The 56,705-nt window shown below is 63.2% G+C and carries 52 protein-coding genes, 1 tRNA gene, 1 other RNA gene and 1 pseudogene (1 of these 55 only partly in view); 19 read left to right on the top strand and 36 right to left on the bottom strand.

Going from position 1 to position 56,705, the window contains the following annotated elements; translation table 11 throughout:
* The 17 genes from metK to X742_RS1000000174810 form a co-directional block, all read right to left on the bottom strand.
* Positions 1-340: the beginning of a methionine adenosyltransferase gene (gene metK, locus X742_RS153450; RefSeq protein WP_023772680.1), read on the bottom strand. Its footprint begins 935 nt before the window's first position; 340 of the gene's 1,275 nt are visible here — the first part of the coding sequence; its start codon is at positions 338-340; the stop codon falls past the left edge of the window.
* 168 nt (positions 341-508) lie between these two features.
* Positions 509-928 (bottom strand): helix-turn-helix transcriptional regulator, encoded by a 420-nt coding sequence (locus X742_RS153455; RefSeq protein ID WP_023772679.1) that lies wholly within the window; start codon positions 926-928, stop codon positions 509-511.
* A gap of 139 nt (positions 929-1,067) precedes the next feature.
* On the bottom strand, positions 1,068-2,660 hold the full coding sequence (gene lnt / locus X742_RS153460; RefSeq protein ID WP_023772678.1) for an apolipoprotein N-acyltransferase: 1,593 nt from the start codon (positions 2,658-2,660) through the stop codon (positions 1,068-1,070).
* Between the two features lie 87 nt (positions 2,661-2,747).
* Complete coding sequence (locus tag X742_RS153465; protein WP_023772677.1) at positions 2,748-3,218, bottom strand: VOC family protein; 471 nt, start codon at positions 3,216-3,218, stop codon at positions 2,748-2,750.
* 14 nt (positions 3,219-3,232) lie between these two features.
* Entirely contained in the window at positions 3,233-4,327 is a 1,095-nt protein-coding gene (locus X742_RS153470) for a hemolysin family protein (protein ID WP_023772676.1), read from the bottom strand.
* Between the two features lie 28 nt (positions 4,328-4,355).
* Positions 4,356-4,862, bottom strand: a complete 507-nt coding sequence (ybeY, locus tag X742_RS153475) for an rRNA maturation RNase YbeY (RefSeq protein ID WP_023772675.1) — start codon at positions 4,860-4,862, stop codon at positions 4,356-4,358.
* Positions 4,863-4,956: 94 nt separating this feature from the next.
* On the bottom strand, positions 4,957-5,949 hold the full coding sequence (locus X742_RS153480) for a PhoH family protein (RefSeq protein ID WP_031241013.1): 993 nt from the start codon (positions 5,947-5,949) through the stop codon (positions 4,957-4,959).
* An 83-nt stretch (positions 5,950-6,032) separates the two neighbouring features.
* A complete protein-coding gene (miaB, locus tag X742_RS153485) occupies positions 6,033-7,454 on the bottom strand; it encodes a tRNA (N6-isopentenyl adenosine(37)-C2)-methylthiotransferase MiaB (RefSeq protein WP_023772673.1) in 1,422 nt (473 codons plus the stop codon).
* A 74-nt stretch (positions 7,455-7,528) separates the two neighbouring features.
* Positions 7,529-8,329 carry a 1-acyl-sn-glycerol-3-phosphate acyltransferase gene (locus X742_RS153490; protein ID WP_023772672.1) on the bottom strand — a complete coding sequence of 267 codons (801 nt, stop codon included), beginning with the start codon at positions 8,327-8,329 and terminating at the stop codon, positions 7,529-7,531.
* A gap of 122 nt (positions 8,330-8,451) precedes the next feature.
* Positions 8,452-8,946 carry a ribosomal protein S18-alanine N-acetyltransferase gene (gene rimI, locus X742_RS153495; RefSeq protein ID WP_023772671.1) on the bottom strand — a complete coding sequence of 165 codons (495 nt, stop codon included), beginning with the start codon at positions 8,944-8,946 and terminating at the stop codon, positions 8,452-8,454.
* An 82-nt stretch (positions 8,947-9,028) separates the two neighbouring features.
* Positions 9,029-9,706 (bottom strand): tRNA (adenosine(37)-N6)-threonylcarbamoyltransferase complex dimerization subunit type 1 TsaB, encoded by a 678-nt coding sequence (gene tsaB / locus X742_RS153500; protein WP_023772670.1) that lies wholly within the window; start codon positions 9,704-9,706, stop codon positions 9,029-9,031.
* A 107-nt stretch (positions 9,707-9,813) separates the two neighbouring features.
* Entirely contained in the window at positions 9,814-10,920 is a 1,107-nt protein-coding gene (locus tag X742_RS153505; protein WP_023772669.1) for a DUF1513 domain-containing protein, read from the bottom strand.
* Positions 10,921-10,922: 2 nt separating this feature from the next.
* Positions 10,923-12,002 carry an imelysin family protein gene (locus tag X742_RS153510; protein WP_023772668.1) on the bottom strand — a complete coding sequence of 360 codons (1,080 nt, stop codon included), beginning with the start codon at positions 12,000-12,002 and terminating at the stop codon, positions 10,923-10,925.
* Positions 12,002-13,603 (bottom strand): di-heme oxidoredictase family protein, encoded by a 1,602-nt coding sequence (locus tag X742_RS153515; protein ID WP_023772667.1) that lies wholly within the window; start codon positions 13,601-13,603, stop codon positions 12,002-12,004. Before X742_RS153515 ends, X742_RS153510 begins: the two co-directional genes overlap by 1 nt.
* A 12-nt stretch (positions 13,604-13,615) precedes the next feature.
* Entirely contained in the window at positions 13,616-14,101 is a 486-nt protein-coding gene (gene bfr / locus X742_RS153520; protein ID WP_023772666.1) for a bacterioferritin, read from the bottom strand.
* Complete coding sequence (locus tag X742_RS153525) at positions 14,067-14,378, bottom strand: (2Fe-2S)-binding protein (protein ID WP_023763271.1); 312 nt, start codon at positions 14,376-14,378, stop codon at positions 14,067-14,069. The genes bfr and X742_RS153525 overlap by 35 nt, the downstream gene beginning before the upstream one ends.
* Positions 14,379-14,426: 48 nt before the next feature.
* Positions 14,427-15,941, bottom strand: coding sequence for an imelysin family protein (locus X742_RS1000000174810; protein WP_023772665.1), 1,515 nt, complete (start codon positions 15,939-15,941; stop codon positions 14,427-14,429).
* 461 nt (positions 15,942-16,402) lie between these two features.
* On the opposite strand from X742_RS1000000174810, the gene X742_RS153535 reads away from it, so the two are divergent.
* A complete protein-coding gene (locus tag X742_RS153535; protein WP_023772664.1) occupies positions 16,403-17,656 on the top strand; it encodes an FAD-dependent oxidoreductase in 1,254 nt (417 codons plus the stop codon).
* A 102-nt stretch (positions 17,657-17,758) separates the two neighbouring features.
* Here the strand turns inward: X742_RS153535 and X742_RS153540 are convergent, their stop codons facing one another.
* Positions 17,759-19,036, bottom strand: coding sequence for a 4-aminobutyrate--2-oxoglutarate transaminase (locus X742_RS153540; RefSeq protein ID WP_023772663.1), 1,278 nt, complete (start codon positions 19,034-19,036; stop codon positions 17,759-17,761).
* 584 nt (positions 19,037-19,620) lie between these two features.
* On the opposite strand from X742_RS153540, the gene X742_RS01000000170180 reads away from it, so the two are divergent.
* The 3 genes and pseudogenes from X742_RS01000000170180 (at position 19,621) to X742_RS01000000170175 (ending at position 23,754) form a co-directional block, all read left to right on the top strand.
* Positions 19,621-20,364, top strand: coding sequence for an efflux RND transporter periplasmic adaptor subunit (locus X742_RS01000000170180; RefSeq protein ID WP_245275550.1), 744 nt, complete (start codon positions 19,621-19,623; stop codon positions 20,362-20,364).
* A complete protein-coding gene (locus X742_RS153545; protein ID WP_023772662.1) occupies positions 20,361-21,431 on the top strand; it encodes an efflux RND transporter periplasmic adaptor subunit in 1,071 nt (356 codons plus the stop codon). Before X742_RS01000000170180 ends, X742_RS153545 begins: the two co-directional genes overlap by 4 nt.
* Positions 21,428-23,754 (top strand): annotated as a pseudogene (locus X742_RS01000000170175) (efflux RND transporter permease subunit). Before X742_RS153545 ends, X742_RS01000000170175 begins: the two are co-directional and overlap by 4 nt.
* A 40-nt stretch (positions 23,755-23,794) precedes the next feature.
* Here X742_RS01000000170175 and X742_RS153550 read toward each other — a convergent pair.
* The 12 genes from X742_RS153550 to ffs all read right to left on the bottom strand — a co-directional run bounded on the left by X742_RS153550 (position 23,795) and on the right by ffs (position 35,401).
* Entirely contained in the window at positions 23,795-24,556 is a 762-nt protein-coding gene (locus tag X742_RS153550) for an ABC transporter ATP-binding protein (RefSeq protein ID WP_023772661.1), read from the bottom strand.
* The gene (locus X742_RS153555; protein WP_023772660.1) at positions 24,553-25,416 is read right to left on the bottom strand and encodes an ABC transporter ATP-binding protein; all 864 of its coding nucleotides are present in this window, start codon (positions 25,414-25,416) and stop codon (positions 24,553-24,555) included. The genes X742_RS153550 and X742_RS153555 overlap by 4 nt, the downstream gene beginning before the upstream one ends.
* On the bottom strand, positions 25,413-26,333 hold the full coding sequence (nikC, locus tag X742_RS153560) for a nickel transporter permease (RefSeq protein ID WP_023772659.1): 921 nt from the start codon (positions 26,331-26,333) through the stop codon (positions 25,413-25,415). Before nikC ends, X742_RS153555 begins: the two co-directional genes overlap by 4 nt.
* Complete coding sequence (locus X742_RS153565) at positions 26,330-27,391, bottom strand: ABC transporter permease (RefSeq protein WP_023772658.1); 1,062 nt, start codon at positions 27,389-27,391, stop codon at positions 26,330-26,332. The genes nikC and X742_RS153565 overlap by 4 nt, the downstream gene beginning before the upstream one ends.
* Positions 27,392-27,410: 19 nt before the next feature.
* Positions 27,411-29,054 carry an ABC transporter substrate-binding protein gene (locus tag X742_RS153570; RefSeq protein WP_023772657.1) on the bottom strand — a complete coding sequence of 548 codons (1,644 nt, stop codon included), beginning with the start codon at positions 29,052-29,054 and terminating at the stop codon, positions 27,411-27,413.
* A 260-nt stretch (positions 29,055-29,314) separates the two neighbouring features.
* A complete protein-coding gene (locus X742_RS153575) occupies positions 29,315-30,574 on the bottom strand; it encodes a lytic murein transglycosylase (protein ID WP_023772656.1) in 1,260 nt (419 codons plus the stop codon).
* Positions 30,575-30,587: 13 nt separating this feature from the next.
* A complete protein-coding gene (gene recR, locus X742_RS153580; protein WP_015314042.1) occupies positions 30,588-31,193 on the bottom strand; it encodes a recombination mediator RecR in 606 nt (201 codons plus the stop codon).
* A gap of 77 nt (positions 31,194-31,270) precedes the next feature.
* A complete protein-coding gene (locus X742_RS153585) occupies positions 31,271-32,278 on the bottom strand; it encodes a cell wall hydrolase (protein WP_023772655.1) in 1,008 nt (335 codons plus the stop codon).
* Positions 32,279-32,527: 249 nt separating this feature from the next.
* On the bottom strand, positions 32,528-32,935 hold the full coding sequence (locus X742_RS153590) for a hypothetical protein (RefSeq protein ID WP_023772654.1): 408 nt from the start codon (positions 32,933-32,935) through the stop codon (positions 32,528-32,530).
* 83 nt (positions 32,936-33,018) lie between these two features.
* Positions 33,019-33,342 carry a YbaB/EbfC family nucleoid-associated protein gene (locus tag X742_RS153595; protein ID WP_015314045.1) on the bottom strand — a complete coding sequence of 108 codons (324 nt, stop codon included), beginning with the start codon at positions 33,340-33,342 and terminating at the stop codon, positions 33,019-33,021.
* A 31-nt stretch (positions 33,343-33,373) separates the two neighbouring features.
* Positions 33,374-35,200, bottom strand: coding sequence for a DNA polymerase III subunit gamma/tau (locus tag X742_RS153600; RefSeq protein ID WP_023772653.1), 1,827 nt, complete (start codon positions 35,198-35,200; stop codon positions 33,374-33,376).
* A 104-nt stretch (positions 35,201-35,304) separates the two neighbouring features.
* Positions 35,305-35,401, bottom strand: an RNA gene (ffs, locus tag X742_RS1000000172505) — signal recognition particle sRNA small type.
* A 144-nt stretch (positions 35,402-35,545) separates the two neighbouring features.
* Here ffs and X742_RS153605 point away from each other — a divergent pair.
* Genes X742_RS153605 through X742_RS153615 form a run of 3 tightly spaced genes read left to right on the top strand, consistent with a single transcriptional unit; the run spans position 35,546 to position 37,291 of the window.
* The gene (locus X742_RS153605) at positions 35,546-35,965 is read left to right on the top strand and encodes an HIT family protein (protein ID WP_023772652.1); all 420 of its coding nucleotides are present in this window, start codon (positions 35,546-35,548) and stop codon (positions 35,963-35,965) included.
* 51 nt (positions 35,966-36,016) lie between these two features.
* Complete coding sequence (nudC, locus tag X742_RS153610) at positions 36,017-36,961, top strand: NAD(+) diphosphatase (protein WP_023772651.1); 945 nt, start codon at positions 36,017-36,019, stop codon at positions 36,959-36,961.
* Positions 36,962-36,991: 30 nt separating this feature from the next.
* Positions 36,992-37,291, top strand: a complete 300-nt coding sequence (locus X742_RS153615) for a Dabb family protein (protein WP_023772650.1) — start codon at positions 36,992-36,994, stop codon at positions 37,289-37,291.
* A gap of 1 nt (position 37,292) precedes the next feature.
* Here the strand turns inward: X742_RS153615 and X742_RS153620 are convergent, their stop codons facing one another.
* Positions 37,293-38,156: a prephenate dehydratase gene (locus X742_RS153620; protein WP_023772649.1), complete on the bottom strand. Its 864-nt coding sequence runs from the start codon at positions 38,154-38,156 to the stop codon at positions 37,293-37,295.
* A gap of 9 nt (positions 38,157-38,165) precedes the next feature.
* A complete protein-coding gene (locus X742_RS153625) occupies positions 38,166-38,894 on the bottom strand; it encodes a 3-deoxy-manno-octulosonate cytidylyltransferase (RefSeq protein ID WP_023772648.1) in 729 nt (242 codons plus the stop codon).
* A 193-nt stretch (positions 38,895-39,087) separates the two neighbouring features.
* On the opposite strand from X742_RS153625, the gene X742_RS153630 reads away from it, so the two are divergent.
* The 7 genes from X742_RS153630 to X742_RS153660 all read left to right on the top strand — a co-directional run bounded on the left by X742_RS153630 (position 39,088) and on the right by X742_RS153660 (position 48,563).
* Positions 39,088-39,783: a cytochrome c family protein gene (locus X742_RS153630; protein WP_023772647.1), complete on the top strand. Its 696-nt coding sequence runs from the start codon at positions 39,088-39,090 to the stop codon at positions 39,781-39,783.
* Between the two features lie 164 nt (positions 39,784-39,947).
* Positions 39,948-41,825, top strand: coding sequence for an extracellular solute-binding protein (locus X742_RS153635; protein ID WP_023772646.1), 1,878 nt, complete (start codon positions 39,948-39,950; stop codon positions 41,823-41,825).
* Entirely contained in the window at positions 41,825-43,693 is a 1,869-nt protein-coding gene (locus X742_RS153640; protein ID WP_023772645.1) for an extracellular solute-binding protein, read from the top strand. Before X742_RS153635 ends, X742_RS153640 begins: the two co-directional genes overlap by 1 nt.
* Before the next feature lie 30 nt (positions 43,694-43,723).
* Positions 43,724-44,818, top strand: a complete 1,095-nt coding sequence (locus X742_RS153645) for a microcin C ABC transporter permease YejB (protein ID WP_015314055.1) — start codon at positions 43,724-43,726, stop codon at positions 44,816-44,818.
* Positions 44,818-45,963, top strand: a complete 1,146-nt coding sequence (locus X742_RS153650; RefSeq protein ID WP_023772644.1) for an ABC transporter permease — start codon at positions 44,818-44,820, stop codon at positions 45,961-45,963. Before X742_RS153645 ends, X742_RS153650 begins: the two co-directional genes overlap by 1 nt.
* Positions 45,960-47,591, top strand: a complete 1,632-nt coding sequence (locus X742_RS153655) for an ABC transporter ATP-binding protein (protein WP_023772643.1) — start codon at positions 45,960-45,962, stop codon at positions 47,589-47,591. The genes X742_RS153650 and X742_RS153655 overlap by 4 nt, the downstream gene beginning before the upstream one ends.
* Before the next feature lie 30 nt (positions 47,592-47,621).
* Complete coding sequence (locus tag X742_RS153660; protein ID WP_023772642.1) at positions 47,622-48,563, top strand: glyoxylate/hydroxypyruvate reductase A; 942 nt, start codon at positions 47,622-47,624, stop codon at positions 48,561-48,563.
* Between the two features lie 13 nt (positions 48,564-48,576).
* Here the strand turns inward: X742_RS153660 and X742_RS153665 are convergent, their stop codons facing one another.
* From X742_RS153665 to X742_RS153675, 3 genes are all read right to left on the bottom strand, one after another.
* Positions 48,577-49,104, bottom strand: a complete 528-nt coding sequence (locus X742_RS153665) for an ATPase AAA (protein ID WP_023772641.1) — start codon at positions 49,102-49,104, stop codon at positions 48,577-48,579.
* 14 nt (positions 49,105-49,118) lie between these two features.
* Positions 49,119-49,478, bottom strand: coding sequence for a hypothetical protein (locus X742_RS153670; protein WP_023772640.1), 360 nt, complete (start codon positions 49,476-49,478; stop codon positions 49,119-49,121).
* 108 nt (positions 49,479-49,586) lie between these two features.
* A complete protein-coding gene (locus X742_RS153675; RefSeq protein ID WP_023772639.1) occupies positions 49,587-50,501 on the bottom strand; it encodes a class I SAM-dependent methyltransferase in 915 nt (304 codons plus the stop codon).
* A gap of 150 nt (positions 50,502-50,651) precedes the next feature.
* On the opposite strand from X742_RS153675, the gene X742_RS153680 reads away from it, so the two are divergent.
* From X742_RS153680 to X742_RS153690, 3 genes are read left to right on the top strand one after another with little or no spacing between them, the layout of a single operon-like run.
* Positions 50,652-51,662: a ligase-associated DNA damage response exonuclease gene (locus X742_RS153680; protein WP_023772638.1), complete on the top strand. Its 1,011-nt coding sequence runs from the start codon at positions 50,652-50,654 to the stop codon at positions 51,660-51,662.
* Positions 51,663-51,666: 4 nt separating this feature from the next.
* The gene (locus X742_RS153685; protein WP_023772637.1) at positions 51,667-53,268 is read left to right on the top strand and encodes a cisplatin damage response ATP-dependent DNA ligase; all 1,602 of its coding nucleotides are present in this window, start codon (positions 51,667-51,669) and stop codon (positions 53,266-53,268) included.
* A gap of 44 nt (positions 53,269-53,312) precedes the next feature.
* The gene (locus X742_RS153690) at positions 53,313-54,131 is read left to right on the top strand and encodes an isocitrate lyase/phosphoenolpyruvate mutase family protein (RefSeq protein WP_023772636.1); all 819 of its coding nucleotides are present in this window, start codon (positions 53,313-53,315) and stop codon (positions 54,129-54,131) included.
* A 54-nt stretch (positions 54,132-54,185) separates the two neighbouring features.
* Here X742_RS153690 and X742_RS153695 read toward each other — a convergent pair whose 3' ends face one another.
* Positions 54,186-55,334: a hypothetical protein gene (locus X742_RS153695; protein ID WP_023772635.1), complete on the bottom strand. Its 1,149-nt coding sequence runs from the start codon at positions 55,332-55,334 to the stop codon at positions 54,186-54,188.
* Positions 55,335-55,622: 288 nt separating this feature from the next.
* Between X742_RS153695 and X742_RS153700 the strand changes: the two genes are divergently transcribed.
* Positions 55,623-55,698 (top strand) — tRNA-Thr (locus X742_RS153700).
* A 660-nt stretch (positions 55,699-56,358) separates the two neighbouring features.
* On the top strand, positions 56,359-56,547 hold the full coding sequence (locus X742_RS153705) for a DUF2158 domain-containing protein (protein WP_023772633.1): 189 nt from the start codon (positions 56,359-56,361) through the stop codon (positions 56,545-56,547).
* Positions 56,548-56,705: the final 158 nt, after the last annotated feature.

Here is a 56,705-nt window from a genome sequence, read left to right as displayed (position 1 = left end):
AGCCGGCCTGCTCGTAGCCGATCTCCCGGATCGCCTTACGGGCGACGGATTTGAACTTCGCCGGGTTGACGACAGGGTGGCCCGCGGCATCCTTGAGGATGTTGCCGCCCTTGTCCTTCTTCAACAGCGTCTCGGGAACGCGCACTTCACCGGCGATGACGACCCGGTTGGTGGTCGCGAGCGTCTCGCAGGCGACACGGACCTTCCACGGGTCCATGCCGGTCTTCTTGGCTTCACGATAGACCAGATCGACGATTTCGTCGGAGATCCGGTCACAGACTTTGTCGGGATGGCCCTCGGCTACGGATTCCGAGGTAAAGAAGTAGTTCTGCCGCGTCACGGGTGTCCCCTCTTGAAAAACGATCGGCAGGCTGCCGATTTTGGCGCGCCACGTGTTAGCGGGGCAAAGCGCTGCTCGTCAAGCGTTGCCGCGGCTCTGGCCTGAATGTCGGAGGCGATATCTTGTGCCACCGGCGGCGCACGCCGCCGGTGCAAACCGCATTGCGGGTCAGTCGAGATCGTCCTGGGCGAGCGATTTTACCAGGTCAATGATCCTGCGGCGCACCTTGACGTCGGCGATCTTGACAAAGGCCCGGTTGAGCTGAAGTCCTTCGGGACTGCCGCAGAACTCGACAGCGAAAGCCATCGAACTATCCTCGGCAAAGCCGCGGTTGGCTGTCAATTCCTGGCCTGGCGCATCCTCGAAAAAGAAGGCGACGGGGACGCCGAGTATGGAGGCAATCGCTTGCAGGCGGCTGGCACCGACGCGATTGGTGCCCTTTTCATATTTCTGGATTTGTTGGAACGTGATGCCGAGATTCTCGCCCAGCTTTTCCTGGCTCATTCCGAGCATATTGCGGCGAAGCCGGACCCGGCTTCCCACGTGAATGTCGATGGGATTGGGTTTCTTCTTGTTTTCTTCTGTCATTTTTTCCCTCGCCGAATTTTTTCGGCTTCGTGATTTTTTCCCGCCCAAAGAAAGCCGGAGGCGACTGCCCCAACAGAACGATCCACCAGCTTCGAGAAATTTTCAGGCGGTACAGTATGAGTTTCTAATGTGCCAACTGTCAATTCACCCGTAGCTTTTGCCTTACGTTCAACAGCCCCCCGACAAGCGCAAACAGCAACATGACCAGCATTCCGTTAATGCGCCGCTGGCTGGACGAAATGACCGTCTGTGCGGAAACAGGCACCTTCACATCGATGGCTCCGCGCGCGTCGATCGCAAGGGCGTCGACGACGCGGCCACGGGAGTCGACCACGGCCGAGATGCCGTTGTTGGCAGCACGCAACAATGGCAATCCATTCTCCACCGCGCGAATCTGGGCCTGCCTGAAATGCTGATACGGTCCCGGCGTGTCGCCGAACCATGCATCGTTGGTAACGTTCACAATAAGCTGCGATGACGTAGCGTCAACTGCCACCAGATCGGGAAAGATCACCTCATAACAGATAAATGGCAGGGCACGAATGCCGCCCGGCAGCGTGATGGCATGACGCTCGTTGCCGGCCGTGAACGTCAGCGGCCCGGCGACGAGCTGTTCGATGCCGAAACGAGCGAGCAGGTCGGCGAAAGGCAGATACTCGCCGAACGGGACCAGATGAACCTTGTCCACGGCGTCGGCGATCTCGCCCTTGTCGTTGATCGCCACCACGGAGTTGTAGTAGCGGCTGTCGGCGCTGGCCGCCGAGCCGCCCTCCTCACGCACGACGCCGGCGATCAGCATCTGGCCGTCGCCCAGCATGTCGCCCAGCGCCGTCAAGGCGTCGGGGCGCTCCGTGAAAAGGAACGGTACGGAGGTTTCCGGCCAGAGAATCAATTGCGGTTTTTCGTGACCTGGGTCCGGTGCCTTTGCGGAGAGGCCGAGCAAGGTGGCGAAGATGCGGTCGCGCACCGAGGCGTCCCATTTTTCCGACAGGTCCACGGTCGGCTGGACGATACGGACATCGAGACTGCGCGTCGCCGGCTTTTCGGGGGCGGTGAGCCTGACATAGCCAAAGCCGACATGGGCGGCGGCGAGCACGACAAACAGCGTGGCGCCCAGCCGAAGATGCCGGCGCGCCGCCAGCAGCGCCGGCAGTGCGAAAAGGAAAACCGCGAGCGCATTCATGCCGATCATGCCGGTCACCGAGACGCTCTGCATCAAAAGCGGTACCGGCATCGCCGCGTAGCCGATGGCGTTCCAGGGGAAACCGGTGAACAGGAAACCGCGCAGCCACTCCGCCAGCGCAAAACCGAAGGCTAGGGCAGCGATACGGCCGATATCGCTGCTCCACAGGAGCCGCGCGACCACCGTTGCGAAGCCATAGAAAAATGCGAGCGCGAAGGGAATTCCGACCACCGCGAACGGCAGTGCCCAGGCAAAGTCGTCGGCCTCGACCAGCAGCGCCGAGCCGATCCACCAGAGGCCGGCGAGGAAATAACCGAAGCCGAACCACCACCCGACGGCGAAAGCCGGCCGCAGGCGCCGCAACAGGCTGCCGGAGGCTTCGCCGGTCGCGCCATCGAGCAGCCAGACCAGCAGCGGAAACGAAATGAAACAGGCGGCAAAGAAATCGTAAGGCGCCTGCCCCAGAACCGTCAGCGCCCCAGCGAAAAACGCCACAAGCGAACGCCGCCAACCCCAAAGCAGAATTATCCGGCCGGCAAGGCGCTCCATGCGTATTTCCGTCGCGCGAATCAGGAGCTAAGATTTATCAGGCCGCGCCGCGCGCTCCAAACGCCGGCGTGATTACCCGGCCGCTCTCTACCGGTGCCAGCCTTCGATGCGCAGGCCACCCAACCGCTCGGCCTCTTCACGAGAAACAGAACCCATCGGTTGCGTGAACGTCCAGACATGGCCCTCGGGATCGCGCGCCCGATACTGGCGTTCGCCGTAGAACTGGTCCGCCGGCTCCTGGATTATTGCAGCACCGGCCGCGCGGGCATGCTGGCAATGCGCATCCAGGCCGTCTTTCAACCTGACATAGACCGATTGCGTGTTCTTGCCCTGGACCGACGCGGGGCTCGCGACATGATCGGCCCATTCAGAATCGACAATGAGGTAGCAATCGCCGAACCGCATTTCGGCGTGGACCAGCTTTCCCTCAGCATTGCTGACCACCATGCTGCGCTCGAAGCCAAAGGCTGCTTCAAGCCAATCCAGGGCAGAGCGTGGGTCCTTGTAAAACACGCCGGAGCCGAGGACCGAGTGCTTGAACGGATCCTCGATCGTCATGCGAGAGCAGGCTTTCAGGCCTGTTCGGTGCGCGCCGTGGCCCGCCGGCGGCGTTCGCCCTTTTGGCTCTGCACGATGCGCACGCGCTTGACGCGGCGCGGATCGGCGTCCAGCACATGGAATTCGAAGCCGGGAATGGCCTGCACCACCTCGCCGCGCGCCGGCACGCGGCCGAGCGTGTTGAAGATCATGCCACCAATGGTGTCGACATACTCGCCATGTTCACCCGCGGCGAATTCCTCGCCGATCATCTTGGCGACCTCGTCGATCTCGGCCTTGCCATCGACGATAAACACGCCGTCGCCGGTCTGGGTGATCATCGGCTCGTCGTCGTCATGCTCGTCCTCGATGTCGCCAACCACCATCTCGACGATGTCCTCGAGCGAGACGAGGCCGTCCGTGCCGCCATATTCATCGATGACCAGAGCCATCTGCGTGCGCGTCGTCTGCATGCGGCCCATCAAGTCGGACGCAAGCATCGACGGCGGCACGAACAGGACCTGCCGGATCAGGTTGAGCTCTCCAATGGTGCGCGCGAGGTCGACCTGGGCAAGATCGAGAACCGTGGCGACAGGCGTTTTGCGGGTTGCACGGCCCTTCCTGACACGCGCCAGCTTTGTGATATGGGCCAGCACGTCGCGGATATGGACCATGCCGCGCGGGTCGTCGAGCGTCTCGGAATAGACCGGCATGCGGGAATGACCGGATTGTTCGAACATGCCAAGCAAGTCACCGAGCGACGTGGCGATCTCGACCGCCTCGATATCGGCGCGCGGCACCATGACGTCCTCGACGCGCACCTCGCGCAGGCGCAGGATGTTGTTGAGCATGGCGCGCTCGCCAGGCGAGAAGGATTCGACATCGCTCGTCGTCTCGGCGAGCGCGCCGGCGATTTCTTCGCGCAGACTGGTGCCGTTGCGTTGCCGGAACAGGCCCAGCACGCGGTTGAACAGGGAGGGGCCGGCAGGCGACGGCTCGATGGCCGTGCTGCCGGTGTTGGCAACACTAGGGGTAACGGTACTCGGACTTGATCCCTCTTCCGACGTATCGGAAGCCTTGATCGCACTGCCGACATCGGGGCGGGCGGCAGTCTCTGGTTTGTCGTTCATCGTCGTCCGGTCAATTGGTCTTTTTTAGTTACGCGTAGGGATCGGGAATGGCAAGCCTTGCCAGCGCGGCGCGCTCGATGGCTTCCATCTCCTCGGCCTCCGCGTCGGTCTCGTGATCATGGCCCATGAGATGAAGCAGGCCATGGATGACGAGATGGCAGATATGGTTCTCCAGCAGCTTTTCTTCCAGTGCCGCTTCGCGCGCCACCGTCTCGGCGGCAAGCACGATGTCGCCGAGCATCGGCGGCAGCGGGCGGCCTTTTGTCGGCGGAAATGCCGGGAAAGACAGAACGTTGGTGGGCTTGTCCTTGCCGCGCCAGCCGGCATTCAAGGTACGGATATGGGCGTCGTCGGAAAAAACAATGCTGAGTTCGGAATGACCCGTCGCACCGGTCTCGGCAAAGGCGGCTTCAACCGCGCGATCGACCAGCCGCGTCAGGCTTGCTTCATCGGGCCAATCGCCCGCTTCAACCGATATATCGATCTCGACGGGAACCGGAAGGCTCCCGCCGCCAGAGGTGTTGTCCTCAGCCATGAGGCCGCATCGTCAAGATCAATTCTCGGCACCGAGGCCACGAGCCAGCTTGGCGTCCNGTGTTGTCCTCAGCCATGAGGCCGCATCGTCAAGATCAATTCTCGGCACCGAGGCCACGAGCCAGCTTGGCGTCCCGGTCATAGGCCCTGACGATTTCCGCCACCAGCGGATGGCGAACGACGTCGACATCGTTGAAGCGCACGGTTACCGCGCCTGCCACACCGTCGAGGACACGCAAGGCTTCGACCAAGCCTGATTTGGTGCTCGGAGGAAGGTCGATCTGTGTCGGATCGCCAGTGACGATCATGCGCGAGTTCTCGCCAAGACGGGTGAGAAACATCTTCATCTGCATCGGCGTGGTGTTCTGCGCCTCGTCGAGAATGACGGCGGCGTGCGCCAGCGTGCGGCCACGCATGAAGGCGAGCGGTGCGATTTCGATTACTTCGGCTGCAATCGCACGCTCGACCTTGTCGGCCGGCATCATGTCGTAGAGCGCGTCATAGAGCGGCCGCAGATACGGATCGACCTTCTCCTTCATGTCGCCCGGCAGGAAGCCCAGCCGTTCGCCGGCCTCGACAGCCGGTCGCGATAAAATGATGCGCTCGACCATGCCGCGTTCGAGCAGCATCGCCGCATGCGCCACCGCCAGATAGGTCTTGCCGGTGCCGGCTGGACCGATGCCGAACACCAGTTCCGACCGCTCCAGCGCCCGCATATAGGCGTCCTGGTTCAGGGAGCGGGCATAGATGGTCTTCTTGCGGGTGGCGATCTGGGCGGCGGAGACCTTGCCCTTGCGCTCCAGTGTCGGCAGCGTGAGCTGGTCGTCGGCGGCGATAGCCATGCGCACGGCCCCGTCGACATCGGACTGGCTGATATCGACGCCCTTCTGCAGAATGCCGTAGAGATTGTCCAAGGCGCGGCGCGCCTGTTCGGCGGCCGAAGCGGACCCCTTGATGGTCAGCTGGTTGCCGCGCGAGCGGATGTCGACGCCGAGCTTTTGCTCCAGCCGGGCCAGGTTTTCGTCGAACTGGCCGTAAAGGGCGCTGGCAAGCTTGTTGTTGTCGAAAGTCAAAACGATGTGCGCCATGTCAGAAGCCCCGGATGCCGGTACCGGGGGCAGATTCTTCAGCTCCGCTGCGCTCAACCGTCTCTCCTCATCTGCCGAGACCATCAGGCCAATTCGGCGAACAGGCTGTTGTAGCCCGTCTTCGTGATTCGCACCTTGATAATGTCACCGATTTCACCGGCGTTTTCATCAACAATAACTGGCTGCAGCCAAGGCGAGCGGCCGACCTTCTGGCCGGCCTGACGACCAGGCTTCTCGATCAGCGTATCTATGGTGCTGCCGATCAAACTCAAGCCGAAATCCTGCTGTTGTTTCAACAGCAGCGCCTGCAGGCGCTGCAAACGCTCGTCCTTGACCGCTTCCGGCACGTGGTCGGACATCTCGGCGCCGGGCGTACCGGGACGCGGCGAATATTTGAAGGAGAAGGCCGAGGCATAATTCACCTGGCGCACCAGATCCATGGTCGCTTCGAAATCGGCCTCCGTCTCACCGGGGAAACCAACGATGAAATCGCCCGACAGCGCGATATCGGGGCGGGCGGCGCGGATGCGGTCGAGCAGCGCCAGATAATCCTTGGCCGTATGCCTGCGGTTCATCGCCTTCAGAATGCGATCCGACCCGGATTGCACCGGCAGGTGCAGATAGGGCATCAGGGCGGCCAAGTCGCGGTGCGCGGCGATCAATTCGTCGTCCATGTCGCGTGGATGGCTGGTGGTGTAGCGCAGCCGCGCCAGGCCGGGGATTTCGGCCAGCCGGAACAGCAGCCGCCCGAGACCCCATTCCGCGGTCTTGCCCCGTTTGGTCTCGCCCTGGCCATGCCAGGCGTTGACGTTCTGGCCGAGCAGCGTCACCTCGCGCACCCCGGCCTCGGCCAGCCGCTCGGCCTCGGCGACGATCTGCGCCACCGGCCGCGACACTTCCGAGCCTCTCGTATAGGGCACGACGCAGAAGGTGCAGAACTTGTCGCAGCCTTCCTGGACGGTGAGGAAGGCGGTGACGCCACGCTTGATCACCTCGGCACGCTTGGGCTGCGGCAGATGTTCGAACTTGTCCTCGATGGCGTATTCGGTTTCGACGATCTTTTCGCCGCCGCGAACCCGGGCCAGCACGTCGGGGAGACGGTGATAGGTCTGCGGACCGATGACCAGGTCGACGGCCGGCGAACGCCGGATGATCTCGGCGCCCTCGGCCTGCGCCACGCAGCCGGCGACGCCGATCAGCATCTCGCGGCCGGCAGTTGCGCGGTCCGCCTTCATGTCGCGGATGCGGCCAAGTTCGGAATAGACTTTTTCGGCGGCTTTTTCCCTGATATGGCAGGTGTTAAGCAGCACCAGATCGGCCTCGCCGATGACATCGGTCGCCGCATAGCCGTCAGCGACCAGTGCATCGGTCATACGCTGTGAATCATAAACGTTCATCTGGCAGCCATAGGTCTTGACGAAGACCTTCTTGGCTGCCGTGGCGCGCGCCGCCGGGTGTCCGGCCACAGTGCCGATGTCGTCGCTTTCAGTCGTGTTCAAGTTCATCGGCGGCTTCTAACGCCTTTCCGTGACAAAAAACAGACGATTCTCGGCATGTGCCAGCTGGCGCATGCCGGCGGCTAACGGCTCGGGAGCGGATCGGCGAGGGCGGCCTGCATCATCTCGCGCACCCGGCCTTCCATCAGCTTGGCCGTTTCCTTGCGGTTGGAACCCTTGGCAAAGGCGATCGGTTCGCCGAAATGCACCTCGACGTCGAGCGCGCCCTCGGCCATCAGCACCTTGAGATGCGGCATCAGGTCCTCATCGCCGATCCAGGCTGCGATCGGGCGGTGGCGGCGGCCGAGCGGCACGCCGTGCAGGCGCGTATAGGCGATCCCAACGGGCTGGATGAAGACCTGCTCGGCCGCGCCTTCGGAAATGGCCATCGAGGCGGCGCCGAACAGGGTGCTTTTGAAGGGCAGGACGACATTGCCGTCACCGGTCGAACCCTCGGCGAACAGCACCATGGCATCGCCCTTGGCCATGCGTCTGGCGATCTCGCTGGCCTGATCGCCAGACGAACGCTTGCGTTCGCGCTCGATAAAAACAGTGCGCTGCAGTTTCGACAGCATGCCGATCAGCGGCCAGCCTTCCATGTCGGCTCGGGCGATGAATTTCACATCCGCAAAGGAGCCCAGCACCATGATGTCGGTCCAGGAGATGTGATTTGAGACAACCAGCAAGGGGCGTTTGTCGGACAGCGCCCCTCTGACATGGATACGCATGCCGAGCGCCCGGATGATGAGCCGGTGCCAGAGCTTGAGGATGAAGGTTTCCGGCCACCAACCGGTCTTCATCGACACAATCTGCAGCGGCACGAAAACCAGCGACCCAGCGACGACGAGGCCCAGCGCCAGGAAAATCCTGATTTTCTTGATCATCGCCCTACCGTTACAGCGCCGCGCGTCCTCTTGGACGCGCAAAGGACGCTGTAACACCTTAATTCTGGCGCATGATCCTCTCCGAAAATCGGATTCGATTTTCGGGGTCATGCGGTCCCTGGCTAGCGAAGATCGCGGCGCATGACAAGCGCCCCAGTCGGCCCGCGATCGGGCGACTTGTAGTAATCCGGACGCTTGCCGACTTCCCGAAACCCCAGGCGACGATAGAGGGCGATCGCCGCGGCATTGGTCTCATCGACCTCGAGGAATAAGGCTTCGGCGCGCTGCGAATGCAATTCGCGCAGCACTGCGTCCATCAACTGCCAGCCCAGCCCCTGGCGGCGATGCGATCGCGCCACCGCGACGGTCAGGATTTCACCCTCGCCCGCGGCCAGCCGGGCGAGGACGAAGCCGACAGGCGGCTTGGCGCCCTGCCCGGTTTCGCGCGCGGCATAACCGAACACGGTGTCCTGTTCGAGCAAGGCGGCGAACTCACCATCAGTCCAGGGGCGGACAAAATCCTCGCGGTGCAGCAGCGAGACCGCGGCGCTGTCGGCGATCCTGAGCGGCTCGAGCGCATAGTCCCGGCGACGTGGTTGAAGAAAAGGTATGCGCATCAATTCTCGTTTTCTCGTCTGACCATGATCTCTGGACAAACGGGACCGTTTGTCCGCGAAAACCGGCCTCCACTTTTCGGGATCATGGTCTCTGCCTCGATAGTATAAACCCGGCCTGCGGCTTGGCATCGGCACCGCGCAGATAAAGCGGCTTCGGCCTTTCGCCCTCCCCCTTTGCGGCAGCCAGCCGGGCGTAAGTGAGAATGTCGGCGGTGGCCGCCCGAGGCCCGATGTCGAAGGTGCGGCCGGCCGCGTCAGCGATCAGTGTCGCCGCCGTGCCGGCGAGCACCGCGGAACGTTCCGACGCCATCGTCACCGCACCCGCAAGCGTGGCCGTGGCCGGACCGTAAGTCAACACTGACATTTCATCGTACAATGCGGCATGGATTTCCTCGCGGCCGGCATCAAGCGCCGCCAGCACGGCGCGGCCAGGAAAGGCACTGGCCGCCTCGGCCGCCAGTGCCTCAAGGGTCGTCACCCCGATTGCCGGCAGCTTGAGCGCCAGCGCCAGGCCACGCGCGGTCGACACGCCGACGCGCAGGCCGGTGAAGGAACCCGGACCGACAGAGACGGCAATGGCGCCAAGCCCGACGTAGTCGGTCGCGCCGGTCTTCAGCGCGTCAGCGATCACGGCCATCAGGTGCTCGGCATGACCCTTGCCCAGATCGAGCACCGAGCGGCCAAGCTCCAGCCCAGCCGCCGCGTCGTAGACACAGGCAGCGCAGAGGCTGGCGGCACAGTCGATGGCGAGAACTTTCATGAAACGACCGGTTCGAAAAACAATTCCCTGTGCCCGCCATGGCGCGCAACCGCAAGTGTATAGTGCATAATTTGTTAAGCGGCTTCGGTTTGGGCAGGCAGAAGAGCTTATGCCTCCGGCCCTATGCGCAGTATGTGGTTGTCCCAGACATAGTCCGGTTCCGTCCGCGTGGCACCACCGCCCTCGATGATCTCGCCGGCGCCCGTGGTGGCCATGAAACCTGCCCCGTCGCGCGCCACGCCGCAGACCTCGACCAGCGCGCTGGAGGAGACGATCCGGCCGCTGCCCGCATCGATCACGACAAGCGAATTGCCTTCCGGCGAGGAGACGGCGACGGTGCCGGCACCAGGATTGGCGGCGACCGAGCCGATATAGTTGCGGAAACCGGACAGCACATCCCGCGGCATGTCGAGCAATGCCAACCCCTTGCCCCGCGCGGCGCGACCGATCAGAAGCGGACGATCGGTGCCGGAGCCCCTGTATTGGCAGCCGAACCAGACGGTGCCGGTCTGGTCGGTATCCATGTGGCGGATCGACAATTGGTGGAGAGCGGCCGGCAGTTCATGCTTTTCGATCAGGTCGCCGGTGACGCGGTCGACCAGCACATAGGAAGGTTTCATGGTCGCAATGTTGAGCTCGGCGCGTCCATAGTCTGGATGGGTCTCGATGCCGCCATTGGCGACCGCGATCGTCTTGCCGTCGCCCAGCAGAAGAAGTTCGTGCGGGCCCATGCCGTAGGTCGGGAATTCGCCGATGCGATTGAATTTCGCCCGCGCGTCATAGACGCCCACCACGCCAACGGCGTTGTCGAAGTCGTTCTCGGTGGCGTAGAGCAGAGCGCCGTCGGGCGAGAAGACACCATGACCGAAGAAGTGCCGGCCTGCGATGCTGGCGATGGTCCGCGGGGCGTCGCGCCCGGCGTGATCGAAAACGACGGCGAAGGTGCCGGGCTGGCGGGCGAAAACCACCGAACGCTTCGAGATCGGATCGAAGGTGACGTCATGACCCCGATCGGGCAGGTCGATCGTATGCAGCACCTTGCCGGCCTCGGACAGGACGGCGGCGCCAAAACCGCCGTCGCGCTTGAGGAAGGCGGTGGCGAACACGGCATCCGCCGCGAGCGTATTTGCCCAGGCCGAGGGCGTCACGGCGGCGGCAAAGCCAATGCCGGCGGCCCTCAAGAAATCGCGGCGGTCGATGAGCAATTCCTTCACGCTCAGTCTCCATCCAGCGACGAGAAGCCGGCGGTCAGACCGAATTCGGCGGTCAGCCTGGTGCCAATCAGAGTCGACAGGCTGGAGGTGATCAGGGCGAAATGCTCGAGTTTTTCGCGCAGCGCCGGATCGGCGAGCGCCTTGTCGATCGGACCCTGGACGGCCTTGGCGGTCGCAACGCCGTTGAGCAGCTGGATGTGGATCGACTCTGCCATCCAGCGCGCATCCGGCGGCAGCGTGCTGCCGAGCTTCGACACCTGGAACAGCGCATCGATGCCGGCCAGATTTCCGGCCAGCGCGTTGGCGGTGTTTTGCGAACGCCAGTAGATCGCCTGTTTTGGTTTGTCGGCCTCGGGCCTGGCGCCCAGAAAACCCTTCAGGCGCACATCGCGAACCATTTCCAGTTCATTGATGAAGACGCCGACCAGTTCGGTTACCGCCTCGTTGCCATCGCGATAGAGCGCGTTTTGCGGCCCCGGATTGGCCCACAGTGCCGCGAATCCGTCGGGTTTGTTCCAGGCCGCGCTGACGTCCGTCGCGATAGCTTCGATGTTGCCGGCAACGGCCGCGCCATAAGCGCACCGATAGGGTTCAGCCTTGCCCGTCAAGGCGTCGGCGCCGTCGCCGTAAAGCACGAATTCCAGCGCGCCGAGCCCCTGCATGGCAACGCTCTTGCCGGCAAGCTGGACAGGATCGGTGGCGGCGGGATCCTTGTCCGACAACACCGCCTGCACCTGTTTCAGGCCGATGCTCTTGCGATCCGGCCAGAACAGCATGCGCTCCAGCCTGTTGTTCTCCTTGATTGGCCCGAAACCGATGATCTCGGCCGACGACCAGGCATGGACGGTAGCCGAGAACGCAGCTCGCGCCGCTTCGAGATCCGTTTGCGAGGGCGCCTCGCAAAGCCTGTGCATGGCTTTGGCGAGGGCTTCCGCATGCTGGTGCAGGTCCTCATATGCCGGGCGGACAAAGCCGTCGATCGCGCGCTGGACGACATCAGAGGCTTTCACTGCGGCCGATGCGGGCAAGGCGCCCAGCAGAGCCAGCGGAAGAACGAGAACCAGCGCGAAACGCTTCGCCATCAAAGTGACCCCAGGAATTTGACCAATGCATCGCGCTCGGTGGCGCTGGTGGCGGCAAAGCGGTCGCGCGCCTTCCGGCCCTCGCCGCCATGCCACAGGATGGCCTCGACCAAAGTGCGCGCACGGCCATCGTGCAGATAGAAGGAATTGCCGTTGACCGTTTCGGTGAGGCCGATGCCCCATAGCGGCGGCGTGCGCCACTCATTGCCGGTCGCGTCGCCCACAGCCTGGCCGTCGGCAAGATCCGGCCCCATGTCGTGCAGCAGGAAATCGGAATAAGGCCAGATCAACTGGAACGCCTGCGCCTTGTCAGGTGCATCGCGACGGGTAACGAATTTCGGCGTGTGACAGGCAATGCAGCCGATTTCATAAAAGACCTTCTTGCCGGCGAGCACCTCAGGCGAGGCGAGGTCGCGTCGCGCCGGCACCGCCAGGTTCCGCGAATAGAAGGTGACGAGATCCATCACCGGCGACGGCGCCTCGACCGGGCCGAGGCGCGCCTGCACGCCGTTGGGCATGGCGAGACACTTTTCCTGCGCGGCGGTGCAATCACCCCAGTGTTTCGGCTCGTCCGGCGTTGAGATGCCGATATCGCCGGCAAAGGCATCCGCCGCTTGCTGGCGGATCGACGCCGTCTGCGCCTTCCAGCCGAAACGGCCAAGCGTCGGTTCGCCGCTTAGGCCATCACGCACGATGTTGGGCTTGCCGGAAATACCATCGCCATCCCTGTCGTCAGGGTCGGCATGGGCCAGAATGTCGGCCGGCGCGATCTGTTCGATCAGGCCGAGGCCGATCATCGGCGGCGTCAGGCGCGGCGACAGCGTGGTGCGCGGATTGAGCGGCCCGTAGCCGAGATCATCGATCGTATAAGCGGGCTTGCGCAGGGAAGCCGCGGTGCCGTCCGGCAGTTTCACCTTCCGTTCCTGATAGTCGACACGCATCCTGCCCTCACCCCCGAGACCAAGCACAGCCAGTTCCTGCAACTGCGTGCCATAGACCGGGTCTGGAAGGTTGAGCAGCCCATGGTCGGCGAGCGCCGCCTTCTCTTCCGCGCTGCTGGCGTCGCGCGCCAACCGCAGGAACATCGAGGTGGTCCCAACATCGGCTTGCGGCGGCCGTCCACGGCCATCCTTCAGATGGCAGTTCTGGCAGGCGCGTTCGTTGAACAAGGGTCCGAGCCCATCCGAGGCCTGCGTCGAGGACGGCGACGACACCCAGTTCTTGCGGAAAAGCGCATTGCCGAGCTTGAAGGTGCCTTCTTCCTCGAAGCTGATGTTGGCCGAAGATTGCGAGAAGGAATCACGGCTGATGTCTTTCCGCGAGGTGCCGGCGCCACCTTGCATCAGTTCGAAAGGCTCGGGCTTGGAAAAATCCGTGGTAGGCCTGGTAACGATGGTGACGCGCGCCTGATCCTTGGCATCGAGGCCGGTGCGCGTTGTGGCGAGACCGGCGGGTAGAAGGTCGCCGGCGATGGCAGGAGTGGTCAGCGCCAGCATCAGAATAATGCCGTGCCGACCAGCCGATATGGCTGGCATTTTCCAGAGGCGCGGCGGGCCCTTGACCCGCCGCAAGCGGCGCAGGACGTCTAAGAGGCGCCGCATTCCCGCATATCCTTAGTCCGCCTCGTCCGCCGGTGCGGCGTTGAGCTGGCCGTACTTTTCCTCACCGATCGAGGCCAGCAGGTCGAGCTGCGTCTCGAGGAAGTCGATATGGCTTTCCTCGTCGGTGAGCAGTTCCTCGAACAGTTTCATCGTCACGTAGTCGCCCGCTTCCTCGCAGATTTCGCGCGAGCGCTTATAGGCAGTGCGCGCGTCATATTCACCGGCCAAGTCGGATTCGAGCACTTCCTTGACGTTCTGGCCGATGCGCAGCGGCGCCACGGACTGCAGATTGGGATGGCCTTCAAGGAAGATGATGCGGGCGACGAGCTTGTCGGCGTGATGCATCTCCTCGATCGATTCCGCCCGCTCCTTCTTGGCCAGCTTGGCGTATCCCCAATCCTCGAGCAGGCGGAAATGCACCCAATACTGGTTTACGGCGCCGAGCTCCAGAAAAAGAGCCTCGTTAAGCCGCTCGATGATCTGTGGTTCGCCTTTCATGGGTTCTGCTCCCGTATTGGACGCGCAGGCCTCTGACGCGATCCAGATGTGAAACGATGTCCATGCCGCTTGCCTGCGAGCGGGCGTGGTAGTTCTCGGTGACCCGAATGATCGTTTCCACCACATTTGGGAAGCAGCCGCAACAGCGACCCCGTTTGTGCATGGCGTGATAGACCTTTGCCGGCACGATGAGCTGCCAGGGATCCTGATCCAGCAGGCCGATGATCGTCTGCTCGATCTCCTTCTCGGTGATGATGTTGCAATGGCAGATCAGCATTTCGTCGCTCTGGCTGACGGCGCTCCGATGCGCCGTTTGGCTGGGGGCTTACTTGAACACCTTGTCGGGCGCGTCGAGACTGTCGGAGCCTTCAAAGGCGATGTTGTTGAGCTTCAAGGCGCCGACGGCGCGTTCGATCGACTTGGTCTGGTCGATCAACGCGTCGATCGCCGCCTGCACGGTGGCATTGCCTGCCGTATTGCCCTCGGCGATCTGCTGGTCGTAGGCCTCGCCGGCCAATGCCCGTCCCTTGATCGCTTCCATCTTGGCGACGGTGACATCGAGCTTGTCGGACAGTTCCTTGTCGATTGCCGGATCCGCTGCCTTGACCATGTCGTGCACCGAGGGACCCGAAACGACGGTGCCGTCCAGCCTGGTGTAGCTGGCGTGATAGGCGGCGCGAATACCGAGGGCATCATGGAGATGAGAATTGTAGGTGTTGTCGGAGAAGCAGTCCTGCTCCTCTTCCGGATCGTGCAGCAGCAGGCCGAGCTTCATGCGCTCGCCGGCCAGTTCGCCGTAGGAGAGCGAGCCCATGCCGGTGAAGATCACCGAGACGGCGGTGTTCGGCTCGCCATCGACGAGGTTCTTGCGCGCGGCGCCGTCTTCCTTCCAGTCGTTGACCATCTTCCGCAGGTCGGAAACCAGAAGGTCAGTTGCCGACTTCAGGTACTGTGCGCGGCGGTCGCAATTGCCGCCAGTACAATTCTTGAGATCATAGTCGGTATAGGGACGCTCGCCGGCGCCCGNGAGCGAGCCCATGCCGGTGAAGATCACCGAGACGGCGGTGTTCGGCTCGCCATCGACGAGGTTCTTGCGCGCAGCGCCGTCTTCCTTCCAGTCGTTGACCATCTTCCGCAGGTCGGAAACCAGAAGGTCAGTTGCCGACTTCAGGTACTGAGCGCGGCGGTCGCAATTGCCGCCAGTACAATTCTTGAGATCATAGTCGGTATAGGGACGCTCGCCGGCGCCCGGGCCGGTGCCGTGCAGGTCCTGACCCCAGAGCAAGAATTCGATGGCGTGATAGCCGGTAGCGACATTGGCTTCGACGCCGCCGGCCCCTTGCAACGTACCGGAGAGGAATTCCGGCGAAAGCTTCGAGGCATCGACCCTCTTGCCGTTGATCTCGATCTCCTTGTTGGCGATCACATTGGCGGTATAGAGCGAATTCGCATCCGAATCCGTGCCGTAGCTCTTGGCGACATAGTCGATCAGGCCTTCGTCCAGCGGCCAGGAATTCACCTCGCCCTCCCAGTCGTCGACGATCTTGTTGCCGAAGCGATAGACCTCGGTCTGCTGGTAGGGCACGCGCGCCGCCTTCCAGGCGTCGCGGGCGGCATTGAGCGTTTCCGCCGACGGGTTGGTAAGCAGCGCGTCGACCGCCTTGTCCAGCGTCCGCGCCGTGGTCAGCGAATCCTCGTACTTGGCAAGCGCGATGTCGGAATAGGTCTCGATCACCGCCTTCGCATCGGTTTGCGCCTTTGCGGGCAGGACGAACACCGCCGCCGTCAGCAGCGCCGTGGCGCCGATCGCCACAAGCCTGCCGCCATATCGTGCCGTCATTGTCGCTCTCCAGTTTCTCGGGAATTCCGCAAACGGCGCGCGCGGCAACCGGCACCAGGCCGTGTGCATGCCACCGGCCGCAAGATATGCCGCGCTGTCGCGCGACTCAGGGAAGTATGCCGCGCTGTCGCGCGACTCAGGGAAGAAAGACACCAAAATGCCTCCAATCGAACGGGTTCAAGGCCCAGACATCAAAGGGATGCGCCAATGCGCAAGCTTCCTTAAAACTTCGAGTTCAATGGAGTCAACGGAAATTGCTTAAAAACCCAATCGAAACAACAGTTTAGAATTATTCTAAACTACAACTGTCAACTTTACGCGTTCGTTGCACCGGCTTTGCGGCCGAACTGTCCGATTGACAGTCGCCATCCCGGGTGCGACCCGCAGACATTCTCTTGCGGCGGTGCCAGACAATTGCCGCTTTGCGAGACGTCCTAGGATCGAATCGGGATCGAAATGCAATGAAGAACGGCGTGGTCATTGTCGGTGCGGGTCATGCGGGCGTGCAGGCGGCCGCCAGTCTGCGCGAGGATGGCTACGACGGGCCGGTGATCCTGGTCGGCGACGAGAACGAACTGCCCTATCACAAGCCGCCGCTGTCGAAGACCTTCATCAAGGATGCCACGGCCAAGCCGCAGCCCTTGCGCGGCGAAGCCTTCTACACCGGCAGCGCCATCGACTACCGGCCGAGCATCCGGATCGAGCGCATCGATGCCGGCCGCCGCAGTCTCGACATTGCCGGCGGTGGCGCACTTGCCTTCGACCATTTGATCCTGGCGACAGGATCGCGCCCGCGTGCCTTGCCATTACCCGGCGCGGAGCTGTTCGGCGTGGTGTCGCTGCGCTCGCTGGCCGATGCCCGGCTGATTCGGGACTTGAGCGCGCATAGCGAAGATGTCGTCATTCTCGGCGGCGGCTTCATCGGACTGGAAATCGCCGCGACGCTTCGGGCGGCGGGCCGCACCGTCACCGTTGTCGAGGCGGTCGACCGGCTGCTTGGCCGCGCCGTGGCGCCCGTGGTGGCCAGCCATGTCCGGCAAAGGCTGGAAGCGACAGGCGTGCGAATCCTCACCGGCACCTCGATTGCAAGGCTCGAAGGCGAAGACGGCCATGTCACCGCCGCGATCACCTCCTCGGGCGAAAGGCTGCCGGCGCACATGGTCGTGGTGGGTATCGGTGCCGTGCCGAATGTCGAACTCGCGCAGGAAGCCGGCCTCACCATAGCCAACGGCATCCGCGTCGATCACCAGATGCGCAGCTCGGTGCCGGACATCCTTGCCATCGGCGACGCCGCCTCGTACCGGCACTGGTTCACCGGCGGCGACGTGCGGCTGGAATCGGTGCAAAACGCCACCGACCAGGCGCGGCTCGCCGCGCGCACCATCACCGGTCACGCCGACGGCTATTCGGCGGTGCCATGGTTCTGGTCCGACATTGGCGACATGAAATTGCAGATGGTCGGGCTGACATCAGGCGGCGACAGCCATGTCGTGCTCGGTGACCTGCCCGACAACAAGTTCTCGATCTACCACTATGCGGGAGACCGGCTGCTCGGCATCGAATCCGTCAACCGCCCCGGCGACCACATGCTTGGTCGCAAGATGCTCGGCGCCGGTTTCTCGCCGACGCCGGAAACGGTTGCGGAGGGACCGGATGGGTTGAAGGCGGCATTGGCCGCGTTTCAGCAGAGTGAACCTGCAAAGGCTATTGGGTAGAAGACACCCGAGATCAAACGTCAATTTCGACGTCTGCGCTGCCCCTCACCCGCCTGCCGGCACCTTCTCCCCGTATAGTGACTGGGAGAAGGCAAGCACTGCTCAGGCGGCGCAGACTTCGCGGATCGAGCTTTCCAGGATGTCGAGCGCTTCGTTCATGACCTCGTCCTGGATGGTGATCGGCGCCAGGAAGCGGATGACGTTGCCGTGGACGCCGCAGGTCAACAGGATCAGACCCTTGTCGAGCGCCTTCAGGCGGATCGCGTTGGCGATCTCGGCCGACGGCAGGCCCTTCTTGACGTCGTTGAATTCGACCGCATTCATGAAGCCCAGCCCCCTGACGTCGACGATCTCGGGCACGTCGTCACGGATCGACTGCAGGCGCTGCTTCAGCCGCGCACCCAGCGTGTTGGCGCGGTCGCAGAGCTTTTCGTCCTCGATGACATCCAGGACGGCGTGTGCCGCGGCGACGCCGATCGGGCTGCCGCCGTAGGTGCCGCCGAGCCCGCCGGGGCTGGGCGCATCCATGATCTCGGCGCGGCCGGTGACCGCCGACAGCGGAAAGCCGCCGGCCAGGCTCTTGGCCATGGTGGTGATGTCGGCCGCCACCTCGTGGTGGTCCATGGCGAACATCCTGCCGGTGCGGGCAAAGCCGGTCTGCACTTCGTCCGCGATGAGCAGCATGCCGTGCTGGTCGCAGAGCTTGCGCAGCGCCGTCAGGAGTTCACGCGGCGCGTCGTAGAAGCCGCCCTCGCCCTGAACCGGCTCGATGATGATCGCGGCGACGCGGGCCGGATCCACATCCGCCTTGAACAGCTTGTCGAGCGCCGCCAGCGAATCGGCGACCGAGACGCCATGCAGTTGCACGGGGAACGGCACGTGGTAGACGTCGCCCGGCATGGCGCCGAAGCCTACCTTGTAGGGCACGACCTTGCCGGTCAGCGCCATGCCCATGAAGGTGCGGCCGTGGAAGCCGCCGCCGAAGGCGATGACGGCCTGGCGGCCGGTGGCGTTGCGAGCGATCTTGATGGCATTCTCCACCGCCTCGGCGCCGGTGGTGACGAAGATGGTCTTCTTCTCGAACTTGCCGGGCAGCATGGCGTTCAGCCGTTCGGCCAGCCGCACATAGCTCTCGTAAGGCACGACCTGGTGGCAGGTGTGGGTGAAGCGGTCGAGTTGCGCCTTGACAGCCTCGATTACCCTGGGATGGCGATGGCCGGTGTTGACGACGGCGATGCCAGAGGAGAAGTCGATATAGCGGCGGCCCTCGACATCCCAGATCTCCGAATTCTCGGCCCGGTCGGCGTAGATTTGCGTGGTCATGCCGACGCCGCGCGAGATCGACTGGTTCTTGCGTTCGGAAATGGCGGAGTTCTTCATCATATCCCTCACCGGGCCGGGGCCCGTTCTGTTTGATGCCGTTCAGTTCCCTTCTGGGCTTATTTCAGGTTTTCCTCAAGCCGGCACCATCGCCGGGTCGATTGGGCCTGACTTGACCAGTCCGGCGATACCCTTGCGAGACCGGTTTTCCTTTTTTCCGCGATCGACTATCCTCCTGATTTCCGCGAGGGACCGCGACGGGCCGCGGCCGGGGGAGCCATGAGCAGGAACGTGACATCGTCTGTCTCCCCGCCATCCGCCAAAACTCCGAGCCTTTTGTCTTTTCCAGCCGCTTCAATTCTCGCCTGCACGGCCTTGGCGCTGCTCGCCGGTTGCCAGAAGCAGGAGGTGGAGGAAAAGAAGCTGCCGGTCATGGTGCGCACCGAAACGGTGGCGATGGCCGACTATGCGCCGAGAACCTCGCTGACCGGGGTGATCGCGGCGCGCACGCTCAACAATCTTTCGTTCCGGACGCGTCGCCGAGCGGCTTGTCGATGTCGGCCAGCATGTCGATCAGGGGACAGTGCTTGCCCGCATCGATCCGCAGGAGCAGGAATCCGATCTGCGATCGGCGCAGNGCGCAATTGACCCAGGCCGCGGCCACTTTCGAGCGGCAAAAGACGCTGCTTGCCCAGGGTTTCACCACCAGGCGCGATTATGACGCGGCCGACCAGGCACTGAAGGTGGCGCAAGGCAGCGTGGATGCCGCGCAGAGCGCGCTCGCCAACGCCCGGCAGAACCTGTCTTTCACCGAACTCAAGGCCGGCGCCGCCGGCGTGATTACCGCCCGCCAGGTCGAAGCCGGCCAGGTGGTGCAGGCGGCGCAGACCGTCTTCACCGTTGCCGAGGACGGCGACCGCGACGCCGTGTTCAATGTGCAGGAGACGCTGGTCGCCAGGACGCCGGCCTCGCCGGCGGTGACGATCACGCTGTTATCCGATCCGCAGGTCAGAGCAACGGGCAAGGTGCGCGAGATCTCGCCGGCGGTCGACCCGGCTTCGGGCTCGATAAGGGTCAAGGTAGCCATTCCCGATACGCCCGCCGGCATGCCGCTGGGGGCGGCCGTCATCGGCTCGGTCGGCGCCAAGCCGGCGAAGGCGATCCTGTTGCCCTGGCAGGCCCTGACATCCAGCGCCGGCAAGCCGGCGGTCTGGATCGTCGATCCCGCGACCAAGGCAGTCGCGACGACGCCGGTCGAGGTGCTGGCGTTCGATTCGGGTACCGTCGTCATTGCCAAGGGACTGAACGCGGGCCAGAGCGTCGTTACGTCGGGCGGGCAATTGCTCAACCCCGGCCAGACAGTCGAAATATCGGGAGCGGCGCAATGAAGCGGCTCCTGCTTGGCCTTGCCGCGCTTGTCGCGCTCGCAGCCTGTTCGAAATCGGAGGACAAGCCGCCGGAGGTCGTCCGGCCGGTGCTGTCGGTCGTGGTCGAGCCGCGCACCATCCAGACCTTCGGTTTCGCCGGCTCGGTCGAACCGCAGGTCAGTGCCGATCTTGCCTTCCGACTGCTCGGTCGCGTCGTCTCGCGCGACGTCAAGGTCGGCGACATCGTCAGCAAGGGCACGACGATCGCGGCACTCGACCCAACCGCGCTGGAGCTGGCCGTCCAGGCGGCCAAGGCCGAACTCTCCAATGCGCAGGCGCAGTTCGCCAATGCGGCCGCCAGCGAGGAGCGCCAGCGCCAGTTGCTCACCTCGGCCAATACGTCGCAGTCTGTCTTCGATGCCGCGCAGCAGGCACGCAAAGCCGCGGAAGCCAGCGTCGAGCGGGCAAAAGCTTCGCTGGCCAAGGCCCAGGAGCAGCTCGGCTATGCCAGGCTGTTCTCGGATTTCGACGGCGTCGTCACCGCCGTCGGCGCGGAGGTCGGCCAAACCGTCTCGCCGGGCCAGACGGTCGTCACCGTGGCGCGCTCGGACCCGCGTGAAGCGGTCGTCGATATTCCCGACCAGTTGACCGGCGATCTCTCGGCGGGCACGCCGTTCCAGGTCATCCTGCAGTCGCTGCCGACAATCCGGACAGAGGCCAAGCTGCGCGAGATCGCGCCCCAGTCCGAGGGCTCGACCCGCACCCGGCGCGTCAAGCTGACGCTCACGGACCCGCCGCAAGCCTTCAGACTCGGTTCGACGGTAACCGCGACCCGGATGACCAAGGTCGTACCAACGATCGAATTGCCAATCTCGGCGCTGCTCGAAAAAGACGGTTCTGAAAAAGTGTGGATCGTCGATCCAAAGACCTCGAGCGTGAGCGCGCGCGATATCAAGGTCGCGCGGAAGGCTGGCGGCACCTTCACCGTGGCGGAAGGCCTCGAAGCCGGCATGCGAGTCGTCACCGCCGGCGTTCACAGCCTCGTCGACGGCCAGAAGGTCAAAGTGCCCGAGGGAGGGGCCTCATGAAGGGCTTCAACCTCTCCGACTGGGCGCTCAATCACCGCTCACTGGTCTGGTATTTCATGCTGGTCTTCGTGGTCGCTGGCGTATTTTCCTATCTTAATCTCGGCCGCGAGGAAGATCCCAACTTCACCATCAAGACCATGATCATCCAGGCCAACTGGCCGGGTGCCTCGGTCAAGGAGACGGTGCAGCAGGTGACCGATCGCATCGAGAAAAAGCTCGAGGAGCTCGACAGCCTCGACTTCACCAGATCCGTCACCACCGCCGGCCAGACCGTAATTTTCGTCAACCTGAAGGACACCACCAAGGCGCGCGACGTCGTGCCGAACTGGCTTCAGGTGCGCAACATGGTCAACGACATCAAGGCGCAATTTCCGCAAGGCGTGCAGGGACCGTTCTTCAATGACCGCTTCGGTGATGTTTATGGCAACATCTATGCCTTCACATCAGACGGGCTGACGCCACGCCAGTTGCGCGACTACGTGGAGGATGTCAGGACCAAGATCCTCACCGTGCCCAATGCCGGCAAGGTCGATCTGGTCGGCGCGCAGGACGAGGCCATCTATCTCGAATTCTCGACGCGACAGATAGCTGCGCTTGGCCTCAACCAGCAGCAAATCGTCGCCAGCCTGCAGGCCCAGAATGCGATCACCCCGTCCGGCGTCATCCAGTCCGGGCCCGAGCGCATCAGCGTGCGCGTCGGCGGCCAGTTCACCTCCGAGGAGAGCCTGCGCGCGATAAACCTGCGCGTCAACGATCGGTTCTTCCGGCTGAGCGACGTGGCGACGATCACGCGCGGTTATGCCGACCCGCCGACGGCCTTGTTCCGCTTCAACGGCCAGAACGCGATCGGCCTTGCCATCGGCATGAAGCCAAACGCCAATCTGCTCAAATTCGGCGAGGCGCTGCATGCGGAGATGAACAAGGTGTTGGCCGACCTGCCGGTCGGCGTCGGCGTGCATCTGGTGGCCGACAGCGGGCGCTGGTCGGCAATCCCGACATCGACCACTTTTCCTCCTATATCGGTCAGGGCGCCGTGCGCTTCGTGCTGGCCTATGACGTGCAGCCCGCCAATCCCTATTTCGGCCAGACGGTGATCGTCACCAAGAGCATCGAGGCCCGCAACCGGGTGAAGCCGGCGCTGGAGAAGCTGTTGCGCGCGGAGTTTGTCGGCACGGACGCTTTCGTCAAGCCGCTTGAGCTCGGACCGCCGGTTGGACGGCCTGTACAGTACCGCGTCGGCGGCCCTGACATCCAGACGGTGCGAGAACTGGCGCAGCAATTCGCCGGCGTGATCTCGGCCAATCCGAAACTCGCAGCGCCGACTTTCGACTGGAACGAACCGCAGCGTGTGCTGAGGGTCGACGTGCTGCAGGACAAGGCGCGCCAACTCGGCATCACCTCGTCCGACATCGCCAGCACACTGAACAGCACGGTGGGCGGCGCGACGATCACGCAGGTGCGTGACGCGACGTACCTGATCAACGTCGTGGCTCGCTCGCGCGAGGCCGAGCGCGGCTCGATCGAGACGCTGCAAAACATCCAGTTGCCGACCGGAAATGGCGAGGCGATCCCACTCGCCGCGGTGGCCAATTTTCGCTACGATCTGGAGCAGCCCACCGTGTGGCGACGCGATCGCATCCCAACCATCACCGTGCGCGCCGGCTTGGTCGGCGACGTGCTGCCGGCGACCGTCGTCAACGAGTTGAAACCGTCGGTCGACGCTTTCGTCGCCAAGCTGCCGCCCGGCTATTCGGTCGAGACCGCCGGCTCAGTCGAGGAAAGCGCCAAGAGCCAGGGGCCGATCGCGGCCGTGGTGCCGCTGATGCTGTTTGTCATGGCGACCATCCTGATGGTGCAGTTGCAGAGTTTCCAGCGCCTGTTCCTGGTGGTGGCGGTGGCGCCGCTCGGGCTGATCGGCGTGGTCTCGGCCCTGGTGCCAAGCGGGGCTCCGCTGGGCTTCGTCGCCATTCTCGGCGTGCTGGCGCTGATCGGGATCCTGATCCGCAACTCGGTCATCCTGATCGTGCAGATCGAGGACCTTGTCGCCGAGGGCAGGGATCGCTGGGCCGCGGTCATCGAGGCAACGGAGCACCGCATGCGGCCGATCGCGCTGACGGCGGCCGCGGCCAGCCTGGCGCTGATCCCGATCGCGCGCGAGGTGTTCTGGGGGCCCATGGCGTATGCGATGATGGGCGGCATCATCGCGGGTACCGCGATCACGCTCTTGTTCCTGCCGGCGCTTTATGTGACGTGGTTCAGGATCAAGGAGCCGAAGCGGGAACAGGGCGGCGAAGTAGACGTCGCCGCTGTTGCGGAAACTTAAGGCGAGGGCGAGCTCCTCGGCGTGACGCGGAGAACTATCGTCAGATCTGCTCGGGAGCCGTTCTCACAAACCCGTCGCTGGCCCGCAACAGGTTGCGCGTATAATCCTTCGTCACACGGCGCTCGACGAGATCGTTGGCCACCAGATTCTCCACCGCCTCGCCGCCCTGCATCACCATCAGCCGCTCGCACATATGAGTGATGATGGCGAGGTCGTGGCTGACCATCAGGAAGGTCAGCTTGCGCCGCCGGCGGACTTCCTCCAGCAGGTTGAGGACTTCCGCCTGCACCGAGGCGTCCAGCGCCGAGGTCGGCTCGTCGAGCAGCAGGATCGAGGGCTCGAGGATGAGCGCGCGCGCGATCGCCACACGCTGGCGCTGACCGCCAGAAAGCTGGTGCGCGTAACGGAAACGAAAGCCGTTGCCGAGGCCGACCTCGTCGAGCGCGCGTTCGATCCGCTTTTCGCCATCGGCGAAAGCATGGATGGCGAGCGGCTCCTGCAGCAGGCGGTCGACCGTCTGGCGCGGGTGCAGCGAGCCGTAAGGATCCTGAAAGACCATCTGCACTTCGCGGTAAAAGGCCTTGTCGCGGCGCGCGCCGAGCGTCTTGCCATTGACTGTGATGCTGCCCGAGGCGACCGGCGCGAGGCCGGCTATGGCCCGCAGCAATGTCGACTTGCCCGAGCCGGATTCGCCGACCAGGCCGAAGGATTCCCCCGGCTGCACGTCGAGGCTGACGCCTTTCAGCGCGCGGAAGCGATCGAAGATCACCTCCAGCCTGTCGACGGCAATCGCTGAAGTCATGCCGCCCACTCCGGCTTGCGGTCGAGCACGGGCAGCGGGTGACGGTCGGCGCCGATCTTTGGCATGCAGTTGAGCAGCCCGCGCGTGTAGGGATGCTGGGCCTGACTCAATTCCGACGCCTTGAGCTGCTCGACGACTTTGCCGGCATACATGACGATGACGCGGTCGCAGAAGGACGAGACCAGGCGCAGATCGTGCGAGATGAAGATCAGCCCCATGCCGCGCTCCGCGACCAGCCTGTCAAGGATGCCGAGCACGTCGAGCTGCACCGTGACGTCGAGCGCCGAGGTCGGCTCGTCGGCGATCATCATCTCCGGTCCGGCGATCAGCATCATGGCGATCATGGCGCGCTGGCCCATGCCGCCCGACACTTCGTGCGGATGCAGGTCGAAGACGCGTTTGGGATCGCGGATCTGCACCGCCTCGAGCATGGCCAACGCGCGCTCGCGCGCCTCGGCCTTGCCGACCTTTTCGTGGGTGCGCAGCGTCTCGACGATCTGGCGGCCAATGCTCATCACCGGATCGAGGGAATATTTCGGGTCCTGCAGGATCATGGCGATGCGGTTGCCCCGCAGCGCCCGGCGTTGGCGTGGCGAGATGCCGAGCAGGTCGATGCCGTCAAAACTCAATTTATTGGCCGATATCCGGGCCTGCGGCGGTGTCAGGCCCATGATGGCGCGGCCCGTCTGCGACTTGCCGGAACCGGACTCGCCGACGATGCCGAGCCTCTCGCGGCCGAGAGAGAAGGAAACGCCGCGCACCGCCTCGATCATGCCGGTGCGGGTCGGAAAGGTGACGCGCAGATCCTCGACGTCGAGAAGCGTGCTCCTTGATCGCTGCTGATCAGGGCGGCCACTCATTGGTCACCGCTGCGGGGATCGAGTGCGTCGCGCAGGCCGTCGCCAAGCAGGTTGAAGCCGAGGCTGACGATTAGGATGGCGAAGCCCGGCGCACCAGCCACCCACCATTGGTCGAGGATGAAGCGGCGACCCGAAGCGATCATGGTGCCCCATTCCGGCAGCGGCGGCTGCGCGCCAAGGCCGAGGAAGCCGAGGCCCGCGGCCGTCAGGATGATGCCAGCCATGTCGAGCGTCACGCGGACGATCAGCGAGGAGATGCACAATGGCATGATGTGGCGCAGCACGATGCGGAAAGGCGAGGCGCCCATCAATTGCACTGCCTTGATGTAGTCCGAGTTGCGCACGGTAAGCGTCTCGGCGCGGGCGATGCGCGCATAGGGTGGCCAGGAGGTGATGGCGATCGCCAGCACGGCGTTCTCGATGCCGGGGCCAAGGGCGGCGACGAAGGCCAGCGCCAGCACCAGCTTGGGGAAGGCAAGGAAGATGTCGGTAACGCGCATCAGTATGGCATCGGTCCAGCCGCCGGCATAGCCGGCGACGGTGCCGACCAGGAGACCGATGGGGGCGGCGATGATGGCGACCAGGACGACGACATAAAGCGTCCAGCGGGAGCCGTAGAGGATGCGCGAATAGATGTCGCGGCCGAGATCGTCGGTGCCGAACCAGTGCTGCGCACTTGGCGCCAGCAGCCGCGCGTTCTTCAGGTCACCGAAGGTCGGCGAATACGGCGCCAGCACACCGGCAAGGATGGCGACGAGCAGCAGGGCGATGATGATCAGCAGGCCGACAAAGGCCAGACGATTGGCGGAAAAGCGCCGCCACGCGACATAGGCGCGGCCGAGCCTTGCCTGCGTGCGGGATGCCGGCCGCTCCGACAGCAACCATTCGCGACGGCTCTGGATCGCTTCGGCGCTCATCCTGTCTTCGTCCTCGGGTCGAGTACACGGTAAAGCAGGTCGGACAGAAGATTGATGGCGATGAACACCGAGCCGATGACGATGGTGCCGCCGAGAACGGCGTTCATGTCGGCGTTCTGCAGCGAGTTGGTGATGTAGAGGCCGATGCCCGGCCAGGAGAAGACGGTCTCGGTCAGCACCGAGCCCTCGAGCAGCCCGGCATAGGACAACGCGATCACGGTCACCATCGGCACGGCGGCATTGCGCAGCGCGTGGCCCCAGATGATGCGGGTTTCCGACAGGCCCTTGGCGCGCGCGGCGACGACATATTCCTGGGCGAGTTCGTTGAGCATGAACGAGCGCGTCATGCGGCTGATATAGGCGAGCGAGAAATAGCCGAGCAGCGAGGCCGGCAGGATGATGTGCCGGAAGGCGTCCCAGAAGACGTCCCACTGCCTCTGCATCGCCGAATCGAGAAGGTAAAAACCGGTGACCGGCGTGAAGGTGTATTCGTAGACGACATCGAGCCGTGCAGGGAAGGCCACCCATTGCAGTTTGGCGTAGAACAGCACCAGGGCCAGCAGACCGAGCCAGAAGATGGGTACGGAATAGCCGATCAGGCCGATGATGCGCACGACCTGATCGACGAAGCTGCCGCGTTTGACCGCGGCCAGCACCCCGAGCGGGACACCGAAAAACGCGCCGATCAGCGTCCCCAGTGTCGCCAGTTCCGTCGTTGCCGGAAGAGCGCGGCGGATATCGGTCATGACAGGGTTGGTGGTCAGCACCGAGGTGCCGAAATCGCCGCTCAGCGCATGTTTCACATAGATGTAGAACTGCTCGATCAACGGCAGGTCCAGGCCCATCTCGCGGCGCGTGCGCTCCACGACATTGGCGGGTGCCCGGTCGCCCAGAACGGCCAGCACCGGGTCGATCGGGATGACACGGCCAATGAAGAAGGTGACCGCGAGAAGACCAAGATAGGTCGTCACCGCAATGACCAGGAATCGGCCGAGCGAAGATGCAAGGGCGACGGCGCGGGCGCTGCCGCGCCCGCCCTCGTTTTCAATCGCGCTCATGCGGGCGTGTCCGCGAACGCTATTCCTTGGAGACCGGCCCAACGAAGTTGGTGTCGAAGCTCGGGCCGAGCGCGAAGCCCTTGAGGTTCTTGCGCAGGCCGGCCACCTCCAGTTGCTGGTGGATGATGACGAAGGGGCTGGTGTCGAGGATCTTCTTCTCGAGATCCTTGTACATATCCGCGCGCTTGCCGGAATCCTTCTCGAGCAGGGCTGCTTCCGTCTCCTTGGTCAAGTCTGGAATGTCCCAGCTGTTGCGCCATGCAAGCGTATGGGATTTACCGGCATCCGAATTGTCCGGATTCGAGGCGAAAGTCTGGGCGTTGGAGTTCGGATCGAAATAGTCCTGGCCCCAATTGCCGATGTAAATGTCGTGGTTGCGGGCGCGATACTTGGTCAGCGTCTGCTTGCCGTCGCCGGGGATGATTTCGAGCTTGATGCCGGCCTGTCCGAGCGTCTGCTGGATCGATTCCGCCATGCCGGTGGTCGGCTGGCCGGTGCGTACGTCCATGGTGACGCTGAAGCCGTCGGGCAGGCCGGCCTTGGCCAGCAACTCCTTGGCCTTGGCGACATCGAGCTTGAAAGGGTTCTCGTCCAGTTCGCCCAGAACGCCCTTGGGCAGGAAGGTCTGGTGGATCTCGCCGATGCCCTTGAGGATGGTCGTGCTCAAGGCATCATAGTCGACCAGGTATTTGAAGGCCTGACGGACCTCGGGCTTGGCGAGGTTCGGGTTCTTCTGGTTGAGGCTGATATAGTAGACGGTGCCTTTCGGCGCGCTGGTGGTGGTGAGGTCGGCATTCTTCGCGATGGCGTCGAGATCGTTCGGCTCGAGGTTGCGGGCAACGTCGATGTCGCCGGCTTCGAGCGCCAGGCGCTGCGCCGAGCTTTCCTTCATGTTGCGGTAGATGACGCGGGCGAGTTTGGCCTTTTCGCCGTAATAATTGTCGTTGCGCTCCATGACGACAGCCTCGTTGGCACGCCATTCACGCAGCTTGTAGGCGCCCGAGCCGGCATAGCCTGTCTTCAGCCAGGCGTTGCCGAAGTCGTTGTCCCATTTGTAGTCGGCGCTCGGCGTGACCGCGGCGACATGTTCCTTGACCAGCTTGGCGTCGACGATGGAAGCGACGGTGGCCGACAGGCAGTTCAGCACGAAACTTGGCGCATAGGCCTTGTCGACGGTGAACTGGAAGGTTGTGTCGTCGACCGCCTTGGCCTTCTCGGTGACGTTGTCGCCGCTGATGCCGAACTGATCGATGATGAAGGCCGGGCTCTTGTCCAGCTTGACGGCGCGCTCGAACGACCAGGCGACATCGGCGGCGGTGATCGGGTTGCCGGAGGCGAATTTCAGGCCGGGCTTGAGCTTGAACGTATAGGTCAGGCCATCATCGGAGACGGTCCAGCTTTCGGCGAGGTCGGGCTTGACCTTGGAAGTGTCGCTGAGGTCGAGGCGGACAAGAAGGTCATAGGTGTTGCCGGTGACTTCGGCGGTCGACAGCTCGAACGCCTCGCCCGGATCCATCGAGATGATGTCGTCGATGGCAAAACCTTCGACAAGCGTGTCGGCGGGGGTGACCGCGCCAGCCGGCGCTCCAGCCAGAAGCAGCGCCGACATGGCGGCGCCCGCAAGCAGGATGCGGGATCGTAGAGCAAGCTTTTCCATCATCATGATGATTGTTCCCTCTTTTTGTTGTTTGTTGACCTGAGTTCCCGGCTCAGGGTTGCGGTGTTCTTTCAAGGCTCGACGAGAGCCTCTGCCCCACTAACGTCGTGGTTTTTGTCCAGTTGGTCAACACCATATCCGGCGGCCTGGCGGTGGGCAACGAGCATTTATGCGACGGTTGATTGGACCAGAATGGCGGGCGCCGTGTCGACGCATGCACCAGCCATTCGAGGGCATCGATGGAGAAAAATCTGCTAAATTCGGAGTTATTTCAGCGCCGCGACGAGGCCGGCATCGGGAAAGCAGGTGGCGGCCTGGCCATTCTTTTCCTGCCATCTGCCGATCGAGCGACGGGTCTTGAAGCCGGGCAGGCCGTCGGCGCTGCCGACATCATAGCCCTTGGCTTCCAAGGCCCGCTGCAAGGCGGCGATGTCGGAGCGGCGGAGATCGCCGACCGCACCCCAGCCAGCGGTAAAATTCTGATCGCCATGGGCGATGCGGTCGGCGCCATGGCCGATGAACAGCGCATAGAGGTCGCTGGTGTTGTATTCCTTCAGCACGTAGAAATTGGGGGTGGCGATGAAGGCCGGACCGCTGCGCCCGGCCGGCATCAGCAGAAAACCTTCCGCCTTCAGCTCGCTTGCAGGGAACGCTTTGCCGCCGACGCGCTCGATGCCCATGGCAGCCCATTGCGCAATCTTTTTGCCCTGGTCCGGTCCCTCCAGCGAACAGGAGACGCTCTGGGGCACCATCACCTCGAAACCCCAGCCGCGTCCCCTCACCCAGCCGTAGTGGACAAGATAATTAGCGATCGAAGCCAGCACATCGGGCGTCGAATTCCAGATGTCGACGCGGCCGTCGCCGTCGAAATCGACGGCATGCTTGAGGAAAGAGGTCGGCATGAATTGAGGCTGGCCGAGCGCGCCGGCCCAGGACGATTTCATCGCGCCGACCGGGGCCAGTCCGCGCTGGACGATTTCCAGCGCCGCCAGCAGTTCTGTGCGGAAGAAATCCTTTTTCGTCGATATGAACGCCTTGGTGCCCAGCACCTCGAAGGCGTCGTAGGGCATCTTCGCCGCGCCGAAGCCGGTTTCGCGGCCCCAGATCGCCAGCAGGATTTCGCCCGGCACGCCATAGCGCTTCTCGATCGAGGCAAGCGTGCGGGCATTGGCGGCTTCGCGGGTGCGTCCGCCTGATGTCACCGCACGAACCGTCTTGTCGGCAAAATAGGCGCCGGGCGAACCGAACTCGGCCTGGTGCTGCTTCTGCGGCGTCTTCGGCTTCTCGCCCGGCATGACAAGGTCGGGGAGTTTGAGGTTCGGCTTCACGCCGCTGAAGGCGGCATCGAAAGTCTGCTTGGAGACGCCTTTCGCCTTGGCTTCCGGCCAGAGGTCGGTTTGAAGCCAGGCACGGAACTGGTCGTCGATCTTGGCGGCGGAAGCGGGGATGGTGAGGAAGACGGCGAGGAGCGCGGCTAGCAAGAATGCAAGACTAAATTTGCGAAGGTCGTGTTCCGTGGCAATCATCTCCAGGAACGCCTCAAAACGCAGTCCGCGAGCGCAGAGCTGCCGCCAGTGTGCCTTCGTCGAGATAGTCGAGTTCACCGCCCACCGGCACGCCGTGCGCCAGCCGCGTGATCTTGACCTCGAAACCGGAGAGCTGATCGGTGAGGTAGTGCGCGGTGGTCTGGCCCTCGACCGTCGCGTTGACGGCGAGGATGATTTCCTTGATTTCGCCCCCGGCGACGCGATCGATCAGCGAGCGGATGTTGAGCTGGTCGGGGCCGATACCGTCGAGCGGCGACAGCGTGCCGCCGAGCACGTGGTAGCGCACATTCATCGCCGCCGCCCGCTCCAACGCCCAGAGATCAGAGACGTCCTCGACGATGATCAGGGTGGCGGCATCGCGACGCGGGTCGGTGCAGATCATGCAGGGGTCCGAGGTGTCGACATTGCCGCAGGTCGAGCAGATGCGCACCTTGTCGGCGGCCTCGCCCATGGCGGCGGCGAGCGGCGACAGCAATTGTTCCTTCTTCTTGATCAGGTGCAGCGCGGCGCGCCTGGCCGAACGGGGGCCAAGCCCCGGGACCTTGGCCAGGAGCTGGATCAGGCGTTCGATCTCGGGACCGGCGATTCGCTTCGACATCGCTCTGATCTAGGATTTTTCCGAGCGCTTTGAAACATCTCCGTCGATGCACGGTTCGCCATGCTGCCATGCGAGAATCAGTTTGCTTCGAGCGGGCGGCCCTGGCTGACGATCATCGCGCCGATGGCATCGGTGTTTTCAGGCGTCGACTGGAATCCCATCGAGGCTTCTTGCGGAGCGTCCTGGATCGAGGAGATGACCCGTTTGTTCGAGGTTCCGCTGTTCAGGGTTCCGCCAAAACGGGCGGCATCCGGCTCTTCCATCGGCTCCTGCATGGCAACTTGCACCGGCTTCGCCGAGACCCGCGCGGATTTTGCCGTCGGCGCCGCGGCCGCGGTCAGATAGGTCTGCCGCGCGGGGACGGTATAGACAGGCTCCGGCTTGGCCGCCGGTTCCGCCGCGGCGGTCATGTAGACTTGCTGGGCTGGAGCGTTGCGAAGTGATGCCTTGGCCGGGCGCACCGTCTCGACGGATGCGACCCGCGTCGCGGGTACCCCCGGCAACGCCGCCGGCTGCTCGGCAGAGGCAATCATCGGCTCATCCGGCAGCGGCTGCCAGTTGCGGCCGCGCTTCTCGTAGAAGGCGTTGCCGCCGGCAACCATGGTGTAGTGCATGTTCTTGTAGGGGAAGCGCAGGCCGGCGGTGTGGAAATACATCGTGTTCTTGAGCTTGGTCTTGCGCTCGCCCTTGAGCACGGCGTCGGCGGCCTCTTCGACATCGGGCAATGCGCGCGAATTCATCGATCTGGTCATGACGCCCGGCGCGAACTGCCCGGGCTCACCGACCACTTGGCAGATGGTGCTGCCATGGTTGCCCGAGCGCAGCCGGTTCATCACCACCGTGCCGACGGCGATCATGCCGTCGCGGCTCGACCGGTTGGATTCGAAGAACATCGCCCGTTCCAGGCATTCCCTGTCCTTCGGCGTGTGGCTGTAGGCGCGCGAACTCAGGAAGCTCGGCGTGATGGCGTCGGTCAGGCTGGCGACGGACATGCCGTGCGAGGTTGTCTGGCTGCAAGCGGCCAAGAAAAGGGGAGACGTAACGACGCCGAGCAACAGCGGCGTCTTCCATCGCATCGCGATCAACAGGTAACCCTCTCACTTCAATGCCCGCCCCAGGCTGCGGCAAGAATGAGACACTTTCGGGCAAAATGATGGCCAAAACGTTATTAACGGCATACTGTTGCCGAATTGACACAAATAGAGGCTTTCCAGATAGATCGAGCCATCGTTTCACACAGACGATGACCGACCTCTCTTCGTTTTGCCGCAATTCCCTTGGGGAACCGCCAAGTGCTTTATCCCGGCAGGACCGCGCCACGCGTCCAAAACTCCCTATTGCCCGGCGGCGATTGCCGCCGGCTGGCCAGGCTCGACCTCTTCGATCTTCTCCGAAAACAGGCCGCGCCTGAGAAACAGCGCCCGCGCCTCCCTGGCCGCCGGCGCGATCTTGCCCGGCCAGTCGCTGTCGATGAACTCGGCCTTGGTGAAATCAGGATTTGTTTCCGAGGCCGCCTCCAGGAATTCGGCGATTTCCAGCACGATGGCACGTTCATCCCTTGAAAGCGCCGACGTGCCGGCCTCGATCGACGGTCGGTGCACGAAATCCTCGAACAGGTTAAAGTAGCCCTTGACGCCGACGAGATCGACACCGGCATCGCAGTCGGCGAGGATTTCCAGAATCTCGTAGATCCTGTTGCGGATACGCTGCTCGATCAGTCTTTCGGACGGCTCGTCGATCATGGGCGCCGGTCTCAGCCTTCATGCATATCGTTGCCTGCGCATCCTCGGGTCGAGCCCGCGGGCATGCTTTTGGGCGACATGCATCAGAAAGGCAGTTTCATTCCCGGGGGAATGGGCAGGCCGGCGGTCAGCGCCTTGGTCTTTTCCTGCATGATCTGCTCGACCTTGGCCTTGGCGTCATTGTGCGCGGCAAGAATCAAATCCTCGAGGATTTCGACGTCGTCCTCCTTGAACAAAGACGGGTCAATCTTCAGCGACTTGATATCGAATTTTCCGCTCAGCGTGACGCTGACCAGGCCGCCGCCAGCCTGGCCGAGGGCTTCGACCGTGGCAATCTCATCCTGCATGGCCTGGAACTTGGCCTGCATTTCCTTCGCCTTGCCCATCAGGCCGAGAAGATCTTTCATGGTCCGATCCTTTGCGGATTAGTGCTGAATATCAGGGTTCGTCTTCTTCGGCCGGCGGCTCGACCGGCATTTCGGCCTCGCTTGCGTCGGCGTCCGGCGTGTCGGGAATGCGCACGTCGATGATCTTGGCGCCGGGAAAGCGGGCCAGGATGGAGGCCACGGTCGGGTCGTTCCTGGCATCGAGGAAAGCGTTTTCACGCTTCGTCGATTCCATCTCGGCCAGCGTCTGGCCGCCCTCCTCCTTCGACAGCGACACCAGCCAGTTGCGGCCGGTCCAGGCGCGTAGTTTCGTCGTCAGGTCGTTGAGCAGCATCTTGGGCGCATCGTCGGTCAGGCTTACGTCGATGCGGCCCGGTTCGATGCGCACGAGGCGGATGCAGTTCTTGATCAGCACCTTGAAGGCGATGTCGCGTTTCGCGTCGGCAAGGGCAACGATGTCGGCCAGCGATTTCAGCGGTACGGCTTGCGTCTCCGGCGCCGATTGCGGGGGCGCGACGAATGGAGTCGGAGTAGGCGTGGCCTCGACCAGCCGCATGGTCTGCGCGCCGCCCGAGCCGCCAGGCATGCGCGCCTGCGCCACGGCGCCGGCGCCATTGCCGGGATTCACGGGGCCGGGGCTCATCGGCGCGCCGTTCGGGCGCGGCGCGGCGCCAGTTGCAGAGGCGCCGCTCTCCAGCGATCTCAGCGCCTCGTCCAATGTCGGCAGGTCGGCGGCATGGGCCAGCCGGATCAACACCATTTCGGCGGCACTGACCGGCCGGTTGGAGGACTGTACCTCGGGAATGCCCTTGAGCAGCATCTGCCAGGTCCGCGACAGCACCCTGACCGACAAAGCCCGGGCGAAATCGGCGCCGCGCTGACGCTCGTCCTGCGACAGCGAGGCATCGTCCATCGCGGTCGGCACGAAGCGTAGCCTGGTGACGAGATGGTTGAACTCGGCAAGATCGGTGAGCACGGCGGCCGGATCGGCGCCGGTATCATATTGGGCGCGAAACTCCCCAAGGGCGGCCGCCACGTCGCCCTTCATCACATGCTCGAACAGATCGACGATGCGGGCGCGGTCGGCCAGGCCCAACATGGCGCGCACAGCCTCGGCGCTGACCGAGCCGGCGCCATGGGCGATCGCCTGGTCGAGAATGGAGAGCGAATCGCGGGCGGAACCTTCCGCCGCGCGCGCGATCATCGCCAGCGCGTCGTCGTCGACCGAAATGCCTTCCTTGCCGGCGATCGAGGAGAGATGCGAGACGAGCGCGCCGGCGTCGATGCGCCTCAGGTCGAATCGCTGGCAGCGCGACAGGACGGTGATCGGAACCTTGCGGATTTCGGTGGTGGCGAAGATGAACTTGACGTGCGGGGGCGGCTCTTCCAGCGTCTTCAGCAGGCCATTGAAGGCCTGCGTCGACAGCATGTGCACTTCATCGATGATGTAGACCTTGTAGCGGGCCGAGACCGGAGCATAGCGCACGCGTTCGATGATGTCCCTGATGTCGTCGATGCCGGTGTGCGAGGCGGCGTCCATCTCGATGACGTCGACATGGCGGCCTTCCATGATCGCCTGGCAGTGCTCGCCAAGCACGGCGAGGTCGACCGAGGGCTGATCCGTGGTGGCGGTTTTATAGTTCAGCGCACGCGCCAAAATGCGCGCGGTGGTGGTCTTGCCGACGCCGCGCACGCCGGTCAGCATCCAGGCCTGGGCAATGCGGCCGGTGGCAAAGGCGTTGGTGAGGGTGCGTACCATCGGCTCCTGGCCGACGAGTTCGGAAAAATTCGACGGACGGTATTTGCGCGCCAGCACGCGGTAGGCAGCGGCCTTGCCCGTCGCCAGACTATCGGGGCCCGAATTTCCGGCTTCGCTCATTCGCCCGTTAAGCTCCAAAAGGCCGCGCCCAAAGGCGCCGATTCCTGCGCATAGTCTCGCCCGCGCTGCAATGCGTCGTCAATGTCGCGAGGAGGGCCGATGAGGTGGGAGGCTGGAACAATGACCCGTTCCGGGCTCGTTAGGGCTGCTTCCTTCCGGACCTGACCCGGTTGGCGAGTGGATCGTCCACCACCAACCTCCCGCAGTCCATATCGGCAATTGCGCGACGAAATGCAAGTGCGCAGGCAAATCGGAACCGCGAACCACCAGATTCGCTTGCAGCACCGGTGCAGCCGCTCTAGCGTTCATGGTTTAAGGAAACCAAGAAAAGCAAGGGAAACGCCGATGCTGCCGGGCCTGAAGGCCGGATTCACGCTGGATGCCCGGCTGGAGGCCGACAGCGAGCAATTGATGTGGCTGGGGCTGTGCGAATTGCGGGTGATGAACGACCGCCGTTGGCCATGGCTGCTCCTGGTGCCGCAGCGGCCAGGCGTGGAGGAGATCCATGACATGACGCCGCTCGACCAGGCGATGCTGACCTTCGAGACCAATATGGTGGCGCAGGCGCTGAAGAAGGTGAGCGGCTGCACCAAGATCAACACCGGTGCGCTCGGCAACATCGTGCGCCAACTGCATGTCCATATCATCGCACGGTCCGAGGGCGATCCCGGCTGGCCCGGCCCGGCCTGGGGGCACGGGCTGCGCGAGCCCTATGAGCGTTCCGATCTGCGCCGGTTTGCCGAAACGATAAGGGCAGCGCTATAAGCCTTGCCGTGTCCATCCCAAGCGTGTCCATACCAAAGCACCAGAGTCCACATGACCTTCCGCCTGTTTGACGCGCCCGTGCGCGAGCCGAGCCAATTCGTCGGCTTTGCCGGCAACACGATCGACCGGCAATCCGAGAACCGCGCCGACGATTCGGTCGACAAGGCGCTGGCCGATCCGACGACGCGGCTGCTGTTGATGAATGGCGGCAGGCTCCTGCTGAAGCCCGGCGAGGGCGGCCGCCTCGACCCATGGTTCGGCATCGCCGAAAGCGAGCCCTTCAGCCCTTCGGTCGACCAGGGCGTCCTGCTCGGCGTTTCCGAACAGGGGCCGGTGCTGGCGGTGCTGGCTGGCGTCGATGCCGAACAGCTGCCTGAAACCATCAAGGCGATCGATTACCGCTCGGTCTATATGCAAGGGCTGATCGACGAGGCCGCCGCCGGCTCGATGGCGCAGGGCGCCGCCCTGCTTGCCTGGCACGCCAGCCACCGTTTCTGCAGCAAATGCGGCACGCAATCGCAGATGCGGGCGGGCGGCTACAAGCGGCATTGCCCGAATTGCGGCACCGAGCATTTTCCGCGCACCGACCCGGTGGCGATCATGCTGACGGCGACGCGGGAGAAATGCCTGCTCGGCCGCGGCCGGCATTTCGCGCCGGGCATGTATTCGGCGCTTGCCGGCTTCATCGAGCCGGGCGAGACGATCGAGGCGGCGGTGCGCCGCGAAACGCTGGAGGAGGCGGGTATCCGGCTCGGCCGCGTCGTCTACCACGCCAGCCAGCCCTGGCCGTTCCCCTATTCGCTGATGATCGGGTGCTTCGGCGAGCCGCTCAACGAGGACATCCAGGCCGATCTCGACGAACTGGAGGACTGCCGCTGGTTTTTGCGCGACGAGGTGCGCCTGATGCTGGAACGGACGCACCCCGACAACCTGGTCACGCCGCCGAAAGGTGCCATTGCGCACCACCTCATCCGCGCCTGGGTCGACAGCGAATAGCCAATATCGAAGTCATTGCAGGAGAGACAAATGATCCGTCACACCGTCGTCTTCACGCTGAAGCACCCACCGCATTCGCTGGACGAAAAGCGCTTCCTCGTCGACGCCAGGAAAATCCTCTCGGCGATCCGGGGCGTCACGCAATTCGAGCAATTGCGGCAGGTTAGCCCTAAGAACGACTATCGGTTCGGCTTCTCGATGGAGTTCGCCGACCAGGCCGCCTACACCAGGTACAACGACCATCCCGACCATGTCGCCTTCGTGCGCGACCGCTGGGTGCCGGAGGTCGAGACCTTCATGGAGATCGATTACGTGCCGTTGGGCTGGTAGCTCAATCCGCCACCTTCCACTGCTCGCGTGACTCGCTGGCTGGATAGACGCCGAGGATCCGCACTTCGCGCGAAAAGAACCGCAGTTCGTCGAGCGCCAGCTTGACCAGCGGATCGTCGGGGTGGCCCTCGATGTCGGCGTAGAACAGCGTCGCCGTAAAGGCGCCGAGTTGGTAGCTTTCCAGCTTGGTCATGTTGATGCCGTTGGTGGCGAAGCCGCCCATGGCCTTGTAGAGCGCGGCCGGCACGTTGCGGACGCGAAAGATGAAGGTCGTCATCATCTTGACGTCGGATGACGGGCGCTCGGCCCATTGCTTGCTCTTGGTCAGGACGACGAAGCGAGTGACGTTGCTGTCGGTGTCCTCGACATTCTCCTCGATAATGTCGAGCCCGTAGAGCGCTGCTGCCAACGCCGGCGACAGCGCGGCCATGGTGCGGTCCTTGACCTCGGAGACCATCTTGGCGGCGCCCGCCGTGTCGCCGGCGACCACTCCCTTCCAACCGTTCTTGCGGATGTATTTGCGGCATTGGCCGAGGGCGTGGATATGGGTGTGCACGGTCTTGATCTCGTCGCGCCTGACGCCCGGCAGCACCATCAGCTGGAAATGGATCGGCAGGAAATATTCGCCGACGATGTGCAGTTTCGATTCCGGCAGAAGGTGGTGGATGTCGGCGACCCGCCCGGCGATGGTGTTCTCGATCGGGATCATGGCAAGATCGGCCTTGCCGGTCTCGACGGCATTGAACGCGTCCTCGAAGGTCGGGCACGGCAACGGCTCCATCGAGGGATAGACGTTACGGCTGGCGGTGTCGGAATTGGCGCCGGGCTCGCCCTGGAAGGATATTCTATTGGTCTTTTCAGGCATGCTGATATCTCAGTTTGAAAGGATTTGCCTGGCACGGTCCAGGTCTTCAGGGGTGTCGACGCCAAGCGGCAGCGACTGCACGATCTCGGCGTCTATGCGCATGCCGGCTTCCAGGGCCCGCAGTTGCTCCAGCCGCTCGCGGCGCTCCAGCGCCGATGGCTTCAGCGCGACAAAACGCTCGAGTGCCGCACGTCGATAGGCGTAAAGGCCGACATGGTGATAAAGCGGCCCCTCGCCCCAGGGTGCCGTGGCGCGGGTGAAGTAAAGCGCCCGCAACCGTGTGCCGGAGAGCGGCGACCCGACGATCTTTACGACGTTGGGATTGGTCTTTTCCTCATCGCGGACGATCTCGACGCCGAGCGTGGCGATATCCACCGAGGGGTCGTCGAACGGGCTGAGCGACGCGGCGATGACGAGGGGATCGATGGTCGGCAGGTCGCCCTGCACATTGACGATCGTTTCGACCTTGCCCAAGGGATCAAGAGCGATCAACGCCTCGTGGATGCGATCCGAACCCGACTCATGATCCATGCGCGTCATCACGGCCTCGAAACCATGCGCCCGCACCGCTTCGGCCACGCTTTGCGTGTCGGTCGCCACCACCACCCGGCCAAGCCCGGCCTCGGCCGCCCGGCGTGCCACATGAACGATCATCGGCGCGCCCGATATGTCGGCCAGCGGCTTGCCCGGCAGGCGTGTCGAGGCCATGCGGGCCGGGATCAGGATCAAGGTGGACATCGGTCTGGCAAGGCGTTCGAAAAGAGGAGGGGAAAAGTGGCAAAAGGTCTCACTGGAAGCGCCCTTATAGGTGTTGCAACGCCCGAGCAAAAGACCTAGTTTCCGCCCGATTTGACCGGCTCCGGAGGGCGGGTCTCGATACCGACGGACGGAGTGGACGGATCAGTCCGCCGGAAAAGGGAGCAAGGGGCGTATGGATTCCAACGAAGTCAACAAACTGCTCGCCGGATTGCTCGGAACCGTTTTCGTCGTTTTCTCCGTCGGCCTGGTGTCTGACGCGCTTTTTGCGTCGCCCGCTCCCGAAAAACCAGGCTTCGCCATCGAAGCCGCCGAGCCGGNGGAGGGCGGCCCTGCGGCGCCGGCCGCCGCGGCCAAGCCGATCGCCGATCTGCTGGCCACGGCCAATGTCGAGGCGGGTGCCGCCGTGTTCAAGAAGTGCCAGGCCTGCCATTCCGGCGAAAAGGGCGGTCCTAACAAGGTCGGCCCGGATCTGTGGGACCTCGTCGACCGCCCGGTCGCCGAACATGAAGGCTTCGCCTATTCGGCCGGCATGAAGGAATTCTCCAAGGGCGGCACGGAGAAGTGGACCTATGACAACATCAACCACTTCATCACCTCGCCGAAGAAATTCGTGAAGGGAACGGCCATGGGTTTTGCCGGCCTGCCGAAGGACGAGGACCGCGCCAACGTCATCGCCTACCTGCGCACGCTGTCGGACAATCCCAAGCCGCTGCCGGCACCTGGCGCCGCCGCGGACGCCTCCGCACCCGCCAAGCCGGCCGATGGGGCCGCTCCGGCGAAGCCGGCTGACGGCGCCGCACCGCCCAAGCCCGCGGCGCCTGCCGCTCCGGCAGCACCGGCTCCTGCTGCACCGGCGCCCGCCAAATAACCGGATTATTATCGCGACGATCTTGAAAAAGCCGGGTTCAGCCCGGCTTTTTGTTGGGAAAATGCCTGTGCGGCGACAAAGCCGCGCACGGCGGTTTTCACGAGCGCCAAATCATCTAGATTGCCTTTCTGGATGATCTGGCACGCATCGCGAGAGGATAGTGCATGATGGTTGGCCGAACGCTTCTGAGGTCGATGCTGGCGACGGCCCTGCTGGCGGCGGGGTTGCAGGCGACCCGGGCCGACGAGTGGCGGACCACCTCATCGCTGATCGGCGAGTCCAAATACGGCGACAATTTCCAGCACTACGACTACGTCAATCCGAGCGCGCCCAAGGGCGGCACGCTGAATTCGGTGCTGCTTGGCACCTACGACAGCTTCAATCCCTATGTCGTCCAGGGATCGCCGGCGGCGGGTCTTGTCGGCTTCGGCGGCGGCCTGCTCTACGACACGCTGATGGAGCAGGCGACCGATGAGGGCAGCGTCAGCCATCCTCTGATCGCCGACGCCTACAAGTACCCGGCCGATTATTCCTCGGCGACTTACCGGCTCGACCCCCGCGCCAAATGGCATGACGGCCAGCCGATCACCGTCGACGACGTGATCTGGTCGTTCCAGGTGCTGAAGGCGAACAGCCCGCAATACAGCCGTTATTTCGAGAACGTCACCGATGCGGTGGCGATCTCCGACCGCGAGGTCGAGTTCCATTTCAACCAGAAGGGCAACCGCGAACTGCCGAAGATCCTTGGCGATCTCGCTGTGCTGCCGAAGCATTGGTGGGAAGGCACGGACGCCAACGGCAAGAAGCGCGACGTCACCAAACCGACGCTGGAAATTCCACTCGGTTCGGCTGCCTACAAGATCGCCAGCTTCAAGCCGGGCTCGGAGATCGTCTGGCAGCGCGTGCCCGACTACTGGGCGGCCAAGCTGCCGGTGAAGATCGGCCGCGAGAATTTCGACACGCGCCGATACACCTACATCCTCGACGACAATGCCGCCTGGCTTGCCTTCACCAAGGGCGGGCTGGAAGACATCAACCGCGAATACAGCTCCCGCAAATGGGCGACAGCCTATAATTTCCCGGCCATTCAGGCCGGCGACGTCATCAAGAAGGACTTCCAGACCCGGTCGCCACAGCCGATGCAGGGCTTTGTCCTAAACCAGAGGCGGCCGCTGTTCCAGGACCGACTGGTCCGCGAGGCATTGACCATACCCTTCGATTTCGAGAGCATGAATCGCACCTTGTTCTTCGGCTTCAACACACGCACATCGAGCTATTTCCAAGGTACCGAACTGGCGTCCAGCGGATTGCCGCGGGGCAAGGAACTGGAAATCCTGGAAAAGTATCGCGACAAGCTGCCGCCAGAACTCTTCTCTCAGGAGTTCAAGCTGCCCGTCTACGACTCGCCGCAAGCGGAGCGAAAGTATCTGAAGCAGGCCGTCGATCTCTTCGCCAAGACCGGATGGATCATCAAGGGCGGCAAGATGGTCAACGCCAAGACAGGCGCACCGTTCAAGTTCGAGATCCTCGGCTGGAACGACACAGACCAGGTGATCGCCAGCCCTTACATAGCCAACCTGCGCAAGATCGGCGTCGACGCTACCCTGCGCATCATCGACCAGACGCAGTATATCAACCGCGTGAACAATTTCGATTTCGATGTTGTGACGGGTCTGTTCGGCCAGTCGGAGTCGCCCGGCAACGAGCAGCGCGATTTCTGGAGTTCCAAGGCCGCCGATGCGCCTGGTTCGCGCAACCTGATGGGTATCAAGGAACCTGTCGTCGACGCGCTGGTCGATCGCATCATCTTCGCCACCGATCGCGATGATCTCGTCGCCGCCACCCACGCACTCGACCGCATCCTGCTGTGGAACTTCTACGTCGTGCCGCAATATTACCGCTCCGCGGTCTGGCTGGCCTATTGGAACAAGTTCAAGTTTCCCGACAAACAGCCTGCCTATGTCGGTGCCGACATCGATTCCTGGTGGATCGACCCGGACAAGGAAAAGGCGCTGGCGGCCAAGTACAAGGGTCTGAATTGATGGCGGCCCTGCCCCGCCGCGATTTCCTGGCTTTGGGCGGCGCTGCCGCTGCCGCAGCGCTGATGCCGGGCAAAGCCTTTGCAAACATTGCGACCGGCACCAAGCTGCACGGCCTTTCCGCCTTCGGCAACCTCAAATACAAGCCTGATTTCCCACATTTCGACTATGTCCAAGTCGACGCGCCCGTTGGCGGCATCTTCAATTTCTCGCCACCGAATTGGGGCTACAACCAGGATACCCAGACTTTCAACACGATGAACTCCTTCGCCAACAAGGGCGATGCGCCGCCACGCATGGAGATGTGTTTCGACACGCTGATGGTGCGGGCGCTCGATGAACCCGACGCGGTCTATGGCCAGATCGCGGATGGCGTGACGCTCTCCGACGACCGCAATGGCTTCACCTTCTCGCTTCGACCCGAGGCGCGTTTCCATGACGGCGCGCCGCTGACGGCGCGGGATGCTGCCTTCACCTTCAAGCTCTACAAGGAGAAGGGCCATCCCGACCTATCGCTGTCGCTGACGCACATGGTCGATGCCGTTGCCGTCGACGACCGAACGCTTCGGCTTACTTTTTCCGGCAAACAATCGGCCCGCACCGTGCTCAACGTCGTGGAATTCCCGATCCTTTCGAAGGCTTTTTACACTGCCAATCCATTCGACTCTTCACAGTTGAATCCCCCGCTCGGCTCCGGCGCCTACAAAGTCGGCCGCTTCTCGGCGGGTGCATGGATCGAATACGACCGCGTGGCGGACTATTGGGGCCGAGATCTGCCGGTCAATCGCGGCCAGAACAATTTCGACCGCATCCGCATTGAATTCTATCAGAATCGCAACGCCGGATTCGAAGCTTTCAAGAAGGGTGAGATCACTTATCGCGAGGAATTCGTGTCACGGGTTTGGGCCACCGCCTATGATTTCCCTGCAATGACCGCGGGCAAAGTGGCCAAGCATGAATTCCCGGCCGAAAAGCGACCCTCAATGCAGGCTACCGCGGTTAATCAGCGGCGAGAGCAGTTTCGCGACCCTAGGGTGAGGCGGGCGATCGCGCTATGTTTCGATTTCGAGTGGGCGCGCCGCAACTTCTTCTACGGCTCGTACGAGCGTTCGCAATCCTGCTTCGAGAAATCCGACTTTCGCGCCGAAGGGGCACCATCACCGGAAGAACTGGCTCTGCTGGAGCCGCTGCGAAGCCAGCTGCCGGCAGAGGTCTTCGGCGAGGCAGTGACCCAGCCCGCATCCGACGGCTCCGGTCGCGACCGCAAACTGCTTGGCCAAGCGGCAAAGCTTCTGTCCGCCGCCGGGTGGAAGCGATCAGGCGACTTTGTCGTTAACGACAAGGGGGGCCGGCTTTCAGCCGAGTTCATGGTCGATGACGACACCTTCGTCCAGGTCTATTCGCCCTGGGTCGCCAACATGAAGGCGATCGGCATCGACGCCACGATACGGTTGGTTGATTCGGCGCAATACCAGTCTAGGCAGGCGAGTTTCGACTTCGACCTCTTGTCCGCGGCTTTTTCGTTCAGCGCGACGCCGACTCGGGATGATCTCGAAGTCTTCTTCCATTCGAGCACCGCCGGCGTCTCCGGCTCCCGCAACTTGCCGGGTATCTCCGATCCCGCTGTCGACACGCTGATCAATGCCGTGGGCGCGGCAAAGGACCGTGAAAACCTGACCGTGGCGATGCGAGCGCTCGACCGGGTCTTGCGTGCGCGATGCGATTGGATTCCTAGTTGGTTCTTGGCGAATCACCGAGTCGCCTATTGGGACATGTTCGGCTTTCCTGAACAAAAGCCCGATTTCGGCTTTCCGGTCGAGGCGCTGTGGTGGTTCGATAAGGATAAGGCGGCAAAAATTGGCAAAGGCTGAGATATCAGCCCCGCGAGGGCAGAAGGCCTGATGGGCGCCTATATACTGCGCCGCATCCTTTTGATGATCCCGACCCTGTTCGGCATCATGGCGATATCGTTCGCCGTCATCCAGTTCGCGCCTGGCGGGCCGGTCGAGCAGGTCATCGCCAAGCTGACCAACCAGGGCGGCAGCGACCGCCTCGGCGGTGGCGGCGGCGATGCAGGCGGCTCCAATTTCGATGTCGCCGGCGATGTCAGCTCGAAATATCGCGGCGCCCAGGGTCTCGATCCGGAATTCATCAAGAAGCTGGAGAAGCAGTTCGGTTTCGACAAGCCGCCGCTCGAGCGCTTCGGCATGATGCTGTGGAATTATGCCAGGTTCGATTTCGGCAACAGCTATTTCCGCGACATCTCGGTGCTCGACCTGATCCTCGAAAAGATGCCCGTATCGATTTCGATCGGGCTCTGGATCACTTTGTTGTCCTATCTGATCTCGATCCCGCTCGGCATTCGCAAGGCGGTGAAGGACGGCACGCCCTTCGACGTCTGGACCAGTGGCGTCGTCATCGTCGGCTATGCCATTCCGGGCTTCCTGTTCGGCATCCTTTTGATGGTGCTGTTCGCCGGCGGTTCGTTCTGGGACTGGTTCCCGTTGCGCGGCATCGTCTCGGACAATTGGGATCAATTGTCGTGGCCGGCCAAGATCGTCGATTACTTCTGGCACATGACGCTGCCGCTGACGGCGCTGGTGTTGTCGGCCTTCGCAACGACCACGCTTTTGACCAAGAACTCCTTCCTGGAGGAAATCCGCAAGCAGTATGTGGTGACGGCGCGCGCCAAGGGCCTGTCGGAACGGCAGGTGCTTTATGGCCACGTTTTCCGCAACGCCATGCTGATCGTCATCGCCGGCTTCCCGGGTGCGTTCATCTCGGCTTTCTTCACCGGATCGCTGCTGATCGAGAACATCTTTTCGCTCGACGGGCTCGGGCTGCTCGGCTTCCGGTCGGTGGTCGAGCGCGACTATCCCGTGGTGTTCGCCAACCTTTATATCTTCTCGCTGCTTGGCCTTTTCGTCGGGCTCCTGTCCGACCTGATGTACACCTGGGTCGATCCGCGCATCGATTTCGAGCGGAGAGACATCTGATGTCGGAGGCAAGCGTCACCGCCGGTGTCTTGCCGGAGCGGCTCCCGCGGCCGTTCCTGTCGCCGCTCAACAAGCGCCGCCTGCAGAATTTCAAAGCCAACCGGCGCGGCTACTGGTCGCTGTGGATTTTCCTCGTGCTGTTCGTGCTGTCGCTGTTTGCCGAATTCATCGCCAATGACAAGCCGATCATCGCTTCCTACAAGGGCGAGATCCTTTTCCCGGTGATGGTCGCGTACCCCGAGGAAAAATTCGGCGGCTTCTATGCCGTCACCGATTACCGCGACCCGGTTATCCAGGACGAGATCAACGCCCATGGCTGGATGATCTGGCCGCCGATCCGCTATTCCTACCAGACCGTCAACAACGCCATTCCGGAAGCAGCGCCGGCCAAGCCATCATGGGAATATGATGCCAAGACGCGCTGCAACCAATATCCACAAGGAGCCGATGACCCGGCCTGCAATGTCGGTAACTGGAACTGGTTCGGCACCGACGACCAGGCGCGCGACGTGCTGGCGCGCGTCATTTACGGCTTCCGCATTTCGGTGCTGTTCGGCCTGATCCTGACCGCGGGTTCGGCGCTGATCGGCGTCGGCGCCGGTGCCTTGCAAGGCTATTTCGGCGGCTGGACCGATCTCCTGTTCCAGCGCTTCATCGAGATCTGGTCGGCCATACCAGTGCTCTATCTGCTGCTCATCGTCGCCGCCATCCTGCCGCCGGGCTTCTTCATCCTGCTCGGCTTGATGCTGTTGTTTTCCTGGGTGGCGCTGGTCGGGGTGGTGCGGGCGGAGTTCCTGCGCGCCCGCAACTTCGAATATGTCAACGCGGCGCGCGCGCTCGGCGTGCCCAACCGCACCATCATGTTCCGGCATCTGCTGCCCAACGCCATGGTGGCGACATTGACCTTCCTGCCCTTTTTGCTGAGCGGCTCGATCTCGACGCTGACCTCGCTAGACTATCTCGGCTTCGGCCTGCCGCCCGGCTCGGCCTCGCTCGGCGAACTGCTCAAGCAGGCGCAGCGTAACCTCAACGCGCCTTGGCTCGGCATTTCCGGCTTCGTCGTCATCTCGCTGATGCTGTCGCTGTTGGTTTTTGTCGGCGAGGCGACGCGCGACGCCTTCGATCCGCGCAAGACGTTCAAATGAGCGATGCTCCCTTGCTCAGCGTACAGGACCTCAGCGTCGCCTTCAGCCAGGGCGGAGGCCAATCTGTCGCCGTCGACCATATCTCGTTCGACATCGCCAGGGGCGAGACGGTGGCGCTGGTCGGCGAATCCGGCTCAGGCAAATCGGTCTCGGCGCTGTCGGTGCTGAAGCTGCTGCCCTACCCCAGCGCCAGCCATCCCTCCGGCAAGATCCTGTTCCAGGGTGCCGACCTGCTCACGATGAGCGAGAAGCAGTTGCGCCAGGTGCGCGGCAACAAGATCACCATGATCTTCCAGGAGCCGATGACCTCGCTCAATCCGTTGCACACGATCGAGCACCAGATCGTCGAAATCCTGAAACTGCATCAGGGCATGGCCGACCGACCGGCCAAGGCGCGCACGCTGGCCCTGCTCAACGAGGTCGGTATCCGCGATCCGCAGAAGCGGCTGGACGCCTATCCGCATCAGCTGTCCGGCGGCCAGCGCCAGCGCGTCATGATCGCCATGGCGCTCGCCAACGAGCCGGAACTCCTGATCGCCGACGAGCCGACGACCGCGCTCGACGTCACCGTGCAGGCACAGATCCTCGAACTGCTCGCAGGCCTTAAAAGCCGCAAGGGCATGTCGATGCTGTTCATCACCCATGACCTCGGCATCGTGCGCAAGATCGCCGACCGGGTCTGCGTGATGACCAAGGGCAAGATCGTCGAGACCGGACCGACCAAGGACATCTTCGCCAACCCTCAGCACCCCTATACGCGCCATCTTCTGGCCGCCGAGCCGAAAGGCAAACCGCCGGCCGCCAATGCCGACGCCAAGCCTGTCATGACCGGCAAGGACATCAAGGTCTGGTTTCCGATCAAGCAGGGGTTCTTCCGGCGCACGATCGATCATGTTAAGGCGGTCGACGGCATCGACGTCACCGTGCGCGCCGGCCAGACGCTGGGCGTGGTCGGCGAATCCGGTTCGGGCAAGACGACGCTCGGCCTGGCGCTGGCACGCATGATCTCGTCGACCGGGACGATCCAGTTCAACGGCCGCGACATCAACCAGCTCACCTTCAACGCCATGCGACCGCTCAGGCGCGAATTACAGATCGTCTTCCAGGATCCGTTCGGCTCGCTCAGCCCACGCATGTCGATCGCCGAGATCATCGAGGAAGGCCTGAAGATCCACGAGCCGAAGCTGTCGCCCGACGAGCGCGACGACAAGGTGGCCGCCGTGTTGAAGGAGGTCGGGCTCGATCCGGCGACCCGCAACCGCTATCCGCACGAGTTTTCCGGCGGCCAGCGCCAACGTGTCGCCATCGCCCGCGCCATGGTGCTCAACCCGCGCTTCGTCATGCTGGACGAGCCGACATCGGCGCTCGACATGAGCGTGCAGGCGCAGGTCGTCGATCTGCTGCGCAATTTGCAGGCCAAGCACGATCTCGCCTATCTTTTCATCAGCCACGACCTCAAGGTCATCCGGGCGCTGGCCAATGACGTTATCGTCATGCGCAACGGCCAGATCGTCGAAGCCGGCCCTTCCGAACAGATTTTTGAAAATCCGCAAACCGACTATACTCGGGCTCTGATCTCGGCCGCCTTCAAGATCGAGACGGCGCCGACGGGCGTGGTCAGCGAGTGATCCGCACAAGGAAGGGCTGAACGAACCGCGATGGAAAAAGGCCGCATCCTGCTTGCCGTCACCGGCTTTCATCCGCAGCGCTGGCGCGACCTGTTGTCGGCCGAGCGCGAGGTGGTGCTGGAACCGGATGGAGCCAAGGATCCCTCGATCACCTATGCGGTGGTGTGGAAGCAGAAGCCTAATTTGATGTCGTCGCTGCCTAATCTGCGCGCCATCTTCTCGATCGGTGCCGGCGTCGACCATATCTTCGCCGATCCCGGCCTGCCGGACGTGCCGATCGTCAAGGTGGTCGCCGACAACCTCACCCAGTACATGACCGAGTACGTCGTCTGGCGGGTGCTCGATCACCATCGCCAGGGCCTGCTCTACCGGTCGCAGCAGCCAAAGAAGATCTGGCACGAGCCGCAGCAGAGGCCGGCCGGTGACATTTCCATCGGCATCATGGGACTCGGCAGTCTCGGCCGCGCCGCAGCCTCGGCGCTGCTGTCGCTGGGCTTTGCGGTCAATGGCTGGTCGCGCACGGACCGGCCAATGGAAGGGGTGGCGACGTATGGCGGCGAAGCCGGGCTGATTCCGTTCCTCAACGCCACCGACATTCTGGTCGTGCTTCTGCCGCTGACGCCGGACACGCAAGGCATCATAAACTACGGCGTGCTGAAGGAATTGAGGAAACGCAACGGACTCGGCGGCTCGGTGCTGATCAATGCCGGACGCGGCCGCCTGCAGAAGGACGCCGACATCGTGCGCGCTCTGGATGACGGCACGCTGAAGGAGGCGAGCCTCGACGTGTTCGAGGTCGAGCCGCTGCCGAAGACGAGCCCGTTGTGGAACCACCCGAAGGTGTTCGTGACTCCGCATGCCGCGGCGACCTCCGATCCAGCCCATCTGGCGCCACTCATGCTGCGCCAGATGGATGCTTTCGAACGCGGCGAAAAGCTCGACAATCTGGTGGACCGCAAGGCAGGATACTAGCCAGACGTCCTCGTCACCTGGCCAAATCCCAGTCCTGAAAACATTTCTTGATCACCCGGACCGACGACAGTTGCAGCTTCGGCAAGTCGAGCTGCTCGAACGCCACCCGGGATCTTGAGCGGTTTTTCGGCGTGGTCACTGCAATGTGGTGGATCATGTCCCATTTGATGCTGTCGCGCCCACCCTCCAAGGCTCCGCGTCTCTCCTTCTCGAACAACGTACGCCTGAAATAGCGCAGCAGACTTGCCGGGGTGGAAATGTCCAGCAGGATCAATCCGGTCGCGCGCTGGAAGCGTTGCGGCATGCAAACCGAATAATTTCCGTCCATCACCCACCGCTCGCCGGCAATCGCGGCGTCAAGCAAGGCAATGAACTCGTCCCTCGGACGCTGCACCCAATCCGTGTTGGGCAGGTGAAAGAGCAGATCAAGATGAATGGGTGTAAGGCCACGCTTGCGCGCGATCGCGTCGGCAAGCGTCGACTTGCCGCTGTTCGATGGCCCCAGGATGCAGATGCGGTCGCCGAGGTCCGAGAGCTTCATCTGGGCAACATGCATCAGCCAGGCAGAGCGAACTTCTTCTGCTTGTCCGGTTTGCCGCAGTCGCGGCGATCGATCGACCGGTTCATGGCATCGATTTCGCCTGACGCCTTGTCGCTGTCGCGTTGAGCCTTGGAACGCATGTCGGGCGTGAACGGGCCAAAGCCCATGGCGGGATTGGAAAAGGTCGGCTTGGCGGTCGTCGGGAGATTATATTGCTGCGCCAATCCGTTGCGCTGCGCCAGCAGCTGATCGCATGGCACGCTGTCATATTGCAGCGATGACTCGACGTTGGCGTCCTGCCGCTCGGACGCTGAATTGCCCACGCAGCCGGCTGCCGCCAGGCAAGAGGCCAATATCATCATGTTCCAGCGCATCCGATATGCTCCTCCTGATATCCCGCCCTGATGCGACCAGATCGCAAATATCAGTCGCGCACGCAAATCGGACTTTTTCGCAGCAGCAGGATGATGGTCATGCACGCTTCAAGCTGCGTGAGCCTTGCGTGCCACAACGGCCAGCCCTTTGACAGGCTCACTGCGATCCTGCCGGATGGTCGTTGGCTCCAGCGCCAGGATCGAAAGCCCGTTGGCCCCGAGGGTCCGCCTGATATAGGGTTCCGAATGGGCGTAGCGTCGGGAAGGCTGCAGCGCGAAGTCGCCGCTTGCTAGACTCTCGACTGAAAAGGCAAACAGGCCACCCTCGGCGAGCAGGCAGGCGACCGTCCCGATCAGGCCTTCCAGCGCGCCGATGTAGATCAGCACGTCGGCTGATGTCACCAGATCGGCCTTGTCGCCTGAATGGGAAAAATCCTGCAAATCCGCTTTCGTCAGCGCGTCGTAGATGCCCTTTGCCCGCGCCTTCTTCAGCATCCTTGCCGAGATGTCGATTCCCACCAGCCGGTCGACGATCGGCCTCAGCTTCTCGCCCATCAGTCCGGTGCCGCAACCCAGGTCGAGCGCCAGGCGGAGGCGGCCCGGCCTTGCCTTGCGGATGGCAGCGTCGAGCACCTCGGGCAACCGGTAATCGAGCTTGCCGACCAGCATCTCCTCGAATGTCTCGGCATAGTGGTCGAACAGCGTTTCGACAAAGGCGCTGGGCGGCGCCGCGGCGACCGGACCTTTGCCGATCAGCTGCAATTTGAGGGCCGCGCCCTGGCGATCGGCCGGATCGAGTTTCAGCGACATGGCCCAGGCCTGCGCCGCCAGGTCGAGCCTGCCCGATGCCTCCTGCATTTCGCCAAGGCGAAACCAGCCCATTGCCCAGCGCGGCGCCAGCTCCAGTGCGCCAATCAGCAACTCGGCCGCGGCCGCGTGGTCGCCGGAGGCAAACAGCATCTCGGCATAGTCGGCACGACGATCGGCGTTCAGATCGCCCGATGAGGTCTGAAGCGGTTTCATGATGATGGTTTCCACCTGCAGGGAGCCGGCCGCCCATCTGTGTAGAGCAAAGAATGCCTAAGCAGAACCGAATTGGAAAGGCTTTGCCCGGGAGTCAGCAGTCGCGAACAACAGGCTTTCCGCGCCGGAATTATATCCTATCTTGGGACCATGCGCGCCAGCGACCTGCTTCATCCCCGGCCCGAAGGCCTCTACTGCCCGCCGGGCGATTTCTTCATCGACCCGGTGCGGCCGGTGAACCGGGCGCTGATCACGCACGGCCATTCCGACCATGCGCGTTCCGGCCACTGCTCGGTGCTTGCGACACAGCAGACGCTCGACATCATGGGACTTCGCTACGGCGAGGATTTCGCGGGGACGACGCAGGCAGCCAGGCTCGGCGAGACGATTGCCCTCAACGGCGTCGATGTCAGCTTTCATCCGGCCGGCCATGTGCTGGGTTCGGCGCAGATATCGGTCGAGCATCGGGGCAGGCGCATCGTCGCCTCCGGCGACTACAAGCGGCGGAAAGATGCGACCTGCGCGCCCTTCGAGCCGATCCGCTGCGACATCTTCATCACCGAGGCGACTTTCGGCCTGCCGGTGTTTCGCCATCCGGCAGACACGGAAGAGATCGCCCGGCTGCTGAAATCGGCGGCGCAATTCCCGGAGCGCTCGCATCTGGTCGGGGCTTACGCGCTGGGCAAGGCGCAACGCGTAATGCGGCTGTTGCGCGACGCCGGTTACGACAAGCCGCTCTACATCCATGGCGCGCTGGCCAAGCTCAGCGCGTACTACCAGAGCCAGGGCATCGATCTCGGCGATCTCGAGCCGGCGACGGTGGAGAGCGGGGCCAAGCAAGATTTCGCGGGCGCCATCGTGGTCGGCCCGCCATCGGCCTTCGCCGACCGCTGGGCGCGGCGCTTTCCCGATCCGATCTCGTGCTTCGCGTCGGGCTGGATGCGCATCCGCCAGCGCGCCAAGCAAGGCGGCGTCGAACTGCCGCTGATCATCTCGGACCATGCCGACTGGGATGAACTCACCGCCACCATCAAGGAGACCGGAGCCGCCGAAATCTGGGTCACGCATGGCCGCGAGGAAGCGCTGGTGCGCTGGTGCGAGCTGGAAGGCATCGCGGCACGGCCGCTGCATCTGGTCGGTTATGAGGATGAGGGCGATTGAGGGCATGAACCGCTTCGCCGAGCTTCTCGACCGCCTGGTGCTGACGCCGTCGCGCAACGGCAAGCTGACCCTTTTGACCGACTATTTCCGCAGCGTCGAGGATCCCGATCGCGGCCTGGCGCTGGCGGCCATAACCGGCGATCTCAGGATTGCCGCGGTCAAGCCGGCGATGCTGCGCACGCTGGTCACCGAACGCATGGACCCGGTGCTGTTCGGCTATTCCTACGATTATGTCGGCGACCTCGCCGAGACGGTGTCGCTGGTCTGGCCGCAAACGCCTGGCAGGATGGCCAACCGGGAGCCGACGCTTGGCGAGGTGGTGGCCAAGCTGCAGGCGGCAAGCCGCTCGGATGGACCGAAGGTGCTGACGGGGCTGCTCGACAGCGCCGGCATCTCGGCGCGCTTTGCCATCATCAAGCTGGTCACTGGCGGCCTGCGCATCGGCGTCTCGGCGCGGCTGGCCAAACAGGCGCTGGCCGATTTCGGCAAGGTCGACGTCGCCGAGATCGAAGAGCTCTGGCATGGGCTATCGCCGCCCTACACGGCGCTGTTCGCCTGGCTGGAAGGCAAAGCCGAAAAACCGCGCAACACGGCGATGGCGCTGTTTCGCCCGGTCATGCTGTCGAACCCGGTCGGCGACAGCGACCTCGAAAAGCTCGATCCCGCCGACTACGCGGCAGAATGGAAATGGGACGGCATCCGGGTCCAGGCGGTGGCCGAAGGCGGCATCCGCCGGCTCTATTCGCGCACCGGCGATGATGTCTCAGGGGCCTTTCCGGATCTCGCCGACGCCATGCATTTTTCCGCCGCGCTCGATGGCGAATTGCTGGTCGGCGACCCGCGGGCGGCGACGGGAACCTTCTCGGACCTGCAGCAACGGCTGAACCGCAAGACGGTGACGCCCAAGATGCACCAGCAGTATCCAGCCTTCATGCGCTGTTACGACGTGCTGCAGATCGGTGCCGAGGATCTGCGCGGATTGTCCTTCGCCAAGCGACGCGGCCGGCTCGAAGCCTTCATCGGGACGCTCGACCCCAGCCGCTTCGATCTCTCACCCTTCGTCGCGTTCACGGACTGGCAATCGCTCGAGGACCTGCGCCGTGCGCCGCCGCATCCGATCATCGAAGGCGTGATGCTAAAGCGCTGGGATTCGCCCTATGTCGCCGGCCGGCCTAAGGGTCCATGGTTCAAATGGAAGCGCGATCCGCATACGGTGGACGCCGTACTGATGTATGCCCAGCGCGGCCACGGCAAGCGCTCGAGCTTCTATTCCGACTACACGTTCGGCGTTTGGTCCGGGGCCGAGGGCGAGGAGGAACTCGTGCCGGTCGGCAAGGCCTATTTCGGATTCACCGATGAAGAGCTGAAGCAGATCGACAAATATGTCCGTGACAACACCGTCGAGCGTTTTGGACCGGTGCGCTCGGTGCGCGCCGACCGCGACAATGGCCTGGTGCTGGAAGTCGCCTTCGAGGGACTCAACCGTTCGACCCGGCACAAATCGGGTGTGGCCATGCGTTTCCCCAGGATTTCACGATTGCGCTGGGACAAGCCGGCCAACGAGGCCGATCGCATCGAAACGCTGCAAGCGCTGCTCGATGGCTAGACCGAAATCCCGAACCGAAAGTTCCATTCCAGACAGGAGCGCACATGGTTTCCCGATCCGACAAGGTTGAGTGTTTTCGCGCTCTTCACAAATCCGGCTGCTTCGTGGTCCCCAATCCCTGGGACATAGCCGGCGCCCGGATGATGGTGGGCTTGGGTTTCAGGGCTTTGGCAACAACATCGTCGGGCTATGCGTTCTCGAAGGGCAGGAGAGACGGAGCGCTGGAAGTCAGCCGCGACGAGAGCCTGACGTATGCCGCCGAGATAGCAGCTTCGACCGATGTTCCGGTCACCGCTGATTTGGAGGACGGGTACGCGGATACTCCTGAGGGCATTGCCGAGACCGTTCTGCTCGCGGCGAAGGCTGGATTGGCGGGGCTGTCCATCGAGGACCGGCAGCCGAGATCGAATTTGCCGATACGCGATTTCGACGATGCAGTTGCGCGTGTCGCTGCGGCGGCCGATGCCGCGCGAAAACACAACATCGTCCTTACCGCGCGCGCCGATGGCCTCGGCAAGGGGACATATGGTCTCGAAGAGGCCATTCGCCGCCTAAAGGCCTTCGAGACTGTCGGTGCTGAGGTCGTTTATGCGCCCGGGGTGCCGGATCTGGCATCCCTCCAGAGGCTTTGCCGCTCGGTCAGTGCTCCTGTAAATCATGTGATCGGCCAAGGTGTCTCCGGATTGACCCTTGACCAGATTGCGCAAGCGGGCGTGCGACGGGTCAGTGTTGGCGGATCGCTTGCCCGCGCGGCCGGCGGAGCGCTGATGTCCATCTGCCAGGATATTGCGACAGGCGACTTCACCGCACTGGAATCTGCTCCGGCCTGGGGTGATCTACGCAGCCCAAAACCGGTGATATAAATCCGTAAGGGGCCGCCTCCGGCCATCACCACCGATGTTCCCCCAGGGTTCGACTCAAGGTTCGACCGAGACACGGATCTCGTAGACGTCGACCGCCTTGCCCTGCTTGTCGAAATCGGAATTGATGGCGATGGTTCCGGCGGACCCCGGATGCTTGTCGGGAAACTTCACGTCGAACAGAAATTCGTTCTTCTGCTGGCCGACCGCGTAACGCTTGCGGCCGCAGTCGCCGAGTTCGCCGAAATTGCAGTCGACGGAGATCTGCGTGTCCTTGCCGTCCTCGGCCCGGGCGATGATGTCGAACACGGCGTGCTTGCCGGCGAGTTTTTCCAGCACGCCTTGGCCGACGTCGAAGGCGATCGCCGAGCCGGAGGCGCCTGACTGGATGCGCAGGAACGGCCCGCTGTCGTCCTTCATCACCTCGGCCTTGGCGTCAGACGGGGCGGCGACATGCGTCGGGTCGGTCGGCGAAAACACATCGATCCAGTCGCGCGACTGGTCCGCGGCACCAGGCTTTGCCGGCGCGTTGGCGCCATCGGCCGGGGTGAAATCGTCGTCCTCGACGGTCGGCGGCGCTTCCGGAGGCGCGGTATTGAGCTCCGCGGCCGTCTTGAACACACCGGTCTGCATGGCAAAGTACAGTCCGATGCCAATCGCCGCGAGCAGCGTCACCGTGAAGAAAATGGCGGTCAGCGGCAGGCGCCGGCCTCGAATGCGTCGCTCATCGCGATCGGGCGCGACTTCCGTCGCGGCACCGGAAGAGGCAGGAACCGACATGTCGATGGCTGGCGCACCCGGCAGAGCCGCATCCGGCATGATGTCGGGAACCACCGGCAGCACGCGCGAGCGCGGCGCGTCGGAAGCGGGCTGCCCGGGACCGTCGACGGTGACAGCGAGCGATGACGCCCTTGGGCCCGCCTCGTCGACCGCTGGCGCTGCGCCGGCAGCGGCCTCGACCGCCGGCGCGTCGATCTGTGGGGCAACGCCTGGCACCGCCGGCAGGTATTCGGATTCGATCTCGGTGATTTTCGCCTGGATCGCCTTGCGGCGCTTGATGGCGACTTCCACGGTCACGCCGGGATTGGCTTGGAGCGCTCGGTCGAGCGCGGCGAAGGCCGAACGATAGACCCTCTCGCGGAACGCACGGTCCTCGGCATTGCCCTTATCCAGGGCGTTCCGGATCGCTTTTTCGATCGCGTCCAAGCGAGATCCCTCTGCAAATTGTCCCAAGCTTTCGTGATGGTTAGCCGCAGGCGACCAATCAATCAACGGGCGGGCAGCCGCATTCTGCCTCGACAGGCCGTCCAAAGGCCATTTTCACGATGTTCCGGCAAACAAAATCGGAACATGTCGGCGATTCCGGCATGCAGAGGCGCCAGAACGCCGGTTTTGATCGGGGCGCGGCCCGTGCATGATTTGCCAAGTCGCATCTTGAATTCGCGTCCGGTTGAGTCTATCACCCTGCCCATCTTGGAGGCCGTGGCCTCCCGGGCCGCTTTAGCTCAGTTGGTAGAGCACATCATTCGTAATGATGGGGTCAGGTGTTCGAGTCACCTAAGCGGCACCAGTTTTTCAACCGATGGTCGAAGCTGCCTGTGCGCGCCGAAGACGGCCGAATCCCGGCCGTTTGCGTTTGCCATGGATGCAAGGAGCTGCCCGCCATCGACAACAACTCGGGACCGGTGCAGGTCTATCCGAAGACCCACGAGCAAGTCGCGACTTCCTCGGGGCCCGGAAACTCGCGAAAGCGAGCAATCCGGGATTTTCAAATCTCAATAACAAATGATGAACCGCGCATTTCTATTTTTTTGGAACAGACACTTGGGTCGCACATTTCCTGCCGACAGTTCCATGGACAGGAGGTTTTGAATTGCCAAGGCGTGTCGACAAGGAAAAGCTGGCAAGAGCGGACCGCGAGGCGAGGCTGGTGCTGGATGCCGAGCGTCACGCAAGGGACGCTAAGACAACCCGCCTGAGGGAGCAGAGACTGCAGCAAGAGGCATTGGCGGACAAATCTCCGCCTGCACGCCGACGGGAGCCGACCGGGAAGCCGACCAGGCGTGTGATCGAGGTGGACTGACCTGCTTGGGCGCCTGGTTTCGCCCCGATGGCGCCGTCAGCGATGCCTCCGCGTTGCCGCATAAGACAGTAGCCCAGCAGACCCATATGCCATTGTCGGAGCCCCGGTTTTGGTATGAAATGTCCGGTGTCAGCATGGGAGGTCCAAATGCCCAACATTTTCAAGACCGGAGACGTCGTCAAGCTGAGGTCGGGAGGCCCGAAGATGACGGTCAGCGACGGCGCCGCTTCCGGCATGTATCTGTGCCACTGGTTCAATAAAGACGGCGATGTATGGACTCCGCAGCATGCCGGCTTCAAATCGGATCAGTTGATAGCCGCCGACCAATCGACGTAATTCTCGCGTCGCCAACGGGCGTGATTCCCGCGTTCGCCAACGGGCGGGCCGGTCCGGCGCAATTCAGATGCGCCGGACGAGGTGTTCTGCCGTACCTTGGGCCGCCAAGGTCCGTCGCCGGCAAGCGGCAAGACAGGCATGGCGACCGACGGATTTCC

Origin of the sequence: Mesorhizobium sp. LNHC229A00 (genome assembly GCF_000502415.1) — a bacterium.
GTDB lineage: Bacteria > Pseudomonadota > Alphaproteobacteria > Rhizobiales > Rhizobiaceae > Mesorhizobium.
The sequence above is the reverse complement of the archived record's forward strand: the minus strand, read 5'-3'. Positions and strand labels throughout refer to the sequence as shown.

What these genes read in the sequence shown, in the direction of transcription:
- rimI (WP_023772671.1), bottom strand. Translation starts at nt 8,946, where the DNA reads ATGCGCATACCTTTTCTTCAACCACGTCGCCGGGACTATGCGCTCGAG.
- X742_RS153650 (WP_023772644.1), top strand. Translation starts at nt 44,818, where the DNA reads ATGTCGGAGGCAAGCGTCACCGCCGGTGTCTTGCCGGAGCGGCTCCCG.
- X742_RS153470 (WP_023772676.1), bottom strand. Translation starts at nt 4,327, where the DNA reads ATGAACGACAAACCAGAGACTGCCGCCCGCCCCGATGTCGGCAGTGCG.
- X742_RS153510 (WP_023772668.1), bottom strand. Translation starts at nt 12,002, where the DNA reads ATGGCGAAGCGTTTCGCGCTGGTTCTCGTTCTTCCGCTGGCTCTGCTG.
- X742_RS153615 (WP_023772650.1), top strand. Translation starts at nt 36,992, where the DNA reads ATGATCCGTCACACCGTCGTCTTCACGCTGAAGCACCCACCGCATTCG.
- X742_RS153640 (WP_023772645.1), top strand. Translation starts at nt 41,825, where the DNA reads ATGGCGGCCCTGCCCCGCCGCGATTTCCTGGCTTTGGGCGGCGCTGCC.
- X742_RS153455 (WP_023772679.1), bottom strand. Translation starts at nt 928, where the DNA reads ATGACAGAAGAAAACAAGAAGAAACCCAATCCCATCGACATTCACGTG.
- X742_RS153545 (WP_023772662.1), top strand. Translation starts at nt 20,361, where the DNA reads ATGAAGCGGCTCCTGCTTGGCCTTGCCGCGCTTGTCGCGCTCGCAGCC.
- X742_RS153570 (WP_023772657.1), bottom strand. Translation starts at nt 29,054, where the DNA reads ATGATGATGGAAAAGCTTGCTCTACGATCCCGCATCCTGCTTGCGGGC.
- X742_RS153620 (WP_023772649.1), bottom strand. Translation starts at nt 38,156, where the DNA reads ATGCCTGAAAAGACCAATAGAATATCCTTCCAGGGCGAGCCCGGCGCC.
- X742_RS153465 (WP_023772677.1), bottom strand. Translation starts at nt 3,218, where the DNA reads ATGACGATCGAGGATCCGTTCAAGCACTCGGTCCTCGGCTCCGGCGTG.
- recR (WP_015314042.1), bottom strand. Translation starts at nt 31,193, where the DNA reads ATGTCGAAGCGAATCGCCGGTCCCGAGATCGAACGCCTGATCCAGCTC.
- X742_RS153665 (WP_023772641.1), bottom strand. Translation starts at nt 49,104, where the DNA reads ATGAAGCTCTCGGACCTCGGCGACCGCATCTGCATCCTGGGGCCATCG.
- X742_RS153490 (WP_023772672.1), bottom strand. Translation starts at nt 8,329, where the DNA reads ATGATCAAGAAAATCAGGATTTTCCTGGCGCTGGGCCTCGTCGTCGCT.
- X742_RS153600 (WP_023772653.1), bottom strand. Translation starts at nt 35,200, where the DNA reads ATGAGCGAAGCCGGAAATTCGGGCCCCGATAGTCTGGCGACGGGCAAG.
- X742_RS153670 (WP_023772640.1), bottom strand. Translation starts at nt 49,478, where the DNA reads ATGCGCTGGAACATGATGATATTGGCCTCTTGCCTGGCGGCAGCCGGC.
- X742_RS153555 (WP_023772660.1), bottom strand. Translation starts at nt 25,416, where the DNA reads ATGAGTGGCCGCCCTGATCAGCAGCGATCAAGGAGCACGCTTCTCGAC.
- X742_RS153690 (WP_023772636.1), top strand. Translation starts at nt 53,313, where the DNA reads ATGGTTTCCCGATCCGACAAGGTTGAGTGTTTTCGCGCTCTTCACAAA.
- X742_RS153655 (WP_023772643.1), top strand. Translation starts at nt 45,960, where the DNA reads ATGAGCGATGCTCCCTTGCTCAGCGTACAGGACCTCAGCGTCGCCTTC.
- X742_RS153605 (WP_023772652.1), top strand. Translation starts at nt 35,546, where the DNA reads ATGCTGCCGGGCCTGAAGGCCGGATTCACGCTGGATGCCCGGCTGGAG.
- X742_RS153680 (WP_023772638.1), top strand. Translation starts at nt 50,652, where the DNA reads ATGCGCGCCAGCGACCTGCTTCATCCCCGGCCCGAAGGCCTCTACTGC.
- X742_RS153515 (WP_023772667.1), bottom strand. Translation starts at nt 13,603, where the DNA reads ATGCGGCGCCTCTTAGACGTCCTGCGCCGCTTGCGGCGGGTCAAGGGC.
- X742_RS153480 (WP_031241013.1), bottom strand. Translation starts at nt 5,949, where the DNA reads ATGGCGCACATCGTTTTGACTTTCGACAACAACAAGCTTGCCAGCGCC.
- X742_RS153535 (WP_023772664.1), top strand. Translation starts at nt 16,403, where the DNA reads ATGAAGAACGGCGTGGTCATTGTCGGTGCGGGTCATGCGGGCGTGCAG.
- tsaB (WP_023772670.1), bottom strand. Translation starts at nt 9,706, where the DNA reads ATGAAAGTTCTCGCCATCGACTGTGCCGCCAGCCTCTGCGCTGCCTGT.
- X742_RS153540 (WP_023772663.1), bottom strand. Translation starts at nt 19,036, where the DNA reads ATGAAGAACTCCGCCATTTCCGAACGCAAGAACCAGTCGATCTCGCGC.
- nudC (WP_023772651.1), top strand. Translation starts at nt 36,017, where the DNA reads ATGACCTTCCGCCTGTTTGACGCGCCCGTGCGCGAGCCGAGCCAATTC.
- lnt (WP_023772678.1), bottom strand. Translation starts at nt 2,660, where the DNA reads ATGGAGCGCCTTGCCGGCCGGATAATTCTGCTTTGGGGTTGGCGGCGT.
- miaB (WP_023772673.1), bottom strand. Translation starts at nt 7,454, where the DNA reads ATGAACTTGAACACGACTGAAAGCGACGACATCGGCACTGTGGCCGGA.
- X742_RS153660 (WP_023772642.1), top strand. Translation starts at nt 47,622, where the DNA reads ATGGAAAAAGGCCGCATCCTGCTTGCCGTCACCGGCTTTCATCCGCAG.
- X742_RS153625 (WP_023772648.1), bottom strand. Translation starts at nt 38,894, where the DNA reads ATGTCCACCTTGATCCTGATCCCGGCCCGCATGGCCTCGACACGCCTG.
- nikC (WP_023772659.1), bottom strand. Translation starts at nt 26,333, where the DNA reads ATGAGCGCCGAAGCGATCCAGAGCCGTCGCGAATGGTTGCTGTCGGAG.
- X742_RS153525 (WP_023763271.1), bottom strand. Translation starts at nt 14,378, where the DNA reads ATGCTGATCTGCCATTGCAACATCATCACCGAGAAGGAGATCGAGCAG.
- ybeY (WP_023772675.1), bottom strand. Translation starts at nt 4,862, where the DNA reads ATGGCTGAGGACAACACCTCTGGCGGCGGGAGCCTTCCGGTTCCCGTC.
- X742_RS153685 (WP_023772637.1), top strand. Translation starts at nt 51,667, where the DNA reads ATGAACCGCTTCGCCGAGCTTCTCGACCGCCTGGTGCTGACGCCGTCG.
- X742_RS153595 (WP_015314045.1), bottom strand. Translation starts at nt 33,342, where the DNA reads ATGAAAGATCTTCTCGGCCTGATGGGCAAGGCGAAGGAAATGCAGGCC.
- bfr (WP_023772666.1), bottom strand. Translation starts at nt 14,101, where the DNA reads ATGAAAGGCGAACCACAGATCATCGAGCGGCTTAACGAGGCTCTTTTT.
- X742_RS153675 (WP_023772639.1), bottom strand. Translation starts at nt 50,501, where the DNA reads ATGAAACCGCTTCAGACCTCATCGGGCGATCTGAACGCCGATCGTCGT.
- X742_RS153645 (WP_015314055.1), top strand. Translation starts at nt 43,724, where the DNA reads ATGGGCGCCTATATACTGCGCCGCATCCTTTTGATGATCCCGACCCTG.
- X742_RS153705 (WP_023772633.1), top strand. Translation starts at nt 56,359, where the DNA reads ATGCCCAACATTTTCAAGACCGGAGACGTCGTCAAGCTGAGGTCGGGA.
- X742_RS153635 (WP_023772646.1), top strand. Translation starts at nt 39,948, where the DNA reads ATGATGGTTGGCCGAACGCTTCTGAGGTCGATGCTGGCGACGGCCCTG.
- X742_RS153590 (WP_023772654.1), bottom strand. Translation starts at nt 32,935, where the DNA reads ATGATCGACGAGCCGTCCGAAAGACTGATCGAGCAGCGTATCCGCAAC.
- X742_RS153550 (WP_023772661.1), bottom strand. Translation starts at nt 24,556, where the DNA reads ATGACTTCAGCGATTGCCGTCGACAGGCTGGAGGTGATCTTCGATCGC.
- X742_RS153575 (WP_023772656.1), bottom strand. Translation starts at nt 30,574, where the DNA reads ATGATTGCCACGGAACACGACCTTCGCAAATTTAGTCTTGCATTCTTG.
- X742_RS153565 (WP_023772658.1), bottom strand. Translation starts at nt 27,391, where the DNA reads ATGAGCGCGATTGAAAACGAGGGCGGGCGCGGCAGCGCCCGCGCCGTC.